Genomic DNA, 45,362 nt, shown 5'->3' with positions numbered 1-45,362 from the left:
GTCCCACACCCCGCCAAATCACCCCCCACCACCGCTGCAACGTCCCGACGGAGTGGCCGATATGGGCCACCACGAAGACCGGCAGCGCGCCCGGACACAACCTGGAAGCCAGAAGCAACCAGGTTGGGGTGATCGGCCGTGTCAGAGATCCAAGAGAGCACGCAGGCACAAGCACCAGAAGCAGAAGCGTCCTGGCTCGGCCGCGGCGTAGCCCTCTTCACGCCGGTATTCGCCGTGTTCGCAGGATGGCTAGCAGGCGTGGTCGCGCAACTCGTCCCAGGCGCCGACCTCGACGAGACCCAGGTGACGACGTTCATGGTGGCCGCAACCACAGCAGCACTCGGCTCCGGATGGAAATGGCTCCAAGGCTGGCAACAGCACGAACAGCTAGTAGCCGAGGGAAAAGCAACCCCAGTAAAGCCCCCCAAACCCCCGCAGTAGCCGCCTCCTCAATACGCCACTGCACTGCACACCGGTCCGTCCGAATCCCGGCAGAAGCCTCCGGACGGACCGGTGGCGGGTGGGGCGTCTACCCTGTGCTCGCGAGGGGCCAGCCTGTTGCAGGCAGGCTGGGCCCTCCTTAACTCGCCAGGGTTGCGTTCCGCCTCACGCTGCTCGCGTTGCCATTGCCGCGAAGGTCCACGTCAGCCCAGACGGTGTGGCCGCCTTTGGGACTTCCGTAGATGCCTGTGGCGATGGCGAGTTGCGAGACCAGGAACAGGCCACGTCCGTCCTCGGCGGGTTGCGCCTCGGCCCGTGTGACCTGCACCGTCGGGATGCTCCCTCCTCCTTGGTCGGTCACAGCAACGTACGAGACGTCGGCCAGCGTCAACTCCAGGCCGAACCAGCCCTGAGGTCCGCCCGACTTGGTGTGCAGAATCGCGTTCGTTGCCAGTTCAGTGACCACGACGGCCACGTCACCTTCCCGTCCAGTGCCCGCGAACATGTATCCCGCGAAGGTTCGCGCCGCCTGCACCTGGTCAACGCGTCCAGAGAAGACACGACGCCAGCGCATCGGCTCCGAACTCCACAGCCACTCCCCTGCCGAGCAGAGGGTTCTGCCTGCTGTCACCGTTCTTTCCTTCCGTGGATCTTCCGTCGAGTCGACGCCTTGCCACCCGCCCCCGAAGGTCGGCACCGCTTCTGGACCGGCTTCGCCATCCAGCTCTAGCGAGGCGTCGATCACGGTTAGGGTTCGGCATGTACCTCTGCGTCACGACATACCTTCCACGGGGTGACTTCATGATCGCAATCTTTTCCAGGTGGAAAATCACTTGAAGTCAAAAGTCGCCGGGTGCATTTGCCGTTAAAACCGACAAGAGGGATGAACTGATGCCAGCACCAAGCCCTGCCACCGTTCGACACCGGTTGCTCGTGCAGAAGCTCCGTCGACTGCGCGAGGAGGCTGGCTTCACCCAGGCGGAGGTCGCCCGGGACATGGACTGGTCCGAGTCCAAGCAGATCAAGATCGAGAGGGGGAACATCCCTGTCCGAGTGCCCGACGTTCGCGCGTTGCTCGCCCACTATGGGGTTCTCTCGCCGGACAGGAAGGAGGAGGCCGACGCGATCCTCCAACTTGCACGCGATGCCCGTCAGAAGGGTTGGTGGCACAGCTACGGAGATGCTGTGCCTACCTGGTTCGAACCTTTCCTAGGGTTGGAGACGGAAGCCACAAACATCCGCACCTATCAGTCCGAACTCGTGCACGGGCTCCTGCAAACGCCGGACTACTATCGTTCCTTCGTTGCCAAATCCCCGGCTTACAGTAGCGAGGAGGAGGTCCAACACAAGGTAGCGGTGCGCACCAAGCGGCAGTCCCGCCTGGAAAGCTCGCCAGCACCAAACTACTGGACGATCATGAACGAGTCGGTCCTGCGCCGCGCACCTCTTGACGCCGCGATGATGCGCGGCCAGCTCGACTACATCCTCACTCGCGCGGAACTCCCGAACGTCACAGTCCAGGTACTTCCCTTCGCCGCAGGCATGCACCCTGCCATGGATGGCCCGTTCGAAATCTTGGGGTTCCCAGAGTCCTTGGACCTTGACGTCGTCTACCTGGAGTCCCAGACGGGCGCACTCTACTTGGAGGAGAAGGCTCAGGTCGCTCGCTATAATGCGATCTTCGACCTACTGCGCGCAAAGGCTCTCGATCCGGACGACTCGCGTGACCTCATTGCGCGGATCCTTCAGGAGGCCCCATGACGCACTCAGCGCCTACAGACGCTCGCGGCCTGCGGTGGCGCAAGAGCAGCCACAGCAACAACGGTGGCAGCTGTGTCGAGATCGCTTCCCATGGACCAACTCGGCTCGCCAGAGACTCTAAAGACCCCGACGGCCCAGTACTTACCTTCTCTCGACCTGAATGGTCGACCCTCCTTCGAGGCATCAAGGCTGGCCAACTAGACACTCCTTGAACCGAGACCTAATGCAGAGCCTAAGCGTCCTCGATATTTGCAGCTAGGACGTCTCCGCGTTATTCATTAGGTTGCCCCCTGGCCCGTCTCCCGCGTTACCCAGCAGCTTCGGTGGTAGCGGACGTGCTCGATAGCGATTCGATGCGCTGGATGGACGTGGATCTGCTCACCAATGTTCGTGGTCAGAGCGTCCACGATCCTCAGGTCATCTGTGAGGTAGATGGCTCCGTTGTCGAAACGTAGGTGGTCATTCGGACACAGGCAGAGGGCGTTCTCTACGACGTCCGGCCCGTTGTGCGGGACGCCGAGTCCCCGGATGTGCGCCACCTGACTACTAGGGCCGCTTGGCAAGTCGACGGTCTGGCGGCACACTTGACAGCGGTTGCCGTGCCACCCCTTCACTTTTCTAACGACCTCGACATTTCGACGCATTCGTTGGATCGTGGCCAGGCGGCGTTCCACTGGTCCCGCTGGAGCAGCATCGTCAGCATCTTCCAGCGGAATATCTGCACTGAAAAAGTCGAACGGGGCATCCAGCTTAGTCATCAGGAACTGACAGACTCGAAACCCGTCATCACGTGTCTTGAACCAGTGGCGGACTACCCGATACAGGCCGTCGTATCGATACCCTCGCTCGGGTGCGTGCGGCGAGGGCTCCTCGTATCCACGGATGACTCGAACAGGCAAACCATCCAACTGGCTTTTGACCAGAGCAGCATTCCCAGAGTCTTCTAGGCTCTGATCGGCAATCTGCTGCTTCTGCGCGTTTTGGCCTCCGTGGCCGGTATAGACGATCACATCGCCGTAGTCTCGGTCGTCCGAGTAGCCGCCATTAAGGACGATCGCGTCGGCACCTTCTCGTGCCGTTCCTGAAATACCTGCCTGATTGTGCGCATGAAGCCCGGCGCGTCGGGCCGCATCCCGGCTTACATACGGCGTCCCCTCAGGGTGCCCAGAGATCTCACCGAAAGTTCGCACATAACCGACCACTCGTCGATCTTGCCACTCACCAACGAACCCTGACCAGGTCTGTAATCAAACTGAGTCATTGTGTAGCCAAGCGGTCCTCGCAGGTTAACCAGAGCCTCTACGTCCAGCGGAAGGTTTTGGTGGCGGTGGCTACTGCGGCGAGGGTTGTGGTGGCTAGGGCTGCCAGGGAGGTTATGTCGGGGGTGGTGCCTTGCCAGGTTGCGGAGAGGGCGTCTAGGGCGGCGCCGTAGGGGAGGTGGGCGCCGGCGGTGGCGAGCCAGTCGGGGAGGTTCTGGCGGGGGCCGAAGCCGCCGCCGGTGGCCATGGTGGCGAAGAAGAGGAGGAGGCCGATCGCCACGGCGGAGTTGGGGGTCGGGGCCAGGGCCGCCACGAGGAGGCCCACCGCGAACATCGTGGCCGTGGCGAGGGCGAACACGGCGAGCGCGGCGAGGGGCGAGCGGGGCATGGTCGCGTCGAACGCGTAGCGGGCGAGGAGGAGGGCCAGGGTCACGCCCAGGAGGGTGTGGGCCAGGGCCACCGCGGCTTGGGCGGCCAGGACGGACAGGGGGTTCGCGGGGGTCACCGAGAGGCGGCGGAGGATGCCTGCTTTGCGGTAGGCCGCGAGGAAGGACGGCATGTTCACGATGCCGATCAGCGCCGTGATCATCGTGAGGGTGAGGGGCAGGACGTACGCGTCGAAGGCCGTGAGGCCGGCGAAGTCGGCGGTCGGGTCGGACGAGCCCAAGCCGTTCATCACCATGATGAGGGCCGGGAGGGCGAAGGGGACGACCAGGCCGGCGGTGTCGCGGGCGACGAGCTTGGCCTCGGTCCAGGTGAGCAGGGCGTACGCGCGGGGGGTCACTCGAACCTCCGGCCGGTGAGGGCGAGGAACGCGTCCTCGAGGGTGGCTTCTTCGAGGCGGGTCTCCGTGGCGGTGATGCCGTGGGCGAGGAGGGTCACGGTGACCGTGTGGAGGAGGTTGCCGCCGCCGGTGAGGGTGGTGCGGTCCCCGTTGTGGACGATGCCGGTGATGTCGGCGTCCGCGAAGACGGCGGGGTCGAGGGGGGTCGCGGTTTTCACGTGGACGCGCTGTGGTGCGTCCACGCGGGCGATGAGGTCGGCGGGGGTGTCGAGGGCGATGAGGCGGGCCCGGTCGATGACGGCGACGCGGTCGCAGAGGCGTTCGGCCTCGTCCATGAAGTGGGTGACGAGGAGGATCGTGACGCCGGTGTCGCGGATCTGGGCGATGAGGTCCCAGGTGTCGCGGCGGGACTGGGGGTCGAGGCCGGTGGTGAGCTCGTCCAGGATCGCGATGCGGGGCTTGCCGATGAGGGCGAGGGCGATGGAGAGGCGCTGGGCCTCGCCGCCCGAGAGCGTGCTGTACCGGCTGTTCTGGAGGTGGGTCAGGTTCAGGTCGGCCATGAGTTTGGCCGGGTCCGCGGATTCTGCGTAGAACGAGTGGTAGAGGGCCACGGCTTCGCCGACCTTGAGGGCGTCCGGGAGGTTGCCGTGCTGGAGCTGGACGCCGAGGACCCGGCGGAGGCGGGCGCGGTCGCGGACGGGGTCGAGGTCCAGGACGCGGACGCGGCCGGAGTCGGGACGGTGCAGTCCGGCGATGCACTCGACGGCGGTGGTCTTGCCCGCTCCGTTCGGGCCCAGGATGCCGAAGATCTCGCCGGGTTCGACGGTGAGGCTGAGGTCGTCGACGGCGAGCACGTCGCCGTGCCTCTTGGTCAGGGATTCGACTTCGATCACGGTGGGGACGGTAGGCGGCGCGGCGCGTCCTGTCGGGTGCCCGTGGTCACGTGACTTCTGGCACGGGCCGTCCCGCGCGGACCGGCCGTACGCTCGGGGGATGAGCGATTCGCGGCTGGAGCGGTGGGGGACGGCGTGCCTGCTGGGCGTCTGCCTGGTGATCGCGTGCCCGGTCGCCCTCACGCAGCTGGCCGGGGAACGGCCCACCGTGGGGCCGGTGTGGCTGTGGTGGGGCTGCTACGCGCTGTTCCTCGCGTCGTTGTTCGTGATGTTCCTGTCGGCGCGGCCGCCGCGGCTGCTCGGCACGGTCGCGGTGACGGCCGCGGCGGCCGTGCTGCTCGCGCCGCATGTCGCGTGGACCGCGATCGTGCTCGTCTTCGTCACCGCGATCGCCGCCCACCTCGCCGGGCCCCGGACGGTCGCGGTGGCGCTGGTGGGCAACAGCGTGGTCGCGGGCCTCGCCGCGGTCCTGCGGGACGGCTCGGTGATGGACGTGGTGCTGTCCGCGGCCATCTACGGGATGCTGCAGGTGTCGGCCGTCTGGGCCGTGATGAGCGAGCGGCGGAACGCGGAGACGAGCGAGCGGCTGGCGGTCGCGAACACCGAGCTGCGCGCGGCGACGGAGCTGCTGGCGGAGTCGAGCCGGTCGGGCGAGCGGCTGCGGATCGCGCGGGAGCTGCACGATCTCGTGGGGCATCAGCTGACGGCGCTGGTGCTGGAGTTGGAGGTCGCGGCGCACAAGGCGGACGAGCCCGCGAAGGCGCACGTGGACCGGGCGCGGGGGCTCGCGCGCGACCTGCTGGGGGACGTCCGGACGGCGGTCGGCGAGCTGCGGGGACGGGCGGTGCCGCTCGATCGGGCGCTGCAGGAGATCGTGATGGATCTGCCGCGCCCGCGGGTGCACCTGCGCGTCGAGGAGGTGGAGCCGGACGAGGCGTCCGCGGCGGCGCTGATCCGGTGCGTGCAGGAGGTCGTGACGAACGCGATCCGGCACGCGCGCGCCGACAACCTGTGGCTGGAGGTCGTGCGGGAGGAGGACGGCGTGGTGCTGAACGCGCGGGACGACGGGTGCGGGACGAGCGTGCTGCGCCTGGGGAACGGGCTCGCGGGGATGCGGGAGCGGGTGGGGCAGCTCGGCGGCGACGTCGCGTTCGACACGCGCGAGGGGTTCGGCGTGCGGGTGCGGGTGCCGTCGTGACGGGGGCGATCCGGGTGTGCGTGGTCGACGACCAGACGCTCGTGCGGCAGGGCATCCGGCATCTGCTGGAACTGTCGCCGGAGGTGACGGTCGCGGCGGAGGCGGCGGACGGGGACGAGGCCCTGCGGGTGGTCGCGGACGCGGCGCCGGACGTCCTGCTGCTGGACCTGCGGATGCCGGGACGGGACGGGATCGCGACGCTCGAGGCGCTGCGGGCGCGGGGCATGGGCGTGCCGACGCTGGTGCTGACGACGTTCGACGACGACGAGCTCGTCCTGCGGGCGCTGCGGGCGGGGGCGGACGGGTACCTGCTGAAGGACGTGACGCTGGAGGAGCTCGTCGGGGCGATCAGGACGCTCGCGGGCGGGGGGTCGCTGGTGCGGCCGGCGCTGACGGAGCGGCTGCTGCGGGCGGTGCCGCGGCTGCCGGAGCCGATCGACGACCTGCCGCCGCCGCAGCCGCTGACGGAGCGGGAGCTGGAGATCCTGCGGCTGCTGGCGGGCGGGTACGCGAACCGGGAGATCGCGGACGCGCTGCGGCTGGCGGAGGGCACGGTGAAGAACCACGTGTCGAGCCTGCTGGCGAAGCTGGGGGTCCGGGACCGGACGCGCGCGGTGCTGCGGGCGCTGCAGCACGGGCTGCTCACCAAGAATGGATCTTGAACGGGCGGCGGAATGGCCACGCGGTCATTATTGGACCGCTCCTTTGAAGCGTCCGGATTTGCCCGGCGACGCGAAAGTCAGGCACCTCTGACCGGTGGTTCCCTGCGGTGCGGCCATTGCCTGTGAGAAGCTCCCAAGGTCGCCACGGGACAATGGAGATCTTGTGCTGGACAATTTGCACGCGGGTCCGACGGCGCTGCGCATGCAGATCGGCGCGCGGCTGCGGCGGTTGCGGGAGCGGAACGGGATCGGACGGGCGGAGGCCGGGCGGGCGATCCGCGGCTCGGCGTCCAAGATCAGCCGGCTGGAGCTGGGACGGCACGGGTTCAAGGAACGGGACGTGCTCGACCTGCTCGATCTCTACGGCGTGACGGACGCGGCGGAGCGGGGGACGCTGGTCGAGCTCGTCCGGGAGGCGAAGCGGCCCGGCTGGTGGACGGCGTACGGCGAGGTGGTGCCGAGCTGGTTCGAGCAGTTCCTCGGGCTGGAGCAGTCGGCGACGACGATCCGCAACTACGAGGTGCAGTACGTTCCCGGCCTGCTGCAGACGCGGGAGTACGCGCGGGCCGTGATCGGCCTGGAGCACCACGACGCGCACCCGGACGAGCTGGTCAAGCGGCTCACGGTCCGGATGAACCGGCAGGCGGTGCTGCACCGGCCGGTCGGCGCGGCGGCGCTGTGGGCGATCATCGACGAGGCGGCGCTGCGGCGCCCGATCGGCGGGCCGGCGACGATGCGCGGCCAGCTCCGGCACCTGATCGACGTGGCCGAGCACCTGCACAACGTGAACATCCAGGTGCTGCCGTTCGCGGCGGGCGGGCACCTGGCGCTCGGCGGCCCGATCACGATCATGCGGTTCGCGCAGTACGACCTGGACGACGCGGTGTACCTCGAGCAGCTCACCGGGGCGCGGTACCCGGAGGGGGCGGAGGCGTCCCGCTACCAGGAGATCATGGATCTGCTGGCGATCCGCGCGGCGCGCCCCGCCCGGACGATCGAGTTCCTCAAGGACCTGCTGGACGAGTCCTGAACCGGGCGGCGCTCCACCGCCCGGGGGACGTCCCTCACCCGGAAGCGGGAGGGGCCTCGGTGGTGCCGCCGCTAAGGTCGCCCGCATGGATTCCGCCGTGACGGTCGTGGCGTTCGCCGCCGGGACGCTGCTCAACACGCTGGTGCTGGCGTTCGGCGCGCGGCGGCTGCTGAACATGCGGTTCTCGCTGTTCCGGACGGTCGTCGCGGGGGCGGCCGGGCAGGCGGTGGCGAGCCCTGTCGCGGGCGCGCTGTTCGCCGGGATCGACCCGCGGCGGCAGGTGCCGGCGACGCTGTGGTTCATCGTGCTCGGGTTCGCGTGCGCGGTCCTGGTGTCGATGACCGTTCTGGTGCTGTGGGAGGCGTTCGTCCCGACCGGGTCGATCCCGTCGCCGCTGTACTGGTTCGGCAGCGTCCGGTCGCGGATCTCGCGGACGCGGCGGTACTGGCAGATCTCGTTCATCTTCCTCCGCCACGGGTTCGGCCCGTACCTGCGGGGGCGCGCGCGGCGGGAGCCGAGCACCGAGAACGAGCGGGTGCGGCTCGCGCGGTCGCTGACGGAGGCGCTGGAGCAGGGCGGCGTCGCGTTCGTCAAGCTGGGGCAGGTGCTGTCGACGCGCCGGGACGTGCTGCCGCCGGAGTTCGTCGCCGCGCTGGGGCGGCTCCAGGACCGCGCGGCACCCGTCCCGTGGGAGCGGATCGAGCAGGTGATCCGGGACGAACTGGGCGCGGCGCCCGAGGACGTGTTCGCCGAGTTCGACCGGACGCCGCTGGCGGCGGCGTCGGTGGCGCAGGTGCACACGGCGCGGCTGCGGTCCGGCGAGGACGTGGTGGTGAAGATCCAGCGGCCGGGGATCCGGACGGTCGTGGAGCGCGACCTCGACATCGTCGGGCGGCTCGCGCGGACGCTGCACCAGCGGGCGGGGTGGGCGCGGGCGTTCGGGGTCGTCGACCTCGCCGGCGGGTTCGCGGTCGCGCTGCGGGAGGAGCTCGACTTCCGGGTGGAGGCGCGGAACATGGCGTCGGTCGGGGCCGCGCGCGGCACGGACGTCCTGGTCCCGCGGCCGTTCGACGACCTGTGCACGGGCCGGATCCTGGTGATGGAGCGGCTGGCGGGGACGGCGCTGAGCAAGGCGGGCCCGCTGATCGACGAGCGCGGCATGGACCGGTCGAAGCTCGCGCAGGCGCTGCTGGACACGCTGCTGCGGCAGATCGTCGTGGACGGCACGTTCCACGCCGACCCGCACCCGGGCAACATCCTGCTGCTCGACGACGGACGGCTCGGCCTGATCGACTTCGGGTCGGTGGGGCGCCTCGACACCGAGCTGCGGGCCTGCCTGCAGCGGCTGCTGCTGGCGATGAACCGCGGCGACACGGTGGGCGTCACCGACGCGTTCCTGGAGATGGTGGCGCGTCCGGACGAGCTGGACGAGCAGGGCCTCGCGCGGGCGCTCGGCGCGTTCATGGCGCGGCACCTCGGCCCCGGCAGCGCGCCCGACATGACGATGTTCACCGAGCTGTTCCGGCTGGTCGCGCGGTACGAGCTGGCGGTGCCGCCGGAGATCGCGGCGGTGTTCCGGGCGCTGGCGACGCTGGAGGGCGGGCTGACGGAGCTGGCGCCGGGGTTCGGCATCGTGACGGAGGCGCAGTCGTTCGGCGAGACGTACCTGCGGGAGCGGCTGCGGCCGTCGTCGCTGCAGGAGGCGGTGACGGAGGAGGTCATGGGCATGCTCCCGATGCTGCGGCGGCTGCCGCGCCGCCTCGACCGCATCACCGCCGCGGCCGAGGCGGGCCGGCTCACGCTGAACGTGCGCCTGTTCGGCGACGAGCGCGACCGCCGCACCGTCACGGGCCTCCTGCAGCAGGTGCTGCTGACGATCCTGGCGTCCACGGCGGGGATCATGGCGGTGATGCTGCTCGGCCTCAAGGGCGGCCCGGCGATGGCCACGGACGTCTCCCTGTACCAGTTCCTCGGCTACTGCATGCTCGTGGTCTGCTCCGTCCTGGCGCTGCGCGTCCTGGTGGTGATCTTCCGCAGGTGACCGGGCCGCCGCGCGGCGGCCGTCCCGGCGCCGAGCAGCGCGGGCACGAGGAGGAACGCCGCACCGGCCGTCGCCATCGCCGCCCCCGTCGCCGCGACCAGCACGGGCACGGCGGGCTGCGCGACGCCCCAGGACGACCCGAAGAACGCGAACCAGCGCGGACGTTCGGGTTCCGGCGCGGTCTCGGCCACCACGGCCTGCCAGCGGCCCTGCAGGACGCTGTCGACCGCGGCCCACGCCACGTACGCCGCGACGAGCAGCGGGACCGCCCGTCCGGCGGCCATCGCGAACGCGAGCACGCCGAGGACGGCGGTGCCCGCCGCGAGGACGCGCCCGTGCGCGAACGCGTCGAGCCCGCGGCGGCCGAGGCGTCCGGTCAGCGGGGCCAGGAGGGCGGCGCAGGTCAGGGCCGCGCCGGGCAGCCACTCGGGCGCCCCGCGCTCCAGCAGGACGAGCGGCATGAACATGACCACGGCCAGGTAGCCGCACGCGAACGCCGTCCCGGCGAGGGTGAGCCGGACGAGCGCCGCGGACGGCCGCCAGCGCCCGCGTCTCGCGACGGCCCGGCGGACGGGTTCGCGCTCCAGGAACACGTACGCGACGCCCGCCGCGACCAGGCACGTCCCGGCGTCGACGACCGCCAGCCAGCGCGCGCCGATCGGGAGCAGGACCGCGGCGATCAGCCCGGCGACCGCCCCCGCCGCGACCAGGGACGTGCCGAGCAGCCCGTAGACGTCGCCGCGCCGCTCCTTCCCGGTGAGCCGGGCCAGGGCCTCCTGCGTGGCGGGCTCGTAGAGCTCGAACACGAGCCCGGCGAGCGCGACCGCGGCCAGCACCTGGACGGGCCCGCGCGCGGCGGCGAGCAGCAGGAGGGCCGCGCCCGTCGCCGCCAGGCCCGCGACGATCAGGGTGCGCGGCGGCAGCCGGTCGAGCAGCAGCCCGCCCAGCCGGCGGGACGCCAGCGCGGCCGCGCCGAAGACCGCGAGCGCCTCCGCGGCGAGGCCCGGCCCCGCGATGACCGCCAGGAACGGCATCACGTACGCGCCGAGCTGGTTCAGGACGCGCACGCCGACGAGCGCCCGCACCGGGCGCGGCAGTTCTCTCCACACCCGCGCACCCTACGGGGCGCCACCGACAGAATCCGGTGCGTCATCCCCACAGGTCGCACGGCGATCTTCGAACATGTGTTCGCCGACAGCGGGTACGGTGGGGAGCATGCTGCAAGGGTCGCTGCTGGACTTCACGGACGGGACGGGTCCGCGGCCGCTCGCCGACGCGCGGCGGACGCGGCTGTCGCACGGGGCGTGGATCGACGTGCTCCCCGGCTGGATCCCCGACGCCGACGCGCTGTTCGAACGGCTGCTGTCGTCCGTCCCGTGGCGGGGCGAGCGGCGCCGGATGTACGAGCGGGTCGTCGACGTGCCGCGCCTCCTCGCGTTCTACGACGAGCACGCGCCCCTCCCCGACCCCGTGCTGGCCGACGCGAAGGCCGCGCTCGACGCCCACTACGCGTCCGAACTGGGCGAACCGTTCCGGACGGCCGGGCTGTGCCTGTACCGGGACGGGCGCGACAGCGTCGCCTGGCACGGCGACACGATCGGGCGGGGCGCGACGCACGACACGATGGTCGCGATCCTGTCCGTCGGGGCGCCCCGCAGCCTGCTGCTGCGGCCCCGGGGCGGCGGGCCGACGATCCGGCGCGACCTCGGGCACGGCGACCTCATCGTCATGGGCGGGAGCTGCCAGCGGACCTGGGAGCACGCCGTCCCCAAGAGCGCCCGCGCGACCGGGCCGCGCATCAGCGTCCAGTTCCGCCCGCGCGGCGTCCGCTGACCCTCCGCGGCGCACCGAACCGGCGCGGTATCGCCCGGCATCTCACGGAATGGCACCATGGCGGTGGTCCAGGTTTTCCGTGAGGAGGGGCGTTGCTGCGTCTGGTCGTTTCACAGACCTCCCCCCGGGCGTTCCGAAGCGTCTTGGACGCGCTGCAGGCGACGACTCACCACGCCGCCGCGGGACGGCACATCCTCATCGAACCGGGGCAGTACCCCAACACGGGTTTCCGCAGCTCCAGCGACTTCGTGCTGACCGCCATGGACGGGCCCGGCACCGTCACCCTGGACGGCGCGACCAACGCGACGATGGAGCTCACCGGGCACGTCACCCTGCAGGGCGTCACCGTCCGGAACTGGAACGAGGACGGCTGCGCGCTGAACGTCAAGGACGGCAGCGTCCTCGCGGAGGACTGCGAGTTCGTCAGCCGCCGCGGGTCGGTCGCGGTGCGGGCGTGGGGCGGCGGCAGGCTCGCGCTGAAGAACTGCCGCGTCGAGGACGGCGTCGTCGTGTACGCGGCCGCGTCCGGGCTGCTGGAGGGCACGACCGTCACCGGCACCGGGCACAACGCCGTCGCGCTGCGGATGGGCAGCTCGGTGACGCTGCGGGCGTGCGTGATCGAGAAGGCCGGCGGCAACGGCGTCTGGGTCACCGAGGGCGCCCGGCCGCTGATCGAGCAGTGCACGATCAGCGACTCCGGGGTGTCCGGGATCCGGGTGGACGACCGCGCCGACATCGTCGTCCGCAACACCGCCGTGCGGGGGTCGAAGGAGTCGGCGCTGGTCGTCGCCGACAACGGGATCGCCCTCGTCGAGGACTGCCTGATCAAGGACGCGGGCCTGGAGGCGGTGTGGGCCGCGCGCGGCGGGACCGTCGTCGGGCGGCGCGTCCGGATGGAGACGCCGAAGCGGACCGGGATGCTCGTCGAGGGCTCCACCGGCACCTTCGAGGACTGCGCGATCATCGCGCCGCCGCAGAACGGCGTCGCGGTCGGCGAGGCCGGGCACGTCACGTTCGTCCGGGGGCGGGTCGAGGACGCGGGCGTCGTCGGGCTCAACGTCCTGGACGGCGGCAACGGCCTGTTCGACGGGACGGTCGTCACCGGCAGCGGCGAGGAGGGCGTGGGCGCCCACCCCGGCGCGGAGCTGACGCTGCGCGCCTGCACGGTCGCGGACGGGCGCGGCGCCGGCGTCGCGACGTCGCGGCGGGCGCGCGTCCGGATCGAGGGGCTGACGAGCGAGCGGAACGCCCGCCCCGACCTGATCGGCTTCGACGAGCCGCCCGCGGAGCTCCCGGCGGCGGACGACCCGCCGGACGGGCGGGAGAGCGAGGACGCCGTCCTCGCCGAGCTCGACGCGCTGATCGGCCTCGCCGCGGTCAAGGAGGAGATCCACAAGATCAGGAACCTGCAGCGGGTGTCCGAGCAGCGGCGGCGCGCGGGCCTGCCGCCCGGCCCCGCGATCGGGCGGCACATGGTGTTCGCGGGCCCGCCCGGCACCGGCAGGACCACCGTCGCGCGGCTGTACGGGCGCCTCCTCGCGGCGCTCGGCGTCGTCTCGACCGGCCACCTCGTCGAGGTGGGGCGGTCGCAGCTCGTCGCCGAGCACGTCGGCGGCACCGCGCCGAAGACCGCGCAGATGTTCAACGAGGCGCGCGGCGGCGTGCTGCTCATCGACGAGGCCCACACCCTCGCCCGTCCCGTGGGCGGCGTCGACGTCGGGCGGGAGGCCGTCGACACCCTGGTCAAGCTCATGGAGGACCACCGCGACGAGGTCGTCGTCATCGCCGCCGGCCCCCCGGCGGAGATGCGCGCGTTCCTGGACGCGAACCCCGGCCTCGCCACCCGGATCCCCCGCACCGTCGTCTTCGAGCCCTACGGCCCGTCCGAACTCCTCGGCATCGTCGAACTGCACGCCACCCGGGACGGCTACCGGCTGGCGGGCGAGGCCCGCGACGCGGTCCTCGCGCACTTCGCGGCCGTCGAGCGCGACGCGGCCTTCGCCAACGGCCGCGCGGCCCGGCGCGTCTTCGAGGCCGCGGTCGAACGGCAGGCGCAGCGGCTCGCCGAACGGGACGACCTGCCGTCCGGCGACGAACTGTCCGAGCTGCGCGCCGAGGACCTCGACGTCGGCACCGGACTCGCCGTCCGGGCGGGCGACTCCGCGCAGGTCGGCGCCATCCTCGACCGGCTCGACGCGCTGACCGGGCTCGACGACGTCAAGCGCGGGATCCGCGACCTCGCCGACGTCCTCGGCGCGGGCCCGGAGGCCGGCCCCTTCACCGGCCACCTCGTCTTCGCGGGCCCGCCCGGCACCGGCAAGACCACCGTGGCCCGGCTGTACGGCGAACTCCTCGCCGCCCTCGGCGTCCTCGCGGGGGGCCAGGTCGTCGAGGCGTCCCCCGCGGACCTCGCCGGGCCGCACGCGGACGTCTTCGAGCGGGCGCGCGGCGGGGTCCTGTTCATCGACGAGGCCCACGACCTCGGGCAGGAGGCCGTCGACGCCCTCGTCAAGCTCATGGAGGACCACCGCGGCGAGGCGGTGGTCGTCGCCGCGGGCCGCACCGCCGAACTGGAGGGGCTCCTCGCCGCGCACCCCGGCCTCGCGTCCCGCTTCGCCCGCACCCTCGGGTTCCGCCCGTACGACGTCCCCGGCCTCATGTCGATCTTCCTGGGCAAGGCCGCCGCAGCGGGCCACCTCGTCCCGCAGGCCACCCGCAAGGCCCTGGCGGCGCACCTGAACGCCCACCGCGACCGCTACCGGGACGGCAACGGCCGCGAGATCGACGAACTGTTCCGCACGTCCGTCGCGGCCCACGCCCGCCGCACCGAGCAGCCCCCGACCACGGCCACCGACCCGCCGCCGCCTGCTCGACAGCCTCAACGCCCGCAACGGGCAGACGCTGCGCGAACTGTGCGCCGGGCTCGACATGACCCGCCAGTCGGTCAGCAAGCACCTGGCCCTGCTGGAGGACGCCGAACTCGTCACGCCCGTCCGGCGGGGGCGGGAGAAGCTCCACTACCTCAACGCGGCGCCCATCAACGCGATCGCCGACCGCTGGATCCGCCGCTACGACCGCGACCGCGCCCAGACCCTCGCCGACCTGAAAACCGCACTGGAGGAAAGCCCGATGAGCGACGACTTCGTCTACACGACCTACATCAAGACCACGCCGGAACGCCTCTGGCAGGCCCTCACCGACCCGGCCTTCACCGCCCGCTACTGGGGCGTGACCTTCGATACCGACTGGTCCCCCGGATCCACCATGGTCTGGGAGGAGAACGGCCGGAAGATCGCCGACCCCGAACAGGTCGTCCTCGAAGCCGACCCGCCCCGCCGCCTCTCCTACACCTGGCACACCCCGACGTCCGAATGGGCCGAGGCCGCCGGCATCGGCGCGGACGCCCTCGCGAAGCTCCGCGCCGAACGCCGCACCCGCGTCACGTTCGACCTCGAACCGCACGGCGACGACACGGTCAAGCTCACGGTCGTCCACGACGGCTTCGCCCCCGACAGCACCATGCGCACCATGGTCAGCCAGGGCTGGCCCGAACTCATCGCGGGCCTGAAGACCCTCCTGGAGACAGGCGAGCCCCTGCAGTGACGACGCCCGCGGTGGAACCGCTCGAGCGGATCACGGCGGCGACCGAGGACCTCGTCGCCACCGCCACCCGCCTCGACGACACGGACGTACGCGCGCCGTCCCTGCTGCCCGGCTGGACACGCGCGCACGTCCTCACCCACGTGGCGCGCAACGCCGACGGCGGCACCCGGCTTCTGACGTGGGCGCGAACCGGCGAGGAGACCCGCGAGTACCCGAGCATGGACGCCCGCTCCGCCGAGATCGAGGCCGGCGCGGAGCGCGGCGCCGCCGCCCTGGTGGCCGATGTGCGGGAAAGCGCCGAGCGGTTCGCCGCCGCCTACGAGGCGATGCCCGCGGAGTCCTGGGGACGAGCCGTGGAGTGGACGTCCGGTGCCGCACACCCGGTGGCGCGTGCGACCGACGCGCGCCTCACCGAGGTGCTCGTCCACCACGTCGACCTCGACGCGGGGTTCACCCCGGACGACTGGCCTGCAGCCTGGACGTCCCGCAGCCTGCAGGGCATTGCGGCGTCCTTCACGCGCCGCACGGACGCGCCGACCTTACACCTGCAGGCGTCGAATTCGGGCCGCTGACTGTAGTCGATGAACGTCATCCGGTGAACAGTTCGTCGACCGAGGCGACCGTTCCGGCATCCAGCACCCACTCCTCGAGCTGTTCGAGGTCCGTGCACTCGGTGATGCGCCGGCGCGCATCATCAGAAACACACACTCCGCGCTTCTGCAGGATGCGCAGGACCAGCTTTGCCGCCTCCTCCGTCCTGCCCTCGGCCTTGCCCTCGGCCTTGCCCTCGGCACGGTGGTGGATGGCGAACTCCGACTTCCACTCGTAACCGGCGGCCTGCATGCGTTCCTCCATGAGCTTGCGGGCTACAGCTGACAGCTGTGGCGTTGTGTGGTCATGATACTGCGTAGCGATAGCGACACCCTGAACCTGGGCTACATGGTCGATCGCCGCGTTGTAGCTGTCCAGGACGGCGACCCGATGCGGACCATCGGCGTGTGCGGGGGTGCTGAGGATGACGAGTTCGGGGACCTTTCGCGCCCGTTCCGGGTCGGTGATCGGGCCCACGAGCCCGGGGTGGAAGGTCAGGGGCTTGAGGATCAGCTCGGGGTGCCCCATAAGGATGGGCCTGGCGCAGGCCCGCGCTACGCGTTCGTCCGGGCAGAAGACGAGCAGGATCGTGTCGCACTTATGGCGCAGGCGGACGTTCGCCACGTACGCGGGCCAACTGAAGCCCTTGCTGGGATCGTCCCTCAGCTGGGACTCGACGATGATGCCCAACGAGGGCTTCTCCGGGTCGCCCACGAGGACGGTCGCGTCGCAGCGGAGTTCCTGCGGATGGAATGCGTTGTAGGTCTCGGATGTAAGGCTGGCGTCCCCCTCCGGGATCTCAGGGATGTCCTCATGGAACACGCTGCGGAGGAGTTCGGGGACGAGGTCCGGCTGGTTGCGCACCATCTCCAGCGGGAGCTCGTGGTCCTTCGATGGCATGTTCGAAGACTAATCGTTACCGGCAAGTCACGTAACGTGTTCGCCAAGGAAGGCCAAAAGGCCCGCACCGGAGCGGTGCGGGCCTTTGTGGTCGGACGGGCGGTCAGTCCTTGTTGAAGTTGACCGCGCCCTCGATCGGGGGCGGGCTGTCGGGGACGGTGGTCGGCTTCGGGACGCCCTTGAAGGTGAACTTCGCGTCCTCGCCGGTGCCCTCGACACCCACGATCACGATCTGGCCGGCCTTGAGCTCGCTGTAGAGGATCTTCTCCGACAGCTGGTCCTCGATCTCGCGCTGGATCGTGCGGCGCAGCGGACGGGCGCCCAGGACCGGGTCGTAGCCGCGCTCGGCGAGCAGGTCCTTGGCCTCCTGGCGGAGCTCGATGCCCATGTCGCGGTCGCGGAGCCGCTCGTCCACCTTGGCGATCATCAGATCGACGATCTGGATGATCTCCTTCGGGGTGAGCTGGTGGAACACGACCGTGTCGTCGACACGGTTGAGGAACTCGGGCCGGAAGTGCTGCTTGAGCTCTTCGGAGACCTTGGCCTTCATCCGCTCGTACGAGCCCTGCTCGTCGTTCTGGCGGGCGAAGCCCATCGAGACGCCCTTGGAGATGTCCTTGGACCCCAGGTTCGTCGTCATGATGATGACGGTGTTCTTGAAGTCCACGACACGGCCCTGCGCGTCGGTGAGGCGGCCGTCCTCCAGGATCTGCAGGAGGCTGTTGAAGATGTCCTGGTGGGCCTTCTCGATCTCGTCGAACAGGACGACCGAGAACGGCTTGCGGCGCACCTTCTCGGTGAGCTGGCCGCCCTCCTCGTACCCGACGTAGCCGGGCGGGGAGCCGAACAGGCGGGAGACCGTGTGCTTCTCCATGAACTCGGACATGTCGAGCTGGATCAGCGCGTCCTCGTCGCCGAACAGGAACTCGGCGAGCGTCTTGGACAGCTCGGTCTTACCGACGCCGGACGGGCCGGCGAAGATGAACGAGCCGCCGGGGCGCTTCGGGTCCTTCAGGCCGGCGCGGGTGCGGCGGATCGACTGGGACAGCGCCTTGATGGCGTCCTCCTGGCCGATGACCCGCTTGTGGAGCTCGTCCTCCATGCGCAGGAGGCGGGAGCTCTCCTCCTCGGTCAGCTTGAACACCGGGATGCCGGTGGCGGTGGCGAGGACCTCGGCGATGAGCTCGTCGGTGACCTCGGCGACGACGTCCATGTCGCCGGCCTTCCACTCCTTCTCCCGCTGCGCCTTCTGGCCGAGGAGCTGCTTCTCCGAGTCGCGGAGCGCGGCGGCCTTCTCGAAGTCCTGCGCGTCGATCGCGGACTCCTTCTCGCGCCGGACGTCGGCGATCTTCTCGTCGTACTCGCGCAGGTCCGGCGGCGCGGTCATGCGGCGGATCCGCATCCGGGAGCCGGCCTCGTCGATGAGGTCGATCGCCTTGTCGGGCAGGAACCGGTCGCTGATGTAGCGGTCGGCGAGCTGCGCGGCCGAGACGAGGGCGCCGTCGGTGATGGACACGCGGTGGTGCGCCTCGTAGCGGTCCCGCAGGCCCTTGAGGATCTCGATGGTGTGCGCCAGCGACGGCTCGGCGACCTGGATCGGCTGGAACCGGCGCTCGAGCGCGGCGTCCTTCTCTAGGTGCTTGCGGTACTCGTCGAGGGTGGTGGCGCCGATGGTCTGGAGCTCGCCGCGGGCCAGCATCGGCTTGAGGATGCTGGCGGCGTCGATCGCGCCCTCGGCGGCGCCCGCGCCGACGAGCGTGTGGAGCTCGTCGATGAACAGGATGATGTCGCCCCGGGTGCGGATCTCCTTGAGGACCTTCTTCAGCCGTTCCTCGAAGTCGCCGCGGTAGCGGGACCCGGCGACCAGCGCGCCGAGGTCGAGGGTGTACAGCTGCTTGTCCTTCAGCGTCTCGGGCACCTCGCCCTTGACGATCTTCTGGGAGAGGCCCTCGACGACGGCGGTCTTGCCGACGCCGGGCTCGCCCACCAGGACGGGGTTGTTCTTGGTACGGCGGGACAGCACCTGCATGACCCGCTCGATCTCCTTGTCCCGGCCGATGACCGGGTCGAGCTTGCCCTCGCGCGCCGCCTGCGTCAGGTTGCGGCCGAACTGGTCCAGCACGAGGGACGTGGAGGGGGCAGCCTCCGAGGGGCCGCCCGAGGCGGCCGGCTCCTTGCCCTGGTACCCGTGCAGCAGCTGGATGACCTGCTGCCGCACCCGGTTGAGGTCGGCGCCCAGCTTCACCAGGACCTGCGCGGCGACGCCCTCGCCCTCGCGGATCAGGCCGAGCAGGATGTGCTCGGTGCCGATGTAGTTGTGGCCCAGCTGCAGCGCCTCGCGCAGTGACAGCTCAAGGACCTTCTTGGCGCGCGGAGTGAACGGGATGTGGCCCGACGGCGCCTGCTGGCCCTGGCCGATGATCTCCTCGACCTGCTGGCGTACCGCCTCAAGGCTGATCCCCAGGCTCTCCAGAGCCTTTGCGGCGACACCCTCACCCTCGTGGATCAGACCCAGGAGGATGTGCTCGGTGCCGATGTAGTTGTGGTTGAGCATCCTGGCTTCTTCTTGTGCCAGGACGACAACCCGCCGCGCGCGGTCGGTGAACCTCTCGAACATCTCGTCGCTCCTCACAGAGCGGTTGGGCAGAGTCCGGAACGTCCGGAACTGTCCTTCCGCATGCTAGCCCGCCCCGAGGAGGCCACCCGGTGCACTCCCACCAGGAGACGTTCCCCAGCTAAGCGCTGTTCAGTCTCATCCAACTACCGCATCGGCGCGTCATGTTCCCGCTACGCCCCAAGCGAACGGGGGCTTTCCGCAGGTCGTCCGAGGCGCGGCCGAGTTCGGAGAAGGTGTGCCTTGACGGCCGGGTCTACCTCGTCGCGCGCCCCGCGAAACGTCCGGAACGCTACGCCACAAGCGAACGGACGCTTTTGCCCGTCCGGCGCGGTTCCGGGGTCCGGCCGGGCGTCTCCGGGACGCCGGACGGACGTGCGCGTGCGGTCCCTCGTAGAACGCGCCGACGCGTCCCCTTCTTCCGGCCGGACGGCTTCGCCTTCGGACCGGACGGGCCCGCCCGTTCGTCCCGGCCCCGGACGGGCGGCGCACGCGGCGCCGTCCGGGCGCGGGGCGCGGACGCGAACGGCCCGCCCCGCGGACGGAGGCGGGCCGTCGGCCGACCGGGTCAGTGCGCCGCCTCGTACTTTTCGATCACGTGGGCGGGGATGCGGCCGCGCTCATTGACCTTGATGCCATTGTTCTTGGCCCAGGTCCGGATCTCGGCGCTGCGCTCACGGCTGGAGGCGCCCCGCTGCCGCCGCTTGTTGCGGCTGACGGTGCCCGCCTTGCGCGCCTTCTCCACGAACGGCTGCAGGGAATCCCGCAGCTTCTTTGCGTTGGCGTCACTCAGGTCGATCTCGTAGGAGGCGCCGTCGAGCGAGAACGTCACGGTCTCGTCCGCCTCACCACCGTCGAGGTCGTCGAGGAGAAGCACCTGAACCTTCTGTGCCATGAGGACAGACCTTTCGCTGGAGCAAACTGCATTGCTTGCAAAGATATACCGCGATGTGCGTGGATGACAATTCAACACTCGCGATGAAGTCCCCTTCCCCCCTGGTAACTCATCGTCATCGCCCTTGCTGATTCCGGGAGGGCGCGCCTCGACGGGCCCGTCAGGAGGCGGGCCGGTCCGTATGAATTTGCGCGCGGTCGCCCCGGCTCGGCGGATTTCGGCGTGACCGACATCACTGCCCACCCGCGCCCGACCTGGGAGGTTAGCCGGAGCTTTGCGGACGACCCCCGCCCGGGACGCCGCGCCGGCGGGGACGGAAAAGGGTCCGCGGGGGACCTTAACAGGTACGGCGCACCAACATCGCCCAGCACCGATTAACCCTGGCGTAACGGCACTAACCGCACCGCACGAGGAAAGAGCGGAGCCTCGGGAGGCCCGGTGGCGCGGGGCTTACGGGCCGTCACCGGGGCATGTCGCTCGATAACGCGACGGGGCCCGCGGGCGAAAATCGGTTGCCTCGCCGGCGGCGCGAAGTCTCCGTGCCGCGGCACCGCCGAAGCACGGCGGCCGCCACCCCATCCCGAAATCGGTTGATAAGCGACACAAACCGCCCCGCCGCCCCACTTCCTTGGCCGGCCCGAGTGCCCCGGCGGGCCCATCCCAAACCGGAGGGCTCGTCCGGGAAGGGACAGATCCTCGCCGATTCGCGGCCGTAACCGGAACGAGCTGGGATTCGCCCGCTGAACGGGGGCGTCCGAAACACGGAGGGCCACTCCCCAAAACCCGCGGGACGGCCGCAGTTGTGCGGCGGGAGGTCCACGGAAGGGGGCCGGGAAGCGGGCGCTGGAGCGGTCCTATGGCGGGCGGGGAAGCCCTTCCGCGGGAAGAAGGACGGACGGGCCTCTCGGCGGCCCGCAGGCGCGCCTGCGGGCCGCCGAGAGGCCCGTCAGAACGTCGTGGAACGGGCGCCCGGGCTTTTGACCACGACGGTGCCCGCGAGCCTGTCGTGGAGCGCCTGACGGCTCCGGCCCTCGAACAGCAGGCCGGCGTTCGCCACCCAGAACACGCTCGCGAGGAGCCCGGCCACGGGAACGGGGCGCGCCACGATCGGGACCGCGTAGACCGCCGCGCGGAGCGCACCGCGCAGGGCGCCGAGGCGCGCGGGATCGTCGGCCCGGCCGCGTTCGCCGTGTTCGACGCCGGCGCGGGCGTCCGGGGGCGGCGCGTCCTCGTCGGGCCGGTCGAGGACGGCCTCGGCCCGCACGTCCTCGGCGCGGACGACCTCGATGCCGGCGAAGCGCTTGCCGGGCGTCCGCCCCCACAGCGCGAGCTGGACGGCCTCGTAGACGAGCAGGCACCCGGCGACGGCGGGCGGCGCGACGAGGTCGAGGGCACCGTGCGGCAGCGCCTCCCGGAGGACGAGCATGACGGGCAGGCCGACGACCAGCGTGTCGACGATGCGGGCGAGGAGCCGCTGGCCCGGTTCGGCGAGCAGCCGCACGGCGGCCGTCCCGGACGGCTCCGCGGGAGCGGGCTGCGACGTCTCCATCGCCGTCCTCCCCGGCCTAGCGGACGAACTGGGTGGTCTCGCCGTCCCCGTGGTCGCCGTGCCCGTGCCCGTCGTCGTACAGGGCGCGCTCGTCGATGACCAGGGTGTTGGAGAAGCGGTCGTGCAGGGCCTGGTGCAGGGGCTGGTCCCAGATCGCCCAGAGGTGGGCCATGACCATGCCGATCCAGACGAGCAGCATGCCGTAAGCGGCGTAGCTCCACACCATCACGGCGAGGACGAGGAAGAAGAACACGCCGAGCTGGTACGCGATGTGCGTGATGCCCGCGCGCCAGACGCCCTGCGTCGTCGTCAGCGGCTCCCCCTCGGGCTGCGCCTGGACGACGCCGATGCCGAGGAGCCGCTTGCCCCACGTGCGTCCCCACATGGCGAGCTGCACGGCCTCGTAGATGAACGGCAGCACCGAGAGCACGAAGAACAGCGTGAAGATGATGGGCCAGTTCCAGATGCCGCCCTCGTCCTTGGCGCTGCTCCCGGCCTCGTCGAGGCCGACCGTGCCGACGACGACCGGCAGGACGAGCGCGAAGCCGAACACCGCGACGATCGAGTTGTCGATGAGGCGGGCCCCGGCGCGCCGCAGAATGGGGGCCAACGGCGTGCCGGCGTAGGGAGCGCCCTGGGACGGCGCCCCGTGCTGCCCGTAACCGGGGTCGTAACCGCCGCCCCCGTAGGCCGGGTCATAGGACGACGGCTGCTGCTGCCACTGCTGCTGGGCGGGCTGCTGCTGCCATTGCTGCCGCGCCGGGGGGCGCGCGGGCTGCTGCGGTTGCTGCGGTTGCTGCCACTGGGGACCCTGGTACGAGGGCGGGGGGCCGTAGGACCCCTGACCCTGCGGCGGCTGGTACGGGCCGCCGCGGTGGGGGGATTCGCTCATTCGGTCAGTCCTCCAGGCGAAGCAACATCCGGGTGTTGCCCAACGTATTCGGCTTCACCCTGTCGAGGTCCAGGAACTCGGCCACGCCTTCGTCGTACGAACGCAGAAGCTCCTCGTACACCTCTGGCGACACCGGAGTCCCCAGAAGCTGCCGGAAGCCGTGACGGGCGAAGAACTCCACTTCGAAGGTAAGGCAGAAAACCCTCCGGACGCCGAGTTCCCGGGCGGTTTCGAGGAGCCGCGCGACGATCCGGTGGCCGATTCCGCGCCCGCCGTACCCGGTGTCGACGGCGACCGAGCGCACCTCCGCGAGGTCCTCCCACATCACGTGCAGGGCGCCGCAGCCGATGACGCGGCCGCCCGCCTGCGCGTCCTCGGCGACCCAGAACTCCTGGACGTCCTCGTAGAGCGTCACCGCGGTCTTCTTCAGCAGGCGTCGTCCCGACCCGGCGTACATGTCGACCAGCCTGCGGATCTCCTTGACGTCGGCGGTGCGCGCACGCCGGATCACGACTTCCACAAACAGGCGACATTACCGAACCCCGCGAACCGGTGCGGACGCCGAGCGCGGGACACGGGCGCTGACCTGCGTCTTCGCGCGTTCTTGTTGGAATCGCACACCGGTTCCGTTAGTGTCCTGCGCTGATGTCGGCCCGGCGCAGACCCGGGCCGGACCGCCGCGTCCGAGGCCCAGCGGCCGCTCCGGACGGCGGGATTCCCGTTTTCGGGAGCGCCCGGGGTCGTGTTCCCGGTGGCGCCGCACCGTCAGGGTGATCCGACAGACCGCACGGACCGATCCGCGCGCCGCGAGCCCGCGCGCCGCGGACGGCCGGTTCGGCCCGGCACGGTCCGCCGCGGCCGTCCCGAGACCGCCGCCCCGGCGGGCGACCACGAGAGGAGAGCGCGTGGAGCCTTCGCGACCCGCGTCCCGACCGCGCCGTGCCCGCCTCCCCCGCCGGACGGCCGCGGTGGCCGCGGCGGCCGCCGTCGTGTCGGCCGCCCCGCACGTCGCCGCCCCGCAGCGGGGCCCGGCGGCGCTCGCCGACCCCGGGCCGGCCGCAGCCGGAGACCTCACCTCGGCGGCGTACCGGCTCGCCGACGACTTCGAGAAGCTCACCGAGCAGTACAACGGCCTCCGGGCGCAGCTGGACCAGGCGCGGCGGGCCGCCGCGGCGGCCGAGGCGAACGCCGACGGGCAGCGCGCGGCGTTCGACGCGCTGCGGAAGGAGATCGGACGCCTCGCCGCGACCCGGTACATGCACGGCGGGGACGACCCGGCCGTCACGTTCATCGCGGCGCAGGACCCGCAGGCCGTCCTCGACCGGGCCGCGACCCTCGACTACTTCTCCGACCAGGAAAGCACCAAGGTCATCGCGTACATGCGGGCGATGCAGTCCGCCGAGCGCGCGCGCCGGTCCGCCGAGCAGCGGGCCGCGCAGGCGACCGAGCTGAAGGAGAAGGTGGAGGAGCAGCGCGCGAAGGTCACGCGGGAGTACGAGAAGATCCGCGGAAAGGTGATCAAGCAGGCGCCCGAGAAGCTCGCCGCACTTCCGGTGGTCGGCACGGGCAAGGCGGCGCGCGCGCTGAAGTACGCGATGAGCAAGCTGGGACGTCCGTACGTGTGGGGCGCGGAGGGGCCCGGCAGTTTCGACTGCTCCGGCCTGACGATGTGGGCCTACAAGCAGGTCGGGGTCAACCTGCCGCACTACACCGGCAGCCAGTTCACGTCGGGCGTGCGCGTCTCGAGGAGCGAGCTGCAGCCGGGCGACCTCGTGTTCTTCCACTCCGACCTGCACCACATGGGCATGTACGTCGGCGACGGGAAGATGATCCACGCGCCGCACACCGGCGACGTCGTCCGGATCGCACCCATGGCGGGACGGCCGTTCGCGGGCGGGGTGCGCGTCGCGTGACGCGCGCCGCGGGAACGGCGGGACGGCTCGGACGGCTCGGGCGGCGGACGTCCCGTGAACAACGTCCGCGGCGGCGCCTCCCGCAGGGACCTACCTGCCGGGAAGCCGGCGCCGCCGCCGCGGGGTCGGACGGAGTTCGCGTCGGGTGAGTGTGCCGCCTGGTCCTGCCGGTGAACGCCCGCCTTCCCCGGACGGGCGCCGTCGTGCGCGCGCTAGATGAGCTGCCTCCGGGCCGCCCACACCACGGCCTCGATAGGGGTGCCGACCTCCAGCCGGTCGCAGATCGTCCGCAACCGGCGGCGCAGGGTCCGCGCGCTCAGTTCCAGCTTTCGTGCCGCCACATCGGCGGTGACACCGCTCGCGATCTGGGCCAGCAGTCGGATCTCCTCCTCGCTCAGCCCGAACTCGTCGGTGCCACGACGTGCGAGTGTGGCCTGTTCCACTCCGTCCTCCCTCGTCCGTGGTGATGACCGCGGGGATGCAGCCGTCCGCTGCACAGGCACGGGTTCGGCCTCGTGTACGCGCGTTGGGTTGCCGGGTCCGGAGCCCTCCGGACTAGATCATCAGGTTCCCTTGCTGTCTCACGAGCTTGGCCGGAGGTGGCCGATCGGCCGATTGCGGGGATGCGCGGGGGAACTCCGGGTGACGATTCAGTCGTTGGCCTTCCGGACGACACGGGCTCTGGTCGCCAGCCATCCGCGCCCGTCCCTTCCTCGGATCCAGCGTGGTCCTCGCCGTAGGCGAAGATCATGAATCGTTTCAAGCTACGCTTCGGCTCGGAACGCTAGGCGGCCGGATCCGGCCCGTCAAGCGCTGGTCAAATGCCTTGTGTGCTCGTATGGTCGCCATGTGTGACGGACCGCTCGAGCCCGCGCGATAGAGAATGCCGCTACCTGGGATAACGTCGCCGGGGGCGGATGAGGAGCGAGTTGCCACAGACCAGTATTCGTGAGGTGGCGAAGCGAGCCGGGGTCTCAGTTGGGACCGTTTCGAATGTCCTAAACCGGCCAGACCTCGTGGCCGAAGCCACCCGTGACCGTGTGCGCGCCGCGATCGACGAACTCGGGTTCGTCCGCAACGAGTCGGCCCGCCGGCTGCGCCAGGGCCCGCACCGGGCCCGGTCGGGCGGCGCGGAAGGCGGCGCGGACGGCGCCGACGGGCCGGTCGACCGGTCGGCCGACGGGGCCGGCGGGCGCGCGTCCGGGCGGGGCCGCCGCGAGACGCGGCTCGCCTTCGGCGTCATCGTCGAGGACCTGACGAACCCGTACGCGAGCGACGTCGCGCGCGGCGCCGAGCTCGCGCTGAACGAGGCGGGCCACGACGCGCTGTGGATCTCCAGCGACCACTCGTCGGCCAAGGAGCGGCGCTCGCTCGACCTGCTCGAGGAGCACCGGGTCGCCGGGGCGCTCATCATCCCGGTCGGGCTCGGCCCGCGCCGCATCGCCGAGCTGCGCGCGGCCGGGCTCAGCGTCGTGCTGATCGACCGGGACGCGCCGGACGCCTGCTCCGCCCGCGTCGACCACGTGGCGGGCGGCGAGATCGCGGCCGCGCACCTGCTCGGCGCGGGCTGCGCGCGGGTGGCGTTCGTGACCGGGCGGCCCGAGCCGGCACCGTGCGTCCACCGGCGGGACGGCGCCGCCCGCACGCTCGTCGAGGCGGGCCTCGACGCGCCGGAGGTCCTGGTGCAGGAGGCGCTCAGCATCACCGAGGGGCGCGCGGCGGCGGGGCGGGTCCTGGCGATGTCGCCGCGCCCGGACGGCGTGTTCTGCGCCAACGACCTCCTCGCGATCGGGCTGATCAACGAGCTGACGCGGCTGGGCGTCCGGGTGCCGGACGACATCGCGGTCATCGGCTACGACGACATCGAGCTCGCCGCCAGCGCCGCCGTGCCGATCACGACGGTCCGGCAGCCGCGCCGCGAGCTCGGCTGGGAGGCCGCCGAGCTGGCCCTCGCCGAGATCCGCGAGGGCCCCTCGCACCAGCACCGGCAGGTCGTGCTGCGGCCCGAGATCGTCGTCCGCGACTCCACCTGACGCGGGCCCGGCCCGGGACGGCTCAGGCGGTCGCGCAGTAGATGCTGCGGGGCACGGCCGGGTCCCGGAACCGGGCCACCGCGTCGTCCCGGCGGTACTGCCAGCGGCACGCCTCGTCGAGCGGGACCGCGTACCGCTCGGAACCGCGCTTGCAGCGCCACGCGCCGTCCAGCCAGTAGGCGCCCTCGTACTCCTTGACCCGGCACCAGTCCCACAGCGAGACGCCGCCGAGGTCGGTGCTCCGGGGCGACGGCGCGGCCCCGGCGGTCCGCCGGGGCTTCGTCGGCGCCGGGGCGGGCGCCGCCGGGGCCGTGGTTCCGGACGGCCGCGCGGCGGGGGTTCCGGACGGCTCGGCGCTCGGCGTGATGCTGGGAGCCGCCGGGACGGCGGTGACGGTCACGACGGTCTGCACGCCCGCGCCCGTCCGCACGTCGGCGCCGCCGCCGTCCCCGCCGGTGCTCCGGTTGACGGCGAACGTCGCGAGCGCCGCCGATCCCGCCGCGACCAGCGCGACGAACGCGAGGTGCAGGCCGTTCCGCCGGACGCGCCGGAGCCGCCCGTCCCGCTGCGGCGGCACCGTGACCGCCGGATCGGACGGACGGGCGTCCGCGCCCCCGGCGTCCGCGCCCCCGGCGTCCGCGACCGTCGCACCCGCGCCCGTACCCGCGCTTGTCCCTGCGCCCGCGCCCACGCCCACGCCCGCGTCCGGGGCGGCGGGGTCCGGCGGGAGGGCGGCGGACGGGACCGAGACGAGCGACGCCGCGGCGCCCGCGCCCTGCCCGAGCAGGTCGCCGGGCGGCCCGGCGGCGGGCACCGCGGTCTCGGCCTGCTCGACGAGCGCGAGCAGCAGCCCGCGGGCGGTGGGCCGCGCCGCCGGGTCCTTGGCGAGGCACTCGACGACGAGGCCGCGCAGCGGCCCGTCGAGGCGGCCGAGGCCGGGCTCGCCGGTCCGGATGCGCTCGACCGTCGCCGCCAGCGAGCCCGCCGCGAACGGGGCGCGGCCGTTCGCGGCGAACGCCAGCGTGGCGCCCCACGCCCACACGTCCCCGGCCGGGCTGGGCGGGTTCCGCTCGAACTGCTCGGGCGCCATGTAGGCCGGGGTCCCCGACACGCCCGTGCTCTGCGCGTCGTTGCGCACCCGCGCGACCCCGAAGTCGATCACGCGCGGCCCGTAGGCGCCGATCAGCACGTTGTGCGGCTTGAGGTCGCGGTGCACGAGGCCGGCCTGGTGGATGGCGGCCAGGGCCGTCGCCGTGCCGATGGCGAGCCGCTCCAGGTCGGCGCCGTCCAGCGGCCCGTCCCGGGAGACGCGGTCGTGCAGGGACGGGCCCTCCACGTACTCGCTGACGATGTAGGGGCGGTCGTCGAACATGCCGGCGTCCAGCACCTGCGCGGTGCAGAACCGGGCGACGCGGCGGGCGTTCGCCGCCTCCTCGAGGAAGCGCAGCCGGGCGTCCCGGTCGGCCTTGTGGAGCAGTTTGACGGCGACGGCCGCGCCGTCCGGGCCGCGCCCCAGGTAGACGGCCCCCTGCCCGCCCTCGCCGAGGCGCGCGGACAGCGCGTACTGGCCGAGGTTTCGGGGGTCTTCGGGCCGGAGGGGGGTACTCACCGGACGATCATGCCATCCCGGCCGGAACGCGCACGGGCGTTCGGCGCCCGCGGCGCCGCGCCTCCGCGCGCCCCCCGGCCGGGGCGGCGCGCGCTACTCCGGCTTGACCAGCGGGAACAGGATCGTCTCCCGGATGCCCTTGCCGGTGAACGCCATGATCATCCGGTCGATGCCGGCGCCCATCCCGCCGGTCGGCGGCATGGCGTACTCGAGCGCCCGCAGGAAGTCCTCGTCCAGCTGCATGGCCTCGGGGTCGCCGCCCGCGGCCAGCAGCGACTGCTCGGTGAGCCGGCGGCGCTGCTCGATCGGGTCGACCAGCTCCGAGTAGGCGGTGCCGAGCTCGGTGCCGAACCCGATGAGGTCCCACTTCTCGGTGAGCAGCGGCTCCTCGCGGTGCTGCCGGGTCAGCGGCGACGTCTCCAGCGGGAAGTCCATGACGAACGTCGGCTGGACGAGCGTGTGCTCGATCAGCTCCTCGAAGATCTCCTGGACGAGCTTGCCCTGGCCCCACTTGGGGTCCCAGCTCACGCCGCGCCCGTCCGCGAGCTTGCGGACGGCCTCGATCGGGGTGTGCGGGGTGATCTCCTCGCCGAGCGCCTCCGACACCGACCCGTACAGCGTGATCCGGGGCCACTCGGCCACGCCGAGGTCGATCTCCTGGCCGTCGTGGACGACGACCGTCGTGTCCAGCGCGGCGACGACCGCCTTCTGGTACATCCGCTGGGTGAGCTCGGCCATGTCGTTGTAGTCGAGGTACGTCCCGTACGCCTCGAGCATCGTGAACTCGGGGTTGTGGGTGGAGTCCGCGCCTTCGTTGCGGAAGTTCCGGTTGATCTCGAAGACCTTCTCGATCCCGCCGACGACGAGCCGCTTCAGGTACAGCTCGATCGCGATCCGCAGGTAGAGGTCCATGTTGTACGCGTTGATGTGCGTGGTGAACGGGCGCGCCGTCGCACCGCCGTGGACGGGCTGCAGCATCGGCGTCTCGACCTCGAGGTAGCCCTCGTCGTGCCAGAAGTCGCGGACGGCGCGCACGGTCGCGCTGCGGATCCGCGCCATCCGCCGGGCCTCGTCGTTGACGATCAGGTCGACGTACCGCTGCCGCACCCGCGCCTCGGGGTCGGTGAGGCCCGCGTGCTTCTCCGGCAGCGGGCGCAGGCACTTGGACGTGATCGCGAACCGGTCGGCCATGATCGACAGCTCGCCGCGCCGCGACGTGATGACCTCGCCCTCGACGCCGATGTGGTCGCCGAGGTCGACCTCGCGCTTCCAGAAGTCGAGCTGCTCCTGCCCGACGTTCGCGAGCGACAGCATCACCTGGATCTCGCCGCCGCCGTCGCGGATCGTCGCGAAGCACAGCTTGCCGCCGTTGCGGACGAGCATGACCCGCCCGGTGACGCCGACCCGCTCGCCCGTCTCCGTGCCCGGCTCCAGGTCGGGGTGTTTCTCGCGGACCTCGGTGATGGTCGCCGTGCGCGGGAACGTCACCGGGTAGGGGTCGATCCCGCTTTCGCGCAGCCGGTCGAGCTTCTCCCGCCGGACGCGCATCTGCTCCGGAAGGTCATCGAGGGTCTCGTCACTCACGCGTCAAGGTTATCGATCCCGCTCGGTGCCCCGTGAACCACTTGGTCGGACGCGTCCGCGCCGGGCCGTCCGGACCGGCCGGCGCCCGCCCGTCCGAGCAGCGCGGGGCCCGCGTCGCGGGCCAGCGCGGCCGCCAGCGTCCGGAACGCCCGCACGGCGCCGCTCGGGTCGCCGCGGCGCGTCGCGAGGACGCTGCTGTCCCACGGCGCGTCCACGATCGGGACGTACCGGACGCCGGGCCACGGGTAGAAGCGGGCGAACGACGCGAGCGCCGACCCGACGCCGCGTCCGGCGGCGACGCTGAGCAGCACGTCCTGCGGGGTGCGGGCGAGGTCGGGCCCGCGCCGCCCCCGCTCGCCGTTCACCGCGCGGGTGAAGTACAGGTAGTCGGCGAACACGGCGGGGGTGACCTCGGGGACCTCGACGATCGGCAGGTCCGGGACGTCCGCGAGGCGCAGCGCGGCGGCGTCGCCGAACGGCCCGTCGGCGGGGACGCACACGATCCGCGACTCGGTCGTCAGGACGTCGACGTCGACGCGCTCGTCGTCCGGTGCGGGACGGACGAACGCGGCGTCCACGCGGTTCTCGACGAGCGCGGTGACGTGCTCGGTGAAGTCGAGCGGCTCGATGGCGAGGCGCACGTCGGGACGGGCGCGGCGGAACGCGCGGACGATCGCGGGGGTGAGTTCGGCGGACCCGTGCCCCATCACCCCGACGCGCAGGACCGGTCCGGCGGGGCCCGGCTCGGCGTCCGGTCCGGCGACCGCGACGGCGGCGACGGCGGCGTTCGCGGCGGCGAGCGCCGCGCGGGCGTGCGGCACGAACCGCTCGCCGGCCTCGGTGAGCCGCAGCGGGGAACGTTCCAGCAGCCGCACCCCGAGGTCGCGCTCGAGCCGCTGGACGTGCGCGGTCACGGCGGGCGGCGACAGGAACAGGCGCGCCGCCGCGCGCGCGAACCGCCCCTCCTCCACGACCGCGAGGAACGACGCCAGTTCACGCAGTTCCATGCCGCTCACGGTAATCGTCCCGAATGCCGTGAGGGAGCCCCGCGCGACGCGCATCACACGCGGGACCGGTTCGCGAAACGTGAAGGGGGGCGGCGGCGGGACCGCGCGGCCCGTAGACAAAGATCATGGACAAGTCGGGCACGCCTCCCCGGCGCTGGCTCCCGGTGGCGCTGATCATGTTCGGGGTCGGCTGGGGCGCCAACCAGTTCGCGTCGCTCCTCGTGCTCTACACCGAGCGGCTGCACCTCGGCGGCGGGGCCGCGCAGGCCGTGTTCGGCGTGTACGCGCTCGGGCTCGTGCCCGGACTCGCGCTCGGCGGACCGCTGTCCGACCGGTTCGGGCGCCGCCGCGTCGCGCTGCCGTCCGCGTGCGCGTCGGCCCCGGCCACGCTCGTCCTGATGGCCGGTGCGGCGGTGCCGGAGCTGCTGTACGCGGGACGGCTGCTCGCGGGGGTCGTGACGGGCGCGGTGCTCGCGGCGGGCACCGCGTGGGTCAAGGAGCTGGCGCCCGGCCCCGGCGTGCGGGCCACCGCGCTGGCGGTGTCGGCCGGGTTCGGCGCCGGCCCGCTCGCGGCGGCGCTCGTCGCGCAGTGGGCGCCGTCCCCGCTGGTCACCGCCTATGTGCCGCACCTGCTGATCATGGCGGTCGCGGTGCCCGCGGCCCTGCGCGTCCCCGACGTCCGCCCCGCCCGCCCGTCCCCGGACGGGCTCGCACGAGGGCGGCGGCTCGGCGGGTTCGGGGGGCTCGGCGGGGTGCGGCGGCCCGCGTTCCGCGGGGCGGTCGTGCCGGTCGCGATCTGGACGTTCGCCGCGCCCACGAGCGCGTTCGCGCTGCTGCCGGCGGTCGTCCCGGTGGAGCGCGCGCCGATCGTCCACGCGGGGCTGGTCACGGCGCTCACCCTCGGCTCGGGGATGGCGGCGCAGCCGCTCGCGCGGCGGCTGGAGGCGCGGCATCCGCGGCTCGTCGCCCGGGCCGGGCTGCTCGCGGTGTCGGCGGGCCTGCTGGCGGCCGCGCTGACGGTCGCGCTGCGCGCGCCCGCGCTGACCGCGGCGGCGGCCGTCCCGCTGGGCCTCGGCTACGGGCTCGTACTGACCTACAGCCTCGGCGAGACGGCCCGCATCGCCGCGCCGCACGAGCTGGCGGGCCTGACCGCCGCCGCGTACGCGGTGGTCTACGCGGGGATGTTCACGCCGCTGCTGCTGACCGTGCTGGCCCGGGCCGTCCCGATGGCGCTGCTGCTGGCCGTCCTGTCCGGGCTCGCGGCGCTGTGCCTGCTACGGGCGACCCGTCACGCGGTGTTGCGCTCGTAGATCAGCCGGAGCCCGATCAGGGTGAGCCACGGCTCGAAGACGTCGATGCAGCGGGACTCCTCGAGGACGAGCGGGGCGAGCCCGCCGGTCGCGATGACGGTGACCTCGTCGGGGTCGGCGGCGAGCTCGTCGGCCATCCGCTCGACGATCCCGTCGACCTGGCCGGCGAACCCGAAGATGATCCCGGACTGGAGCGCCTCGACGGTGTTCTTGGCGATCACGTTGCGCGGCCGCACCAGTTCGATCTTGTGGAGCTGGGCGCCGCGCGACGACAGCGCGTCTATCGAGATCTCGATGCCGGGGGCGATGGCGCCGCCGACGTACTCGCCCTTCGCGGAGACGGCGTCGAAGGTGGTCGCGGTGCCGAAGTCGACGACGATCGCGGGGCCGCCGTGCGTGTGCACGGCGGCCAGCGCGTTCACGACCCGGTCGGCGCCGACCTCCTTGGGGTTGTCCATCCGGACGGGCACCCCGGTCTTGACGCCCGGTTCGACGATGACCGCGGGGACGTCGCCGTAGTAGCGGCGGCACATCTCCCGCATCTCGTGCAGCACGGACGGGACGGTCGAGCACAGGGCGATGCCGCTGATGTCGGTCTCGGCGAGCAGCGGGCTCTGCTGCACCAGACCCTGCAGCACCACGGCGATCTCGTCGGCGGTGCGCCGGGGGTCGGTGTTGATCCGCCAGTGCTCGATCACCTCCTCGCCCTCGAACAGGCCGAGCACGGTCTGGGTGTTACCGACGTCGATGGTGAGCAGCATCAGGTCCCCGCTGGTCAGGTGAAGTCAAGGCCGATGTCGAACACGCGCGCCGAGTGCGTCAGCGCGCCGACGGCAAGGTAGTCGACTCCGGTCACGGCGACGTCTCGGGCCCGCTCCAGGGTAAGGCCACCGCTCGCCTCCAGTTCCGCCCGCCCCGCCACAAGCCGGACGGCTTCTGACATTTCGGCGTCGGTCATGTTGTCCAGCAGGATCGCGCGCGCGCCCGCGGCCAGTGCCTCCTCCACCTGTGCGAGGGTGTCGCACTCCACCTGGACGTGCAACGCGGGGTACACGTTTCGGACGTCCCGGAAAGCCCGGGTGACGGACCCGGCCGCGGCGACATGGTTGTCCTTGATGAGCGCCGCGTCGTGCAGGCCCATCCGGTGGTTGACGCCGCCGCCGCAGCGCACGGCGTACTTCTGCAGCGCGCGCAGGCCCGGCAGGGTCTTGCGGGTGTCGCGGACCCGCGCCTTCGTCCCGTCGATCGCGTCGGCCCAGCGCCGCGTCGCCGTCGCGATTCCGGACAGATGCGTCAGCAGGTTGAGGGCCGTCCGTTCCGCGCGCAGCACCGCCCGGGTCGGTCCGCTCACCGAGAGGATCACCTGGCCGGGGACGACCCGGTCGCCGTCGGCGGCCTTCGCCTCGTGCACGACGCCGAGCAGGTCGAACACGGCCGCGGCGACCGGGACGCCCGCGACGACGCCCTCCTCGCGGGCGGTGAAGTCCCCGGCCGCGGTGTCGTCCGGTGCGAAGATCGGCTCGCTGGTGACGTCGGTGTCGCCGTCCTCGGCGAGCGCCGTCCGCACAAGGTTGTCCACAGCCTGTGGATCGAGCCCGGCGGCCCGCAGCGCCGCGTCCGTCTCGGGTGTCATGCGCCTGTCCCCTTCGCGGGTTCGTAGGTGGTGACCAGTTCGGTCCGATCGTTCCCCGTGCCCGGCCGGACGAGCCGCGTGACCAGGTGGCCGCGCCAGTCCGCGTCGGACCGTTCCGGGAAGTCCTCGCGCCAGTGGCTGCCGCGCGTCTCCTCGCGGCGCCGGGCGGCGGCGACGATCGCGGACGCGACCGTGTGCAGGTTCGCGGCCTCCCACGCGGCGACGCCGGGGGCGGCGCCCGCGCCGGGCAGGGCGGCGAGCTCGCGGGCGGCGGCCGCCAGGCCGTCCGCGCGGCGCAGCACGCCCGCGTGCCCGGTCATGATCCGCTGGACGTCCGCCCGCCGCGCCGGGTCGGGCAGGCCGCCCGCGCCCGGCCCGGACGGGACGGCCGCGGCCTCGCCGGGCCCGGGGGCGTCCGCGAGGTCGCCGGGGAGGGCGTCGGCGATCCGGGCCGCGAACACCAGCCCTTCCAGCAGCGAGTTGGACGCGAGCCGGTTCGCGCCGTGCACGCCCGTGCAGGCGACCTCGCCGCACGCGTACAGGCCGGGGACGGACGTGCGCCCGTGCAGGTCCGTGCGGACGCCGCCGCTCGCGTAGTGCGCGGCGGGGACGACCGGGATCGGCTCGGTCACGGGGTCGATGCCGTGGTGCCGGCACGCGGCGAGGATCGTCGGGAAGCGCGCCTCCCACATGGCGGCGCCGAAGTGCCGGCCGTCCAGGAGCATGCAGGCGGCGCCGGTCTGCCGCATCCGGTTCGTGATCCCCTTGGCGACGATGTCGCGCGGGGCGAGCTCGGCGAGTTCGTGGCGTCCGACCATGAAGCGCTCGCCCGCGAGGTCGGTCAGGTGGGCGCCTTCTCCCCGCACGGCCTCCGAGATGAGGGGCTGTTGCCCGCGCGCGCCCTCCCCGAGCCAGAGCACGGTGGGGTGGAACTGGACGAACTCGAGATCGGTGACCTCGGCCCCCGCACGCAGCGCGAGCGCCACGCCGTCCCCCGTGGAGACCTCCGGGTTGGTGGTGGCGGAGAACACCTGGCCGAGCCCGCCGGTGGCGAGCACGACGGCGCGCGCGCGGACGGCGCCCACGCCCGCGGGCTGGCCCTCCCCCATCACGTGCAGGGTGATGCCGGCGGCGCGTCCGTCCGGGTCCTTGAGCAGGTCGAGGACGAGCGCGTGCTCGATCACCTCGACGCCGGAGTCCTTGAGCGCGGCGAGCAGCGCCCGGCTGATCTCCGCGCCGGTCGCGTCGCCGCCCGCGTGCGCGATGCGGCGGCGCCGGTGCCCGCCCTCGCGGGTCAGCGCGATGGTCCCGCCGTCGGCGCGGTCGAACGCCGCGCCGAGGTCGATGAGGTCGCGGACGGCGTCCGGGCCCTCGGTGACCAGGGCGCGGACGGCGTCCTCGTCGCACAGCCCCACGCCCGCGACGAGCGTGTCGGCCAGGTGCTCGCCGGGGGTGTCGTCGGGGGCGAGCGCGGCGGCGATGCCGCCCTGCGCCCAGCGCGTGGAGCCGGCGTCCAGCAGCGCCTTCGTGACGAGCAGGACGCGTCCGTGCGGGCGGCAGCGGAGCGCGGCGACGAGACCGGCGATGCCGGAGCCGACGACGACGATGTCGGTGCGGGCGGTCCAGCCGGGTTCGGGGGCGGTCAGCGCGGAAGGGATCATGTGCCCTCCTCCGGGGGCTCGATTCTCGTCATTGTGACACTAACCCCGGAACGGGCTTTTCCCCGACCCCCGAACAGAACGGGCGGACCGCCCGGGATCCCCCGGACGATCCGCCCGCCCCGACCGACCGACCGAGGCCGCACCGACCACCGCGCGCCCGGTGCGGGAAGGCCGCCTGGCCCTAGCGGCCCGACGCCGAGGGCGACGCGGACACGACGTCGCCGCGCCGGTCGTCCGTCCCGGGGACGGGCTCGGCGGGGTCGGAGCCCAGCGAGATGATCCGGTTCGACCGGTCGACGTGCACCACCTGCGGGACGAACTCGCGCGCCTCGGCGTCGCTGAGCTGCGCGTAGCTGATGATGATCACCAGGTCGCCGGGCTGCACCAGCCGCGCCGCCGCCCCGTTGATCCCGATCACGCCGGAGCCGCGCTCGCCCGCGATCAGGTACGTCTCCAGCCGGGCCCCGTTGTCGATGTCGACGATGTGGACCTGCTCGCCGGGCAGCAGGTCGGCGGCGTCCATCAGGTCCTGGTCGATGGTCAGCGACCCCACGTAGTGCAGGTCCGCCTGGGTCACCGTGGCGCGGTGGATCTTCGACTTGAACATCGTCCGGAACATCAGTGCTCCTTGGTGAGCTGGAGGGGAACGTTGTCGATCAGGTGGGTGGCGCCGACGCGTCCCGCGACGGCGAGCACGGCCGGTCCGGCGTGGCCGGCGGCGACCTCGGTGAACGTCGCGGGGTCGACGAGCACGAGGTAGTCCGGGTCCAGCGGCGGCACGGCGGACGCCGCCGCGGCCAGCTCCGCGCGGGCCGCCCCGAGCACCGCGTCCGGCCCGCCCCCCGCCGCGGCGGCGTCCGCCCCGGCCCGCAGCGCCCGCGACAGCGCGAGCGCCGTGCGGCGCTCGTCCGGCGACAGGTAGCGGTTGCGGCTCGACAGCGCCAGCCCGTCCGGCTCCCGGACGGTCGGCGCGCCGACGATCTCGACGGGCACGTTCAGGTCGGCGACCATCCGGCGGATCAGGGCGAGCTGCTGCGCGTCCTTCTCCCCGAACACCGCCACATCGGGACGTACCAGGTTCAACAACTTCAGAACGACGGTGAGCATTCCATCGAAGTGGCCGGGACGGGACGCGCCCTCGACCACCTCGCCCATCGGCCCCGACTTCAGCGTCACCTGCGGCTCCGCCGGATACATCACGTCGCGGGACGGCGCGAACACCACGTCCGCGCCCTCGCGCGCGCACGCCGCGACGTCATCCTCGAACGTCCGGGGGTACCGGTCGAAGTCCTCGCCGGGGCCGAACTGGAGCGGGTTCACGAAGATGCTGACGGCCACGCCGTCCGCACGCGCGCGCGCCTCCCGCATCAGGGACAGGTGTCCCTCGTGCAACGCGCCCATGGTCGGGACGAGCGCCAGCGTGCCCGGCACGGACTTCCGTGCGGCGGCCAGCTCCTCCCGCGTCCTCGCGATGACGGGCGTCACGACGCTCCCCTCGACTCGTTCTCGTCCTGCCGCGACCCGTCCGGCCGCGGTCCGTACCGGTACAAGACGGTCAGTCCGCCAGCGCCTCGAGGAGCCGCTCGGCGTCCTCCGGCTTGAGCATCCCGGCGCCGAGCGCCCGGTCGGCGGTCAGCCGGGCCAGCGCGACGTACGCGCGGCGGCTCTCCGGCGACACCCGGCCCAGCTCCGCGACGTGATCGGCGACCGTCCCCGCGTCGCCGCGCGCGACCGGGCCGGTCAGCCCGTCGATGCCGAGCCGCAGCGCGTTGTCGAGCGCCGCGCCCAGCAGCGGCCCGAGCATCGCGCCCGGCTCGTCCACCCCGGCGGCGCGCAGCAGGTCCATCGCCTCGACGACCAGCGTGACCAGGTGGTTCGCGCCGCCCGCGAGCGCCGCGTGGTACAGCGGCCGCCGCTCCTCGGGGATCCACACCGGCTCCCCGCCCATCTCCACGACGAGCGCCTCGGCGACCGGCCGCAGCGGCTCCGGCGCGGTGACGCCGAACGAGATCCCGGCGAGCCGCGCGACGTCGTCCGGGCGTCCGGTGAACGTCATCACCGGGTGCAGCGCCAGCGGCAGCGCGCCCGCGCGGGTCAGCGGGTCCAGGACGGCCGTGCCGAACCGGCCGCTGGTGTGCACGACCAGCTTGCCCGCGACCGGGACGCCCGCCGTCGCGAACCCCGCGGCCAGCTCGGGGAGCTGGTCGTCGGGCACGGTCAGCAGCACCAGGTCGGCGGCGGTCACCGCGCCCTGCGGGTCGGTGACGGCCGCGCCGGGCAGCCGGTCGGCCGCCCGCTCCCGCGACCGCGCCGACACGGCCGTCGCGGCGACCACGCGGTGCCCGGCCAGTTCGAGCGCCGAGCCCAGCGCCGAACCGACGCGGCCCGCGCCCACGACGCCGACCGACAGCCGGGCGGGACGGTCCTCCGGGGCGCCGGGCTGCTCGTTTCCGGGCGCGGCGGAAGGCGTGCCGTGCTCATCCATCGTTCGTTCCAGTCCTCGTGACGTAGGTACCGGACGTTGCGCGGCCCAGAGTACCTGTTTCATTGAGACGCCCTTGGCGTCAGGCCCCGGGGGGCCTTCCTTCAACGGGCGCCTCGTGCGATTGCTGCATCGCTCCGACTCGCCCAGGGGCTCGCTGCGCGATCAAGTTCTCGCTCCGCTCGAACTTGGCTTCGCTCGCAATCGCAGTGTTCCCGGTCCGCTCTGGCCGGGCGGGGCCCGGGCCGCCGTGATGATGGCGGCGCGCCGTCCGAGCGGGCCACGCTACTCCGTCGAGAGGGACTCCACGATGGACGCCTTCGCGGCGCGGCGCGCGGGCATGACGGCGGCGAGGACCCCCGCCACCGCGGCCAGCGCGATGAACCCGGCGATCTGCCCGTAGGGCAGCGCGAACACCGAGCTCTCGCCCATCGCCTCCGTCGCCGCCCAGCCGAACGCGATGCCGAGCACGACCCCGGTGAGCGCGCCGATCACCGCCATGACCAGCGCCTCGATCGACAGCATCCGGCGGAGCTGCCGCTTGGTGATGCCGAGGGCGCGCAGCAGCGCCGACTCCCGGGTGCGCTCCACCACCGACAGCGTCAGCGTGTTCGCGATGCCGAACAGCGCGATGACGATCGCCAGGCCGAGCAGTCCGCCGAAGACCATCAGCATGCTGTTCACGGCGTCGCTCAGGGTGTCCTTGAACTCCGCGACCGACATCACCCGGACGGTCGGGTACGGCTGCGCGGCGGCGTCGATCGCCTTGCGCGCGGCGTTCGGGTCCGTGCCGTCCGCCGTCTTCACCATGATCGCCTTCGGGTCGCGCTCCGTGAAGTAACGGTCGAAGTCCGCCTCGGGGACCAGGTACGCGCCGAACGCGGGCGTCTTGTGGAACCCGACGACCTCCACCTCGACGGTGCCCCGCTCCGTGGCGATCCGCGCGGTGTCGCCCACCGACAGCCCCGCGTCCTCGGCGGTGAACTCCTCCACCAGCGCCGTCCCCGGCCGCAGCGCCGACAGCGACCCCTCCGTGACGTTCGGCTTCAGCGTCGTCCCGAGCGCCGACGCGGTCGCCGTCGACACGACCAGGTCCGCGCCCTCGACCGTCGCCATCGTGTCCCGCAGCTCGATGACCTGCGCGAACTCCGGACGCTGCCGCAGTGCGCCGGCGAGCGCGTGCGGCACCCGGTCGTCCTCGCCGCCGAACTGGGTGTTCACCTGGAACTCGACGGGGAACTGCTCCTCGATCTGCGCGACCGACGTCGCCTTACCGCTCGCCGCGACCACCGCGAACAGGCTCATCAGCCCGACCCCGACGGTCAGCGCGATCGTCGTCGTCGCCGTCCGGCGCGGCGCGCGCCGCGCGTTCTCGACCGCCAGCCGCCCCGGCACGCCCCCGGCCCGGGCCGGGAGCGCGCCCGCGAACCGGCCCAGCGGCCGCACCAGCGCGGGCATCGCCGCGATCACCCCGGCGAAGAACACCGCCCCGCCGAAGGCGACCGCGAACATCGCCGTCTCGCCCTTCTCCATCACCAGCGACGCGTAACCGCCGACCGCCAGGCCCGCCCCCGAGAACAGGACGGCGAGCAGCGTCCGCACGACGCCCAGGCGGAACCGGCCGCTGCCCGGCTCCAGCTCCGCGCGCAGCGCCGTCACCGGCGAGACGCGCGTCGCGGCGCGGGCCGGCAGCAGCGCGGACGCCACCGTCACGACGACGCCGACCGCGAGGCCGACCACGACCGTCCGGACGGCCAGCGTCGGCGCCGCCACCGGGATCGCGTCGTCGAACCGGTGCACCAGCGCGAGCAGCCCCCAGCCGAGCCCCAGCCCGGCGGCCAGGCCCAGCAGCGACCCGACGAAGCCCACGACCACCGACTCGGTCAGCACGCCGCCGAACACCTGCCGCCGCGTCGCGCCGACGCAGCGCAGCAGCGCCATCTCCCGCATCCGCTGCGCGATCAGGATCGAGAACGTGTTGTAGATGACGAGCGCCGAGACCAGCATCGCGACCATGCCGAACAGCAGCAGCCCCGTCCGGATGATCTCGGTGTCGGCGCCCGCCTCCTCGGCCAGCCGCGCCCCCAGCTCCTCGCCGGTGAGCACCTCGTACCCGCCGCCGACGGCCGCCGCGACCGCGGCCTCGTCCGCGCCGAGGACGTCCAGCTCCCCGTACGCCTTCTCGCCCGTCATCCGCAGCGCCGTCGCGGTGTCGAACCCGACCGCGCCCCGGTAGCTCGCCTCCTGGTCGATGCCGAAGTCGACCAGGCCGACGACGGTGAACCGGTGCGGCCGGTTCCGCCCGTCCAGCACCGTCGCCGCCTCGCCGACCTCGAAGCCCTCCCGCTCGGCCAGGCCCGTGTGGACGACCACCTCGCCGCCGCCGCGCGGGGCGCGCCCCTCGTCGACCGTGTACCGCAGCAGGTTCCCGGACGGCACCGACAGCGCCACCGTCGGCATGTCGCCGACCGCCTTGCCGTCCTTGCCGACCAGCGCCGCGCCGCCCCGCACCAGCCCGTCGGCGTCCGTCACCCCCGGGACCGCCCGCACCTTCTCGAGCACGTCCCGCGGGATGCCGTCCGCGCCCTCGGCGCCCGCGCCGTCGCCCGGCAGGACCGCGACGTCGATCTTCCCGGCCGACTTCGCGAACGTCTGCCCGAACGCCTTGTCGACCGTGTCCGTCAGGACGAACGTCCCGGCGATGAACCCGACCCCGAGGGTGATCGCGACGGCCGTCAGCAGCAGCCGCAGCTTGTGGGCCCGCAGGCCCGCCAGCGTCGTCTTCAGCATCAGGCCCCCAGGTTCTTCAGCCGGTCGAGCACCGTCTCGGGCGTCGGGCCGTGGATCTCGCTCACGATCTCGCCGTCCCGCAGGAACACCACCCGGTCCGCGTACGAGGCCGCCACCGGGTCGTGCGTCACCATGACGATCGTCTGGCCCATCTCCCGGACGGACGAGCGCAGGAACTCCAGCACCTCCGCGCCCGCACGGGAGTCGAGGTTGCCCGTCGGCTCGTCCGCGAAGATGACCTCGGGACGGGCGACGAGGGCGCGCGCGCACGCCACCCGCTGCTGCTGGCCGCCCGACAGCTCGTTCGGGCGGTGCCCCAGCCGGTCCCGCAGGCCGACGACGTCCACGACCTGGTCGAACCACTGCCGGTCCGGCTTGCGGCCCGCGAGGTCCATCGGCAGCAGGATGTTCTGCTCGGCGGTGAGCGTCGGCAGCAGGTTGAACGCCTGGAAGACGAACCCGACGCGCTCCCGCCGCAGCATCGTCAGCTGCCGGTCGCTCATCCCGGTGATCTCCGCGTCCCCGAGGGTGATCCGCCCGCCGCTCACCGTGTCGAGCCCCGCCAGGCAGTGCATCAGCGTCGACTTCCCGGACCCGGACGGGCCCATGATCGCGGTGAACGCGCCGCGCGCGAACCCGACGCTGACGCCGCGCAGCGCGTGGACGGCCGCGTCACCGGAGCCGTACACCTTCGACACCTCCGCGGCGACGACGGCCGGCGGTGCGGCGGCGGCGGGAGATCCTCCGGCGGGGCCGGTGAACGTGCTGGTCACGGTGACTCCTTCATGGACGGCTACGACCGTCCACCACGCTAGGAATCCGCGCCGCCCCTGCCATCGCCCGCACGGCCACGGTCCGCATCGGCATCGAGGCTGCCTCCGGGCGCCGCGTACGACTTGAGTCGTACGTCCGGGTCAGTCGTCCCGCCGACCCGCGGGCCCCCGCCAGGCAAGACGAACGCCGGCGGCCCCTCGCGGAGCCGCCGGCGTTCGGTGTTCGGTGCGGCGACGATCAGTCGAACTCGACCTCCGCGCCGCCCTCGCAGCCGGCGCCGGCGACGCCGATGACCGCGACCGCGTTGCCGCAGGCGCTGATCGGGATCGAGATCGGGGCGATGACCTGGTTGCCCCCGAGGATGCTGAAGTTCCCGCTGGTCTTGTTGCCCGAGAACGGGCCGTTGTGCGCGTGGCCGTTGTCCCCCGCGAAGGCGGCGGGGGCGGCGGCGAGGGCCGAGGCGGTGATGGCGAAGCCGAGAACACCGGTGGCGGCGAGCTTCTTGATCACGTGAGTCCTCCCGTACATGGGCTTTATGGGCCCGAGGTGACATTGCCCGACGCAGTCCGCGAAGACGACGTCGCGTACGGTAGTTACCCAGCTACTTTCAGGTAAGCCAACCGAAAGGGGCACGACGAAGGCAAAAAGTCACCTTAGGGTGATCAATCCGTTACAGCGTGTCGCCATTTTGACCGCTTTTCACCAGACCTGTCTCATAGGCGAAGACCACCGCCTGGACACGATCCCGCAGGTCGAGCTTTGTCAGAATGCGCCCCATATGCGTCTTCACCGTCGCCTCCGACACGTAGAGCCGCCCCGCGATCTCCGCGTTCGACATCCCGCGCGCGACGAGCCGCAGCACCTCCCCCTCCCGCTCGGTCAGGCTCTCCAGCGCCCCGCCCGCCGCCGCCCGCTCGGCGTCCGGCAGATGCACCGCGAACCGGTCCAGCAGCCGCTTCGTCGTGCTCGGCGCCACCACCGCGTCCCCCGAGTGCACCGCCTTGATCGCCTCGATCAGGTGCGCCGGGCCCGCGTCCTTCAGCAGGAACCCGCCCGCCCCCGCCTTGATCGCCGCGAACGCGTACTCGTCCAGGTCGAACGTGGTCAGGATGACGACCTTCGGCCGCTCCCCCGCCGCCACGATCCGGCGGGTCGCCTCGATCCCGTCCATCCGCGGCATCCGGACGTCCATCAGCACCACGTCCGCCCGCGTCGCCCGCAGCAGCTCCAGCGCCCGGAGTCCGTCACCGGCCTCCCCCACCACCTCGATGTCCGGCTGCGCGTCGAGCACCATCGCGAACCCCGTCCGCACCAGCTCCTGGTCGTCCACCAGCACGACCCGGATCGGCTCGTCCTCACCCATTCCGGATACTCCTCTCGGCCGCTTCGTCCTCGCCGGTGGGGATCCGGGCCAGCACCCCGAAACCGCCGCCCGCCCGGGGCTCCGCCCGGACCGTGCCGCCGTACACCGCCGCGCGCTCCCGCATCCCGACCAGGCCGTGCCCCCGGCCGTCGCCGCCGGACGCCGCCGCACCGCGGCCGTCGTCCTCCACCCGGACCTCCACCGCGTCCCCGCCGAACCGCAACCGCACCGACGCCGACGCCCGCGGCCCACCGTGCTTGAGGGTATTGGTCAGCGCCTCCTGGACGATCCGGAAGACCGTCAGCTGCCGGCCCTGCGACAGCTCCGGCGGCGCCCCCTCCACCTCGAACGTCACCGGCAGCCCCGACGCGCGCACCTGCCCCACCAGGTCGTCGAGCTCCGCCACCCCCGGCTGCGGCGCGTACGCCCCCGCGTCGTCGTCCTCCCGCAGCACCCCCAGCAGCCGCCGCATCTCGCCCAGCGCGTACCGCCCGGTCGTGGAGATCGCCTCCAGCGCCTGCCGGGCCCGCCCCACGTCGTGCTCGATCGCGTAGGACGCGCCGTCCGCCTGCACCACGATCACGCTGACGTTGTGCGCCACGACGTCGTGCAGCTCCCGCGCGATGCTGGCCCGCTCCGCGGCCATCGCCATCCGCACCTCCGCGTCCCGCTCCCGCTCCAGCCGCTCCGCCCGCTCCTCCAGCGACCGCAGGTACGCCCGCCGCGTCCGCATGTGCAGCCCGAGCAGCCACACCCCCGCCGTCACCACCGTCAGCATCACGAACGAGTACCGGGCATCGGCGCCGCCGCTCGGATACCGGTACGTCGCCATCACCGCGCCGACCTCCACGACCAGCGCCGCCGCCACACCCCACCGCAGCGAGAACCCCGCCGTCACCGTGTACAGCCCCATCAGCACCGCGATATCGGCGGGCAGCGGAGTGATGCCCACCGCGCACTGCAAGCCCGCCACCAGCGCGACCACGGCGAACACCGCCCGCGGGTAGGTCCGCCGCAGCACCAGCGGCACCAGCAGCGCGAACGTCACCACGGCGTACTGGACGGGGGGCACGCCGTACGACCCGCTCAGCAGCCCCGGCAGCGCCAGGAACGCCACGGGCGCCGCCAGGAACGCGTCGACCAGCGGCGTCTTGCCCCGGAGCCAGTCCCACATCCTCCCGACCATGCGGACAGGCTACGTATCGCCTGGTACGCCCCGGATCAGCCGCAAGTCGGACGGCGCTCCGCCGCGAGGATGGTCCGCCCGGGGCCGCCGCCCACGGTAACGTCGCACACGTGTTGGTCACCGAGTGGCTGCCCTGGCGCACCGCGATGGAGCGGGCCCTGTACGGGGAGCGGGGCTTCTACCGGCGCGAGCGCCCCGCCGACCACTTCCGCACCTCCGTGCACGCCTCCCCCCGCTTCGCCGCCGCCGTCGCCCGGCTGCTCACCGACGTCGACGCGTCCCTCGGCCGCCCGTCCCGCCTCGACCTCGTCGACATCGGCGCGGGCTCCGGCGCCCTCCTCACGAACGTCCGCGACCACGCCGCCCCCGACCTCCGCGACCGCCTGCACCTCACCGCCGTCGAGATCGCCCCGCGGCCCCCGGACCTCCCCGGCGTGACGTGGCGCCCCGACCTCCCCGCGTCCTTCACCGGCCTCGCGATCGCCAACGAGTGGCTCGACAACGTCCCCCTCGACGTCGTCGAGCGCACCCCGGACGGCGTCCGCACGATGCTCGTCGACCCCGCCAGCGGCGCCGAACGCCCCGGGCCCGAGCCGTCCGCCGAGGACCGCGCGTGGCTCGACCGCTGGTGGCCGCTGGCCGAACCGGGCGACCGTGCCGAGGTCGGCCGCCCCCGCTGCGCCGCCTGGGGCACCGTCGTCCGCCGCCTGTCCCGCGGCCTCGCGATCGCGGTCGACTACGCCCACACCCGCACCTCCCGACCCCCGTACGGCACCCTCGCCGGGTACCGCGACGGGTCCACCGTCCCCGCCGTCCCCGACGGCTCCTGCGACGTCACCGCGCACGTCGCCCTCGACGCCTGCGCCGTCGAGGGCGAGCGCGCGGGCGCCACCGCGACCGTCCTCACCACCCAGCGCACCGCCCTGCGCGCCCTCGGGCTCACCGGCGCCCGCCCCCCGCTCGACCTCGCCCACCGCGACCCGCGCGCCTACGTTGCCGCCCTCTGCCACGCCGGCGAGGACGCCGAACTGACCGACCCGTCCGGCCTCGGCGGCTTCACCTGGCTGGCCC

Annotated in this window: 40 protein-coding genes and 1 pseudogene; 15 read left to right on the top strand and 26 right to left on the bottom strand. The window is 72.6% G+C overall.

All coding sequences use genetic code 11. The features are described from left to right. Positions 1-138: 138 nt before the first annotated feature. Positions 139-441 (top strand): hypothetical protein, encoded by a 303-nt coding sequence (locus DMH08_RS16700; protein ID WP_125615536.1) that lies wholly within the window; start codon positions 139-141, stop codon positions 439-441. Positions 442-580: 139 nt separating this feature from the next. On the opposite strand, the gene DMH08_RS16695 is transcribed toward DMH08_RS16700, so the two are convergent. Next, positions 581-1,186: an ATP-binding protein gene (locus DMH08_RS16695; protein WP_125615533.1), complete on the bottom strand. Its 606-nt coding sequence runs from the start codon at positions 1,184-1,186 to the stop codon at positions 581-583. A 188-nt stretch (positions 1,187-1,374) separates the two neighbouring features. Here DMH08_RS16695 and DMH08_RS16690 point away from each other — a divergent pair, with 188 nt between their 5' ends. Together DMH08_RS16690 and DMH08_RS16685 are read left to right on the top strand one after the other, a co-directional pair. Next, a complete protein-coding gene (locus tag DMH08_RS16690) occupies positions 1,375-2,202 on the top strand; it encodes a helix-turn-helix domain-containing protein (RefSeq protein WP_233617640.1) in 828 nt (275 codons plus the stop codon). Then, positions 2,199-2,414, top strand: a complete 216-nt coding sequence (locus tag DMH08_RS16685) for a DUF397 domain-containing protein (protein WP_125615527.1) — start codon at positions 2,199-2,201, stop codon at positions 2,412-2,414. Before DMH08_RS16690 ends, DMH08_RS16685 begins: the two co-directional genes overlap by 4 nt. 66 nt (positions 2,415-2,480) lie before the next feature. On the opposite strand, the gene DMH08_RS16680 is transcribed toward DMH08_RS16685, so the two are convergent. The 3 genes from DMH08_RS16680 to DMH08_RS16670 all read right to left on the bottom strand — a co-directional run bounded on the left by DMH08_RS16680 (position 2,481) and on the right by DMH08_RS16670 (position 5,138). Continuing rightward, positions 2,481-3,404 (bottom strand): YDG/SRA domain-containing protein, encoded by a 924-nt coding sequence (locus DMH08_RS16680; RefSeq protein WP_199747834.1) that lies wholly within the window; start codon positions 3,402-3,404, stop codon positions 2,481-2,483. A gap of 97 nt (positions 3,405-3,501) precedes the next feature. Next, on the bottom strand, positions 3,502-4,245 hold the full coding sequence (locus DMH08_RS16675) for an ABC transporter permease (RefSeq protein WP_125615525.1): 744 nt from the start codon (positions 4,243-4,245) through the stop codon (positions 3,502-3,504). Then, on the bottom strand, positions 4,242-5,138 hold the full coding sequence (locus DMH08_RS16670; RefSeq protein ID WP_125615522.1) for an ABC transporter ATP-binding protein: 897 nt from the start codon (positions 5,136-5,138) through the stop codon (positions 4,242-4,244). The genes DMH08_RS16675 and DMH08_RS16670 overlap by 4 nt, the downstream gene beginning before the upstream one ends. A 100-nt stretch (positions 5,139-5,238) precedes the next feature. On the opposite strand from DMH08_RS16670, the gene DMH08_RS16665 reads away from it, so the two are divergent. From DMH08_RS16665 to DMH08_RS16650, 4 genes are all read left to right on the top strand, one after another. After that, positions 5,239-6,336 carry a sensor histidine kinase gene (locus DMH08_RS16665; protein WP_158642327.1) on the top strand — a complete coding sequence of 366 codons (1,098 nt, stop codon included), beginning with the start codon at positions 5,239-5,241 and terminating at the stop codon, positions 6,334-6,336. After that, the gene (locus DMH08_RS16660) at positions 6,333-6,998 is read left to right on the top strand and encodes a response regulator (RefSeq protein ID WP_199747833.1); all 666 of its coding nucleotides are present in this window, start codon (positions 6,333-6,335) and stop codon (positions 6,996-6,998) included. The genes DMH08_RS16665 and DMH08_RS16660 overlap by 4 nt, the downstream gene beginning before the upstream one ends. Before the next feature lie 163 nt (positions 6,999-7,161). Further along, the gene (locus DMH08_RS16655; RefSeq protein WP_034519003.1) at positions 7,162-8,028 is read left to right on the top strand and encodes a helix-turn-helix domain-containing protein; all 867 of its coding nucleotides are present in this window, start codon (positions 7,162-7,164) and stop codon (positions 8,026-8,028) included. An 85-nt stretch (positions 8,029-8,113) separates the two neighbouring features. Further along, entirely contained in the window at positions 8,114-10,069 is a 1,956-nt protein-coding gene (locus DMH08_RS16650; protein ID WP_125615516.1) for an ABC1 kinase family protein, read from the top strand. Here DMH08_RS16650 and DMH08_RS16645 read toward each other — a convergent pair. Further along, positions 10,003-11,178: an MFS transporter gene (locus DMH08_RS16645; protein WP_125615513.1), complete on the bottom strand. Its 1,176-nt coding sequence runs from the start codon at positions 11,176-11,178 to the stop codon at positions 10,003-10,005. The genes DMH08_RS16650 and DMH08_RS16645 overlap by 67 nt on opposite strands. Positions 11,179-11,284: 106 nt before the next feature. Here DMH08_RS16645 and DMH08_RS16640 point away from each other — a divergent pair, with 106 nt between their 5' ends. The 4 genes and pseudogenes from DMH08_RS16640 (at position 11,285) to DMH08_RS16625 (ending at position 16,077) form a co-directional block, all read left to right on the top strand. After that, positions 11,285-11,902, top strand: coding sequence for an alpha-ketoglutarate-dependent dioxygenase AlkB (locus tag DMH08_RS16640; protein WP_199747832.1), 618 nt, complete (start codon positions 11,285-11,287; stop codon positions 11,900-11,902). Between the two features lie 260 nt (positions 11,903-12,162). Next, positions 12,163-14,517, top strand: a pseudogene (locus DMH08_RS16635) (right-handed parallel beta-helix repeat-containing protein); the annotation flags it as partial. Between the two features lie 250 nt (positions 14,518-14,767). Continuing rightward, positions 14,768-15,505 carry an ArsR/SmtB family transcription factor gene (locus DMH08_RS16630; RefSeq protein ID WP_325052928.1) on the top strand — a complete coding sequence of 246 codons (738 nt, stop codon included), beginning with the start codon at positions 14,768-14,770 and terminating at the stop codon, positions 15,503-15,505. Then, positions 15,502-16,077 (top strand): maleylpyruvate isomerase N-terminal domain-containing protein, encoded by a 576-nt coding sequence (locus DMH08_RS16625; protein ID WP_233617638.1) that lies wholly within the window; start codon positions 15,502-15,504, stop codon positions 16,075-16,077. The genes DMH08_RS16630 and DMH08_RS16625 overlap by 4 nt, the downstream gene beginning before the upstream one ends. Positions 16,078-16,093: 16 nt before the next feature. Here the strand turns inward: DMH08_RS16625 and DMH08_RS16620 are convergent, their stop codons facing one another. The 6 genes from DMH08_RS16620 to DMH08_RS16595 all read right to left on the bottom strand — a co-directional run bounded on the left by DMH08_RS16620 (position 16,094) and on the right by DMH08_RS16595 (position 23,466). Next, positions 16,094-16,996 (bottom strand): hypothetical protein, encoded by a 903-nt coding sequence (locus DMH08_RS16620; RefSeq protein WP_125615507.1) that lies wholly within the window; start codon positions 16,994-16,996, stop codon positions 16,094-16,096. A gap of 103 nt (positions 16,997-17,099) precedes the next feature. After that, on the bottom strand, positions 17,100-19,613 hold the full coding sequence (locus DMH08_RS16615) for an ATP-dependent Clp protease ATP-binding subunit (protein ID WP_026403521.1): 2,514 nt from the start codon (positions 19,611-19,613) through the stop codon (positions 17,100-17,102). A 565-nt stretch (positions 19,614-20,178) separates the two neighbouring features. Then, positions 20,179-20,505: a histone-like nucleoid-structuring protein Lsr2 gene (locus DMH08_RS16610; RefSeq protein WP_026403522.1), complete on the bottom strand. Its 327-nt coding sequence runs from the start codon at positions 20,503-20,505 to the stop codon at positions 20,179-20,181. Positions 20,506-21,451: 946 nt separating this feature from the next. Continuing rightward, positions 21,452-22,054 (bottom strand): RDD family protein, encoded by a 603-nt coding sequence (locus DMH08_RS16605; protein ID WP_125615504.1) that lies wholly within the window; start codon positions 22,052-22,054, stop codon positions 21,452-21,454. Positions 22,055-22,070: 16 nt separating this feature from the next. Further along, a complete protein-coding gene (locus tag DMH08_RS16600; protein WP_125615501.1) occupies positions 22,071-22,946 on the bottom strand; it encodes an RDD family protein in 876 nt (291 codons plus the stop codon). Positions 22,947-22,950: 4 nt separating this feature from the next. Further along, positions 22,951-23,466 (bottom strand): amino-acid N-acetyltransferase, encoded by a 516-nt coding sequence (locus tag DMH08_RS16595; RefSeq protein ID WP_325052927.1) that lies wholly within the window; start codon positions 23,464-23,466, stop codon positions 22,951-22,953. Between the two features lie 385 nt (positions 23,467-23,851). Between DMH08_RS16595 and DMH08_RS16590 the strand changes: the two genes are divergently transcribed. Then, the gene (locus DMH08_RS16590) at positions 23,852-24,859 is read left to right on the top strand and encodes a C40 family peptidase (protein ID WP_233617637.1); all 1,008 of its coding nucleotides are present in this window, start codon (positions 23,852-23,854) and stop codon (positions 24,857-24,859) included. Positions 24,860-25,071: 212 nt separating this feature from the next. Here DMH08_RS16590 and DMH08_RS16585 read toward each other — a convergent pair whose 3' ends face one another. Then, positions 25,072-25,302: a LuxR C-terminal-related transcriptional regulator gene (locus tag DMH08_RS16585; protein ID WP_026403525.1), complete on the bottom strand. Its 231-nt coding sequence runs from the start codon at positions 25,300-25,302 to the stop codon at positions 25,072-25,074. 474 nt (positions 25,303-25,776) lie between these two features. Here DMH08_RS16585 and DMH08_RS16580 point away from each other — a divergent pair, with 474 nt between their 5' ends. Continuing rightward, entirely contained in the window at positions 25,777-26,892 is a 1,116-nt protein-coding gene (locus DMH08_RS16580; protein ID WP_125615495.1) for a LacI family DNA-binding transcriptional regulator, read from the top strand. A 22-nt stretch (positions 26,893-26,914) separates the two neighbouring features. Here the strand turns inward: DMH08_RS16580 and DMH08_RS41020 are convergent, their stop codons facing one another. The 3 genes from DMH08_RS41020 to DMH08_RS16565 form a co-directional block, all read right to left on the bottom strand. Further along, on the bottom strand, positions 26,915-28,501 hold the full coding sequence (locus tag DMH08_RS41020; protein ID WP_199747831.1) for a serine/threonine-protein kinase: 1,587 nt from the start codon (positions 28,499-28,501) through the stop codon (positions 26,915-26,917). Between the two features lie 93 nt (positions 28,502-28,594). Continuing rightward, positions 28,595-30,085: a bifunctional lysylphosphatidylglycerol synthetase/lysine--tRNA ligase LysX gene (gene lysX, locus DMH08_RS16570; protein ID WP_026403527.1), complete on the bottom strand. Its 1,491-nt coding sequence runs from the start codon at positions 30,083-30,085 to the stop codon at positions 28,595-28,597. After that, complete coding sequence (locus DMH08_RS16565) at positions 30,082-31,092, bottom strand: LysR family transcriptional regulator (protein ID WP_125615493.1); 1,011 nt, start codon at positions 31,090-31,092, stop codon at positions 30,082-30,084. The genes lysX and DMH08_RS16565 overlap by 4 nt, the downstream gene beginning before the upstream one ends. A gap of 125 nt (positions 31,093-31,217) precedes the next feature. Between DMH08_RS16565 and DMH08_RS16560 the strand changes: the two genes are divergently transcribed. Continuing rightward, positions 31,218-32,402, top strand: a complete 1,185-nt coding sequence (locus DMH08_RS16560) for an MFS transporter (protein ID WP_125615490.1) — start codon at positions 31,218-31,220, stop codon at positions 32,400-32,402. Here the strand turns inward: DMH08_RS16560 and DMH08_RS16555 are convergent. The 11 genes from DMH08_RS16555 to DMH08_RS16505 all read right to left on the bottom strand — a co-directional run bounded on the left by DMH08_RS16555 (position 32,381) and on the right by DMH08_RS16505 (position 44,291). Further along, the gene (locus DMH08_RS16555; RefSeq protein ID WP_026403528.1) at positions 32,381-33,163 is read right to left on the bottom strand and encodes a type III pantothenate kinase; all 783 of its coding nucleotides are present in this window, start codon (positions 33,161-33,163) and stop codon (positions 32,381-32,383) included. The genes DMH08_RS16560 and DMH08_RS16555 overlap by 22 nt on opposite strands. A gap of 14 nt (positions 33,164-33,177) precedes the next feature. Next, the gene (gene nadC / locus DMH08_RS16550; RefSeq protein WP_125615487.1) at positions 33,178-34,035 is read right to left on the bottom strand and encodes a carboxylating nicotinate-nucleotide diphosphorylase; all 858 of its coding nucleotides are present in this window, start codon (positions 34,033-34,035) and stop codon (positions 33,178-33,180) included. Beyond that, positions 34,032-35,696 (bottom strand): L-aspartate oxidase, encoded by a 1,665-nt coding sequence (locus DMH08_RS16545; RefSeq protein ID WP_125615484.1) that lies wholly within the window; start codon positions 35,694-35,696, stop codon positions 34,032-34,034. The genes nadC and DMH08_RS16545 overlap by 4 nt, the downstream gene beginning before the upstream one ends. Positions 35,697-35,877: 181 nt before the next feature. Further along, positions 35,878-36,315, bottom strand: a complete 438-nt coding sequence (gene panD, locus DMH08_RS16540; RefSeq protein WP_026403531.1) for an aspartate 1-decarboxylase — start codon at positions 36,313-36,315, stop codon at positions 35,878-35,880. After that, positions 36,315-37,181, bottom strand: a complete 867-nt coding sequence (panC, locus tag DMH08_RS16535; protein ID WP_026403532.1) for a pantoate--beta-alanine ligase — start codon at positions 37,179-37,181, stop codon at positions 36,315-36,317. Before panC ends, panD begins: the two co-directional genes overlap by 1 nt. Positions 37,182-37,251: 70 nt before the next feature. Beyond that, the gene (locus DMH08_RS16530) at positions 37,252-38,181 is read right to left on the bottom strand and encodes a Rossmann-like and DUF2520 domain-containing protein (RefSeq protein WP_026403533.1); all 930 of its coding nucleotides are present in this window, start codon (positions 38,179-38,181) and stop codon (positions 37,252-37,254) included. Positions 38,182-38,463: 282 nt separating this feature from the next. After that, a complete protein-coding gene (locus tag DMH08_RS16525) occupies positions 38,464-40,968 on the bottom strand; it encodes an ABC transporter permease (RefSeq protein WP_125615481.1) in 2,505 nt (834 codons plus the stop codon). After that, the gene (locus DMH08_RS16520; RefSeq protein WP_034519008.1) at positions 40,968-41,741 is read right to left on the bottom strand and encodes an ABC transporter ATP-binding protein; all 774 of its coding nucleotides are present in this window, start codon (positions 41,739-41,741) and stop codon (positions 40,968-40,970) included. Before DMH08_RS16520 ends, DMH08_RS16525 begins: the two co-directional genes overlap by 1 nt. Positions 41,742-41,979: 238 nt before the next feature. Beyond that, entirely contained in the window at positions 41,980-42,270 is a 291-nt protein-coding gene (locus DMH08_RS16515; protein ID WP_125615478.1) for a chaplin family protein, read from the bottom strand. A gap of 142 nt (positions 42,271-42,412) precedes the next feature. Next, entirely contained in the window at positions 42,413-43,105 is a 693-nt protein-coding gene (locus DMH08_RS16510; protein ID WP_125615475.1) for a response regulator, read from the bottom strand. Then, entirely contained in the window at positions 43,098-44,291 is a 1,194-nt protein-coding gene (locus tag DMH08_RS16505) for a sensor histidine kinase (protein WP_125615472.1), read from the bottom strand. Before DMH08_RS16505 ends, DMH08_RS16510 begins: the two co-directional genes overlap by 8 nt. 110 nt (positions 44,292-44,401) lie before the next feature. Here DMH08_RS16505 and DMH08_RS16500 point away from each other — a divergent pair. Continuing rightward, positions 44,402-45,362 (top strand): SAM-dependent methyltransferase (locus tag DMH08_RS16500; protein ID WP_325052926.1); only part of this gene is annotated, 961 nt, incomplete at its 3' end.

The organism is Actinomadura sp. WAC 06369 (assembly GCF_003947565.1).
Taxonomy (GTDB): domain Bacteria; phylum Actinomycetota; class Actinomycetes; order Streptosporangiales; family Streptosporangiaceae; genus Spirillospora; species Spirillospora rifamycini.
This window is presented reverse-complemented; position numbering and strand designations above follow the sequence as displayed.

Bases quoted from the DNA above. Each gene is read 5' to 3' on its own strand.
- DMH08_RS16685 (WP_125615527.1), top strand. From the start codon at position 2,199: ATGACGCACTCAGCGCCTACAGACGCTCGCGGCCTGCGGTGGCGCAAG.
- DMH08_RS16555 (WP_026403528.1), bottom strand. From the start codon at position 33,163: ATGCTGCTCACCATCGACGTCGGTAACACCCAGACCGTGCTCGGCCTG.
- panD (WP_026403531.1), bottom strand. From the start codon at position 36,315: ATGTTCCGGACGATGTTCAAGTCGAAGATCCACCGCGCCACGGTGACC.
- DMH08_RS16665 (WP_158642327.1), top strand. From the start codon at position 5,239: ATGAGCGATTCGCGGCTGGAGCGGTGGGGGACGGCGTGCCTGCTGGGC.
- DMH08_RS16505 (WP_125615472.1), bottom strand. From the start codon at position 44,291: ATGGTCGGGAGGATGTGGGACTGGCTCCGGGGCAAGACGCCGCTGGTC.
- DMH08_RS16620 (WP_125615507.1), bottom strand. From the start codon at position 16,996: ATGCCATCGAAGGACCACGAGCTCCCGCTGGAGATGGTGCGCAACCAG.
- DMH08_RS16650 (WP_125615516.1), top strand. From the start codon at position 8,114: ATGGATTCCGCCGTGACGGTCGTGGCGTTCGCCGCCGGGACGCTGCTC.
- DMH08_RS16580 (WP_125615495.1), top strand. From the start codon at position 25,777: ATGAGGAGCGAGTTGCCACAGACCAGTATTCGTGAGGTGGCGAAGCGA.
- DMH08_RS16510 (WP_125615475.1), bottom strand. From the start codon at position 43,105: ATGGGTGAGGACGAGCCGATCCGGGTCGTGCTGGTGGACGACCAGGAG.
- nadC (WP_125615487.1), bottom strand. From the start codon at position 34,035: ATGACACCCGAGACGGACGCGGCGCTGCGGGCCGCCGGGCTCGATCCA.
- DMH08_RS16605 (WP_125615504.1), bottom strand. From the start codon at position 22,054: ATGGAGACGTCGCAGCCCGCTCCCGCGGAGCCGTCCGGGACGGCCGCC.
- DMH08_RS16640 (WP_199747832.1), top strand. From the start codon at position 11,285: ATGCTGCAAGGGTCGCTGCTGGACTTCACGGACGGGACGGGTCCGCGG.
- DMH08_RS16515 (WP_125615478.1), bottom strand. From the start codon at position 42,270: ATGTACGGGAGGACTCACGTGATCAAGAAGCTCGCCGCCACCGGTGTT.
- DMH08_RS16545 (WP_125615484.1), bottom strand. From the start codon at position 35,696: ATGATCCCTTCCGCGCTGACCGCCCCCGAACCCGGCTGGACCGCCCGC.
- DMH08_RS16530 (WP_026403533.1), bottom strand. From the start codon at position 38,181: ATGGATGAGCACGGCACGCCTTCCGCCGCGCCCGGAAACGAGCAGCCC.
- DMH08_RS16525 (WP_125615481.1), bottom strand. From the start codon at position 40,968: ATGCTGAAGACGACGCTGGCGGGCCTGCGGGCCCACAAGCTGCGGCTG.
- DMH08_RS16600 (WP_125615501.1), bottom strand. From the start codon at position 22,946: ATGAGCGAATCCCCCCACCGCGGCGGCCCGTACCAGCCGCCGCAGGGT.
- DMH08_RS16565 (WP_125615493.1), bottom strand. From the start codon at position 31,092: ATGGAACTGCGTGAACTGGCGTCGTTCCTCGCGGTCGTGGAGGAGGGG.
- DMH08_RS16615 (WP_026403521.1), bottom strand. From the start codon at position 19,613: ATGTTCGAGAGGTTCACCGACCGCGCGCGGCGGGTTGTCGTCCTGGCA.
- DMH08_RS16610 (WP_026403522.1), bottom strand. From the start codon at position 20,505: ATGGCACAGAAGGTTCAGGTGCTTCTCCTCGACGACCTCGACGGTGGT.
- DMH08_RS16560 (WP_125615490.1), top strand. From the start codon at position 31,218: ATGGACAAGTCGGGCACGCCTCCCCGGCGCTGGCTCCCGGTGGCGCTG.